Annotated in this window: 57 protein-coding genes and 1 tRNA gene (2 of these 58 cut by a window edge); 28 read left to right on the plus strand and 30 right to left on the minus strand. The window is 56.7% G+C overall.

Annotated features, from left to right (window positions below; all coding sequences use genetic code 11):
• From HY751_11860 to HY751_11870, 3 genes are all read right to left on the minus strand, one after another.
• Positions 1–846 carry the start of a PAS domain S-box protein gene (locus tag HY751_11860; GenBank protein MBI4667090.1) on the minus strand. Its footprint begins 2,334 nt before the window's first position, so 846 of the gene's 3,180 nt are visible here — the first part of the coding sequence; its start codon is at positions 844–846; its stop codon lies off the left edge, out of view.
• A gap of 100 nt (positions 847–946) precedes the next feature.
• Positions 947–1,975 (minus strand): glycosyltransferase, encoded by a 1,029-nt coding sequence (locus HY751_11865; GenBank protein MBI4667091.1) that lies wholly within the window; start codon positions 1,973–1,975, stop codon positions 947–949.
• 68 nt (positions 1,976–2,043) lie between these two features.
• Positions 2,044–2,397, minus strand: a complete 354-nt coding sequence (locus HY751_11870; protein ID MBI4667092.1) for a phosphomannose isomerase type II C-terminal cupin domain — start codon at positions 2,395–2,397, stop codon at positions 2,044–2,046.
• A 167-nt stretch (positions 2,398–2,564) separates the two neighbouring features.
• On the opposite strand from HY751_11870, the gene HY751_11875 reads away from it, so the two are divergent.
• On the plus strand, positions 2,565–3,188 hold the full coding sequence (locus HY751_11875) for a hypothetical protein (protein ID MBI4667093.1): 624 nt from the start codon (positions 2,565–2,567) through the stop codon (positions 3,186–3,188).
• A gap of 9 nt (positions 3,189–3,197) precedes the next feature.
• Here HY751_11875 and HY751_11880 read toward each other — a convergent pair whose 3' ends face one another.
• From HY751_11880 to HY751_11895, 4 genes are all read right to left on the minus strand, one after another.
• Positions 3,198–3,590: a hypothetical protein gene (locus HY751_11880; GenBank protein MBI4667094.1), complete on the minus strand. Its 393-nt coding sequence runs from the start codon at positions 3,588–3,590 to the stop codon at positions 3,198–3,200.
• A gap of 122 nt (positions 3,591–3,712) precedes the next feature.
• Positions 3,713–4,522, minus strand: a complete 810-nt coding sequence (locus tag HY751_11885; protein MBI4667095.1) for a HAMP domain-containing histidine kinase — start codon at positions 4,520–4,522, stop codon at positions 3,713–3,715.
• A gap of 1 nt (position 4,523) precedes the next feature.
• Entirely contained in the window at positions 4,524–5,618 is a 1,095-nt protein-coding gene (locus HY751_11890; protein MBI4667096.1) for a PAS domain-containing protein, read from the minus strand.
• A gap of 8 nt (positions 5,619–5,626) precedes the next feature.
• Positions 5,627–6,301, minus strand: a complete 675-nt coding sequence (locus tag HY751_11895; protein ID MBI4667097.1) for a response regulator transcription factor — start codon at positions 6,299–6,301, stop codon at positions 5,627–5,629.
• Positions 6,302–6,523: 222 nt separating this feature from the next.
• Here HY751_11895 and HY751_11900 point away from each other — a divergent pair, with 222 nt between their 5' ends.
• The gene (locus tag HY751_11900; protein MBI4667098.1) at positions 6,524–7,477 is read left to right on the plus strand and encodes a phosphate ABC transporter substrate-binding protein; all 954 of its coding nucleotides are present in this window, start codon (positions 6,524–6,526) and stop codon (positions 7,475–7,477) included.
• 91 nt (positions 7,478–7,568) lie between these two features.
• Here the strand turns inward: HY751_11900 and HY751_11905 are convergent, their stop codons facing one another.
• Genes HY751_11905 through HY751_11920 form a run of 4 tightly spaced genes read right to left on the minus strand, consistent with a single transcriptional unit; the run spans position 7,569 to position 11,411 of the window.
• A complete protein-coding gene (locus tag HY751_11905) occupies positions 7,569–8,618 on the minus strand; it encodes a sulfate ABC transporter ATP-binding protein (GenBank protein ID MBI4667099.1) in 1,050 nt (349 codons plus the stop codon).
• 22 nt (positions 8,619–8,640) lie between these two features.
• On the minus strand, positions 8,641–9,507 hold the full coding sequence (gene cysW / locus HY751_11910; GenBank protein ID MBI4667100.1) for a sulfate ABC transporter permease subunit CysW: 867 nt from the start codon (positions 9,505–9,507) through the stop codon (positions 8,641–8,643).
• Positions 9,508–9,528: 21 nt separating this feature from the next.
• A complete protein-coding gene (cysT, locus tag HY751_11915) occupies positions 9,529–10,368 on the minus strand; it encodes a sulfate ABC transporter permease subunit CysT (protein ID MBI4667101.1) in 840 nt (279 codons plus the stop codon).
• 5 nt (positions 10,369–10,373) lie between these two features.
• Positions 10,374–11,411 (minus strand): sulfate ABC transporter substrate-binding protein, encoded by a 1,038-nt coding sequence (locus tag HY751_11920; GenBank protein ID MBI4667102.1) that lies wholly within the window; start codon positions 11,409–11,411, stop codon positions 10,374–10,376.
• Between the two features lie 262 nt (positions 11,412–11,673).
• Here HY751_11920 and HY751_11925 point away from each other — a divergent pair, with 262 nt between their 5' ends.
• The gene (locus HY751_11925; protein MBI4667103.1) at positions 11,674–12,777 is read left to right on the plus strand and encodes an RtcB family protein; all 1,104 of its coding nucleotides are present in this window, start codon (positions 11,674–11,676) and stop codon (positions 12,775–12,777) included.
• Positions 12,778–12,780: 3 nt separating this feature from the next.
• On the opposite strand, the gene HY751_11930 is transcribed toward HY751_11925, so the two are convergent.
• From HY751_11930 to HY751_11950, 5 genes are all read right to left on the minus strand, one after another.
• Positions 12,781–13,380: a hypothetical protein gene (locus HY751_11930; GenBank protein ID MBI4667104.1), complete on the minus strand. Its 600-nt coding sequence runs from the start codon at positions 13,378–13,380 to the stop codon at positions 12,781–12,783.
• A 158-nt stretch (positions 13,381–13,538) separates the two neighbouring features.
• Positions 13,539–15,137 (minus strand): L-aspartate oxidase, encoded by a 1,599-nt coding sequence (gene nadB / locus HY751_11935; protein ID MBI4667105.1) that lies wholly within the window; start codon positions 15,135–15,137, stop codon positions 13,539–13,541.
• A gap of 130 nt (positions 15,138–15,267) precedes the next feature.
• Positions 15,268–15,990, minus strand: a complete 723-nt coding sequence (locus tag HY751_11940; protein MBI4667106.1) for an FHA domain-containing protein — start codon at positions 15,988–15,990, stop codon at positions 15,268–15,270.
• 65 nt (positions 15,991–16,055) lie between these two features.
• Positions 16,056–17,456: a purine-nucleoside phosphorylase gene (locus HY751_11945; protein MBI4667107.1), complete on the minus strand. Its 1,401-nt coding sequence runs from the start codon at positions 17,454–17,456 to the stop codon at positions 16,056–16,058.
• 29 nt (positions 17,457–17,485) lie between these two features.
• On the minus strand, positions 17,486–18,514 hold the full coding sequence (locus tag HY751_11950; GenBank protein ID MBI4667108.1) for a helix-turn-helix domain-containing protein: 1,029 nt from the start codon (positions 18,512–18,514) through the stop codon (positions 17,486–17,488).
• A 102-nt stretch (positions 18,515–18,616) separates the two neighbouring features.
• Between HY751_11950 and lnt the strand changes: the two genes are divergently transcribed.
• The 7 genes from lnt to HY751_11985 all read left to right on the plus strand — a co-directional run bounded on the left by lnt (position 18,617) and on the right by HY751_11985 (position 26,464).
• Positions 18,617–20,197, plus strand: a complete 1,581-nt coding sequence (gene lnt / locus HY751_11955) for an apolipoprotein N-acyltransferase (GenBank protein ID MBI4667109.1) — start codon at positions 18,617–18,619, stop codon at positions 20,195–20,197.
• A complete protein-coding gene (locus tag HY751_11960; GenBank protein MBI4667110.1) occupies positions 20,194–21,114 on the plus strand; it encodes a glycosyltransferase family 9 protein in 921 nt (306 codons plus the stop codon). Before lnt ends, HY751_11960 begins: the two co-directional genes overlap by 4 nt.
• On the plus strand, positions 21,111–22,004 hold the full coding sequence (locus HY751_11965; protein MBI4667111.1) for an SDR family oxidoreductase: 894 nt from the start codon (positions 21,111–21,113) through the stop codon (positions 22,002–22,004). Before HY751_11960 ends, HY751_11965 begins: the two co-directional genes overlap by 4 nt.
• Positions 22,005–22,204: 200 nt before the next feature.
• On the plus strand, positions 22,205–23,389 hold the full coding sequence (locus tag HY751_11970; GenBank protein MBI4667112.1) for a cation diffusion facilitator family transporter: 1,185 nt from the start codon (positions 22,205–22,207) through the stop codon (positions 23,387–23,389).
• Positions 23,390–23,391: 2 nt separating this feature from the next.
• Positions 23,392–24,600, plus strand: a complete 1,209-nt coding sequence (locus HY751_11975; protein ID MBI4667113.1) for a pyridoxal phosphate-dependent aminotransferase — start codon at positions 23,392–23,394, stop codon at positions 24,598–24,600.
• A 33-nt stretch (positions 24,601–24,633) separates the two neighbouring features.
• Positions 24,634–25,608 carry an ABC transporter permease gene (locus HY751_11980; protein MBI4667114.1) on the plus strand — a complete coding sequence of 325 codons (975 nt, stop codon included), beginning with the start codon at positions 24,634–24,636 and terminating at the stop codon, positions 25,606–25,608.
• Positions 25,601–26,464, plus strand: a complete 864-nt coding sequence (locus HY751_11985; protein MBI4667115.1) for an ABC transporter permease — start codon at positions 25,601–25,603, stop codon at positions 26,462–26,464. The genes HY751_11980 and HY751_11985 overlap by 8 nt, the downstream gene beginning before the upstream one ends.
• 20 nt (positions 26,465–26,484) lie before the next feature.
• On the opposite strand, the gene HY751_11990 is transcribed toward HY751_11985, so the two are convergent.
• The 3 genes from HY751_11990 to HY751_12000 all read right to left on the minus strand — a co-directional run bounded on the left by HY751_11990 (position 26,485) and on the right by HY751_12000 (position 28,955).
• A complete protein-coding gene (locus tag HY751_11990) occupies positions 26,485–27,015 on the minus strand; it encodes an HNH endonuclease (GenBank protein ID MBI4667116.1) in 531 nt (176 codons plus the stop codon).
• Between the two features lie 108 nt (positions 27,016–27,123).
• The gene (locus HY751_11995) at positions 27,124–28,323 is read right to left on the minus strand and encodes a PAS domain S-box protein (GenBank protein ID MBI4667117.1); all 1,200 of its coding nucleotides are present in this window, start codon (positions 28,321–28,323) and stop codon (positions 27,124–27,126) included.
• A 371-nt stretch (positions 28,324–28,694) separates the two neighbouring features.
• Entirely contained in the window at positions 28,695–28,955 is a 261-nt protein-coding gene (locus tag HY751_12000; GenBank protein ID MBI4667118.1) for a hypothetical protein, read from the minus strand.
• A 322-nt stretch (positions 28,956–29,277) separates the two neighbouring features.
• Between HY751_12000 and HY751_12005 the strand changes: the two genes are divergently transcribed.
• Genes HY751_12005 through HY751_12025 form a run of 5 tightly spaced genes read left to right on the plus strand, consistent with a single transcriptional unit; the run spans position 29,278 to position 33,914 of the window.
• A complete protein-coding gene (locus HY751_12005) occupies positions 29,278–30,744 on the plus strand; it encodes a hypothetical protein (protein ID MBI4667119.1) in 1,467 nt (488 codons plus the stop codon).
• Between the two features lie 10 nt (positions 30,745–30,754).
• On the plus strand, positions 30,755–31,972 hold the full coding sequence (locus HY751_12010) for a DUF342 domain-containing protein (GenBank protein ID MBI4667120.1): 1,218 nt from the start codon (positions 30,755–30,757) through the stop codon (positions 31,970–31,972).
• Between the two features lie 24 nt (positions 31,973–31,996).
• A complete protein-coding gene (locus tag HY751_12015; protein MBI4667121.1) occupies positions 31,997–32,821 on the plus strand; it encodes a MotA/TolQ/ExbB proton channel family protein in 825 nt (274 codons plus the stop codon).
• Between the two features lie 2 nt (positions 32,822–32,823).
• A complete protein-coding gene (locus HY751_12020) occupies positions 32,824–33,477 on the plus strand; it encodes a flagellar motor protein MotB (GenBank protein MBI4667122.1) in 654 nt (217 codons plus the stop codon).
• Between the two features lie 47 nt (positions 33,478–33,524).
• Positions 33,525–33,914, plus strand: a complete 390-nt coding sequence (locus tag HY751_12025) for a PilZ domain-containing protein (protein ID MBI4667123.1) — start codon at positions 33,525–33,527, stop codon at positions 33,912–33,914.
• Positions 33,915–33,916: 2 nt separating this feature from the next.
• Here HY751_12025 and HY751_12030 read toward each other — a convergent pair whose 3' ends face one another.
• From HY751_12030 to HY751_12040, 3 genes are all read right to left on the minus strand, one after another.
• On the minus strand, positions 33,917–35,107 hold the full coding sequence (locus tag HY751_12030) for a type II secretion system F family protein (protein ID MBI4667124.1): 1,191 nt from the start codon (positions 35,105–35,107) through the stop codon (positions 33,917–33,919).
• A gap of 20 nt (positions 35,108–35,127) precedes the next feature.
• Positions 35,128–36,756, minus strand: a complete 1,629-nt coding sequence (gene tadA / locus HY751_12035) for a Flp pilus assembly complex ATPase component TadA (GenBank protein MBI4667125.1) — start codon at positions 36,754–36,756, stop codon at positions 35,128–35,130.
• A gap of 190 nt (positions 36,757–36,946) precedes the next feature.
• Positions 36,947–37,345, minus strand: a complete 399-nt coding sequence (locus HY751_12040) for a DoxX family protein (protein ID MBI4667126.1) — start codon at positions 37,343–37,345, stop codon at positions 36,947–36,949.
• A gap of 450 nt (positions 37,346–37,795) precedes the next feature.
• Between HY751_12040 and HY751_12045 the strand changes: the two genes are divergently transcribed.
• The 10 genes from HY751_12045 (at position 37,796) to HY751_12090 (ending at position 45,664) form a co-directional block, all read left to right on the plus strand.
• Positions 37,796–38,548, plus strand: coding sequence for a YebC/PmpR family DNA-binding transcriptional regulator (locus HY751_12045; protein MBI4667127.1), 753 nt, complete (start codon positions 37,796–37,798; stop codon positions 38,546–38,548).
• A gap of 4 nt (positions 38,549–38,552) precedes the next feature.
• Positions 38,553–39,041, plus strand: a complete 489-nt coding sequence (gene ruvC, locus HY751_12050; protein ID MBI4667128.1) for a crossover junction endodeoxyribonuclease RuvC — start codon at positions 38,553–38,555, stop codon at positions 39,039–39,041.
• The gene (gene ruvA / locus HY751_12055; GenBank protein MBI4667129.1) at positions 39,038–39,655 is read left to right on the plus strand and encodes a Holliday junction branch migration protein RuvA; all 618 of its coding nucleotides are present in this window, start codon (positions 39,038–39,040) and stop codon (positions 39,653–39,655) included. Before ruvC ends, ruvA begins: the two co-directional genes overlap by 4 nt.
• Positions 39,656–39,759: 104 nt before the next feature.
• A tRNA-Gly gene (locus tag HY751_12060) sits at positions 39,760–39,834 on the plus strand.
• 59 nt (positions 39,835–39,893) lie between these two features.
• On the plus strand, positions 39,894–41,147 hold the full coding sequence (gene rmuC / locus HY751_12065; protein MBI4667130.1) for a DNA recombination protein RmuC: 1,254 nt from the start codon (positions 39,894–39,896) through the stop codon (positions 41,145–41,147).
• A gap of 25 nt (positions 41,148–41,172) precedes the next feature.
• Complete coding sequence (locus HY751_12070) at positions 41,173–42,435, plus strand: DUF1615 domain-containing protein (protein MBI4667131.1); 1,263 nt, start codon at positions 41,173–41,175, stop codon at positions 42,433–42,435.
• Positions 42,436–42,601: 166 nt separating this feature from the next.
• Positions 42,602–43,186 (plus strand): hypothetical protein, encoded by a 585-nt coding sequence (locus tag HY751_12075; GenBank protein MBI4667132.1) that lies wholly within the window; start codon positions 42,602–42,604, stop codon positions 43,184–43,186.
• Positions 43,183–44,391 (plus strand): hypothetical protein, encoded by a 1,209-nt coding sequence (locus HY751_12080; protein MBI4667133.1) that lies wholly within the window; start codon positions 43,183–43,185, stop codon positions 44,389–44,391. Before HY751_12075 ends, HY751_12080 begins: the two co-directional genes overlap by 4 nt.
• A gap of 5 nt (positions 44,392–44,396) precedes the next feature.
• On the plus strand, positions 44,397–44,981 hold the full coding sequence (locus HY751_12085; protein MBI4667134.1) for a hypothetical protein: 585 nt from the start codon (positions 44,397–44,399) through the stop codon (positions 44,979–44,981).
• A 62-nt stretch (positions 44,982–45,043) separates the two neighbouring features.
• The gene (locus HY751_12090; protein ID MBI4667135.1) at positions 45,044–45,664 is read left to right on the plus strand and encodes a PEGA domain-containing protein; all 621 of its coding nucleotides are present in this window, start codon (positions 45,044–45,046) and stop codon (positions 45,662–45,664) included.
• Positions 45,665–45,686: 22 nt separating this feature from the next.
• Here the strand turns inward: HY751_12090 and pgsA are convergent, their stop codons facing one another.
• A complete protein-coding gene (pgsA, locus tag HY751_12095) occupies positions 45,687–46,241 on the minus strand; it encodes a CDP-diacylglycerol--glycerol-3-phosphate 3-phosphatidyltransferase (protein ID MBI4667136.1) in 555 nt (184 codons plus the stop codon).
• 92 nt (positions 46,242–46,333) lie between these two features.
• Entirely contained in the window at positions 46,334–47,293 is a 960-nt protein-coding gene (locus tag HY751_12100; protein ID MBI4667137.1) for a M23 family metallopeptidase, read from the minus strand.
• Between the two features lie 253 nt (positions 47,294–47,546).
• Here HY751_12100 and truA point away from each other — a divergent pair, with 253 nt between their 5' ends.
• Positions 47,547–48,302: a tRNA pseudouridine(38-40) synthase TruA gene (gene truA / locus HY751_12105; protein MBI4667138.1), complete on the plus strand. Its 756-nt coding sequence runs from the start codon at positions 47,547–47,549 to the stop codon at positions 48,300–48,302.
• A 61-nt stretch (positions 48,303–48,363) separates the two neighbouring features.
• Here the strand turns inward: truA and HY751_12110 are convergent, their stop codons facing one another.
• The 6 genes from HY751_12110 to HY751_12135 all read right to left on the minus strand — a co-directional run bounded on the left by HY751_12110 (position 48,364) and on the right by HY751_12135 (position 52,653).
• Positions 48,364–49,200, minus strand: coding sequence for a DUF5610 domain-containing protein (locus HY751_12110; protein ID MBI4667139.1), 837 nt, complete (start codon positions 49,198–49,200; stop codon positions 48,364–48,366).
• A gap of 153 nt (positions 49,201–49,353) precedes the next feature.
• Positions 49,354–49,827, minus strand: coding sequence for a periplasmic heavy metal sensor (locus tag HY751_12115; protein ID MBI4667140.1), 474 nt, complete (start codon positions 49,825–49,827; stop codon positions 49,354–49,356).
• The gene (locus tag HY751_12120) at positions 49,820–50,251 is read right to left on the minus strand and encodes a hypothetical protein (protein MBI4667141.1); all 432 of its coding nucleotides are present in this window, start codon (positions 50,249–50,251) and stop codon (positions 49,820–49,822) included. The genes HY751_12115 and HY751_12120 overlap by 8 nt, the downstream gene beginning before the upstream one ends.
• Positions 50,248–50,814 carry a sigma-70 family RNA polymerase sigma factor gene (locus HY751_12125; protein ID MBI4667142.1) on the minus strand — a complete coding sequence of 189 codons (567 nt, stop codon included), beginning with the start codon at positions 50,812–50,814 and terminating at the stop codon, positions 50,248–50,250. The genes HY751_12120 and HY751_12125 overlap by 4 nt, the downstream gene beginning before the upstream one ends.
• A 55-nt stretch (positions 50,815–50,869) precedes the next feature.
• Positions 50,870–51,184 (minus strand): hypothetical protein, encoded by a 315-nt coding sequence (locus HY751_12130; protein MBI4667143.1) that lies wholly within the window; start codon positions 51,182–51,184, stop codon positions 50,870–50,872.
• 134 nt (positions 51,185–51,318) lie between these two features.
• The gene (locus HY751_12135) at positions 51,319–52,653 is read right to left on the minus strand and encodes a PKD domain-containing protein (GenBank protein MBI4667144.1); all 1,335 of its coding nucleotides are present in this window, start codon (positions 52,651–52,653) and stop codon (positions 51,319–51,321) included.
• A gap of 313 nt (positions 52,654–52,966) precedes the next feature.
• Here HY751_12135 and HY751_12140 point away from each other — a divergent pair, with 313 nt between their 5' ends.
• Together HY751_12140 and HY751_12145 are read left to right on the plus strand one after the other, a co-directional pair.
• Positions 52,967–54,241: an NAD(P)/FAD-dependent oxidoreductase gene (locus HY751_12140; protein MBI4667145.1), complete on the plus strand. Its 1,275-nt coding sequence runs from the start codon at positions 52,967–52,969 to the stop codon at positions 54,239–54,241.
• An 11-nt stretch (positions 54,242–54,252) separates the two neighbouring features.
• A protein-coding gene (locus tag HY751_12145) for a glycosyltransferase family 4 protein (GenBank protein MBI4667146.1) crosses the window boundary here: on the plus strand, positions 54,253–55,346 show its 5' portion. 70 nt of this gene lie beyond the right edge of the window; 1,094 of the gene's 1,164 nt are visible here — the first part of the coding sequence; it begins with the start codon at positions 54,253–54,255; its stop codon lies beyond the right edge, outside the window.

The following is a 55,346-nucleotide window of genomic DNA, read 5'->3' on the forward strand; positions in this document are numbered from 1 at the left end:
GCTATTTATGGCGTCCAGCGCCATCTCCGCGTTGAACCGGGTGGTGACATCCCTGCAAACGCCCCTGTACCCGGAGATGGCTCCGGTGGCGTCGGTTATGGGCCAGCCGCTTACTTCCAGGACGCGTTCCTCGCCGTCGCCAGCTTTTAAGCGGGCTCTTATGTTCGTAAACCGGGTGTTGGATAGCAGGCTTTCAAGGATGTCGGTCTGGTCTATCTCGCCGGTACGGAAGAAATCCACCATGAACCTTCCCAGAGCGCTCTCCGGCGTAACGCCCAGGATATTTTCCACGTAGGAGTTCGTATAGGTGAACCTTAACGCCGTGTCCACCTCCCATATCCATTCCCCGGCGCTCTCGGCCACGTCGGAAAGCCTTTTTTCCGAATCCCGCAGGCTCTTCTCCGCGGCTCTTTTCCCGGCCATAAGGCGGCGTTTTTCCTCCTCCGCGGATATGGCCGTTAGTATTTCATCCACGAACCGCCCATTCCGGTCGCGTAACACAAAGTTTGTGCTTAATGTGTTTAGCGCCGCGGTAGCTACGTCGTTATCGGCGTCGCCGATGATGATTTTTAGAGGGGCGAAAGGTTTTTGGAATGAAAGGCGGTAAAGCAGGCTGGATAGTTCCCTGTCGGCGAAAGCCTGCCAGTCCACTATAACAGCGTCGTAATCGCCGGATTTTATCCGTGAGGCTCCTTCGATGTCCGTGGCGGCGGTATCTATCAGGAAGCCCTTTAAGGCGAACTTCTCCTCCAGGAAACTTCTGCGGACAGCTTCCTGATCCACATAAAGTACACGAGTCACATTGACCACCCCGACTATCCTGCCCCCGTTCCCACCCGGGGACATTTTATTCAGCCTGTTTACAATATACCCGACAAACCAATGGGATACAACCATCGAAAGCGATGATAATGTAATACTCTATTACTGGTATATATAAAATGCCTTATATGCCGAAACGGACTTTAAGACGGCCTAACGCTTCTTCTCTTCCGAATCGCGTCTTCAGGGCCTGCATGGCTTTTTCTGTCATGGATTTTTTCTGTTTAACGGTGGAGGCCGCCGCTTTCTTTAGCGCCGAAGCCACCATGGATGGGGAGGAGTATCCGCATTGCTGGCCCGGCGCGTAGAACGACGGCTCACTGCAAAAAAACTGGTCGGCCACCACATGCTCCATTTTGATAAACCCATCCTCGCAAAGCAGGCCGGTATGGCCGCCCCAGAAGTTGGCTATCAATGGAAGGCCAGCCAGGGCCGCTTCCGCCAATGGCAGGCCCAAGCCCTCGCCCAGGCTGGCGGAGACATAGAAGTCGAAATCTTTATACATGGCCAGCAGGTTTCCCCTCTCCATCCATCCGGTTTCAATATGGATGTCTTCCCTTGGGGATTTCCATTGGCACGATGGCGAGGTCTTGATCACAAGCCGGGCCTCGCCCGCGCGGGGGAAGGCCAATTGAAAACCCTCCATAAGAAGGTGGAAACCCTTGCGGAAATGGGGCTCGCCGCAGGAGAGGAATTTTACCGGCCCTGCCGTTCCCCATGCCGTTTTGGCGGGGACGGTTTCCAGATCCAGCGCCGGGGGCATAAATACCACGGGAGTTGTTACTCCGCTTCGCTCCAACACGGTTTTTACGTGATGGCTGGGCGCCCACACCTCGTGGAACTGGTTAAGCCTTGCGGCCCATTGCGCCGGATACCGGCTCCATTCGTGGTAGGGCGCGGCGACGTTCACCGCGCCGGGAACGGGGGTGAAACATGGGCCGATGGTAAGATGGATAATCACCTTGCCGCTAAATTCTTTTTCAGCCTGTTGGCGTTCCTCGTCTGTCTCAGGGGTTTTAACCTGTATGGCCGGGACGCCGATGGACTGGAACGAAAGGAGATAAAGGGAGCCTATGATTTTGTAACTGCCCCGGTGGAGGTCCGTGAATATCACCACGCCCGCCGACGGGTCCAGGGGTTCCATTCGGCTCATTTGCAAGTCAGCCAGTTCAGGGTTTTAAGAGCGCGCCGCCGGGCGCTGGGGGAAATCCGCCGGAGCGGTTAGCCCACCCGGCCGAAATCATCCTTAAGGCGGATAATGTCGTCTTCACCGAAATAGTCCCCCATCTGCACCTCCACGAACACCAGCGGTTCCGCGCCGGTGTTTTCGATCCTGTGCAACGCCTCCCGGGGTATGTCTATGGAATGATGGGGAAGAAGGGTGACATCGCGCCCGTCCAGGGTAACCTTGGCCACGCCGCTAACCACCACCCAATGCTCCGACCGGCGCAGATGTTTTTGCAGGCTTATCCGCTTGCCGGGCAGTACGATGATGCGTTTTACCTTGTGGTCTGCCGTGTCCAGCAATACCTCGTAGCGGCCCCATGGGCGCTCGCCGATTTTATCTTCCACCATTTCTTCGATTGGATTATTCATGACATTAAAATGTGAAAAAGCCCTCTAAGTATATGTGAAAAAGGGCGTTGATTGAAGCGGAAATTTAGGCCGCGCCATGGAGCGCGGCGCCACGGGGGCCGCATGGTAAGATTGTTTATATAGGTTTGCGTCGCGGGGGAAGGGGTATGAATCCGCGGTTGATGCTTATGCTGATACCATTGTTGTTCGGGTTTTTCGCCTGTGACAGGAGGTACCTTACCCCTCAAGATACGTTGTACACCACCCGGACGGGGCCTTATTACCAGGTGGCTGGCGATGGCCTTACCTTGGCGCTGGAACCATTAAGCTGGCCCACCCATGCCAGGAACCTGGAGGGCGGCCGCCTCCTGCCGGTCTGGGTGATTATCGCCAATGGCTCCCCCAGGCCCGTTTCGGTAGCGCGGCGCCATTTTACTCTGTCCGACCAATGGAACACCCCGCTTTCCCCATGGAGCCCCGCGCAGTTTTTCATCTGGTGGCGCGGGCAGGGGTTCAGCTTTTTTTACCAGGGCCCGTTCCCCTTCTTCTGGCCCTTCGCGGAGATAGAAGACAAAACCATCGAGAACAGGTATAGAAGCTGGGATGAATCGGCGGCTTTAACATCGGGCCGGACGCTTCTGCCGGAAATGGTTTTACAGCCCGGCGATAGCGCCAGCGGGGCGCTGTTGTTCAATCCCGCCGTATCAGAGAAGATGTCCTATACCCTCACATGGCGGCCTGAAGGATTCAGAAGGGAACTATCCATAAGATTCACGGTAAGCGCCGTATGAATGGAACGTTCAGGCCAGCTTCTCTTTGTTGACGAGTTTGCCGACCTTCACGGGAACACCTTCCAGGATTTCCAGGTCGTGGAACTCGCAATATTTCAGCTCATGGGCCAGGCTTACAAGCCGGGACCATCCCTCGCTGTTTTCCGGGGCGCGAACCATCACCGGGCCGCTTACGGCGGGGAAACATTTTTGATCTTCCCCGGCGGAGTTAAGCGCAAGGTTGAAACAGGCGTGCTCCAGAAATATTGGCGCGCAATCCTGAATGACAAGACGGGTTATAAGGCCGCTACGTATCCCCTGGACGTATGTGAAAAACCGCACCCATCCGGGATGAGGGGCGCCATTAGCGATGGCCGCCGCTTCCAGCGTTCCCCCTTTGCCATATTCCGTCCGCGTTTTCATAAAACCATCGCCTGCATGGGCGCAAAAATCCTAATGAGCGTAATGCCCCGTTAACGTTTATCGGACAGGATTGGCATTAACTTTAGCGGGGAGGAGATTTATTTTTGGCGGTGCAGGGTGTGTCAGGCCGTAAGGCCAGCCGCGTCTATGGGAAGTTCCAACGAGAACCGGGCGCCATGCGGCGAAGCGTCGCCCACGGAAATAACGCCCCCATGACGCTGTGTAAAAAGCCGGGCGTTGGCAAGACCCAGCCCAGACCCTTTCAGCACCCGTTCAGATCCCAGGTCGCCCTGTTCAAACCGGTGGAATATTTTTTCCCGTTCCGCGACCGGTACGCCCGGGCCGGTGTCTTCTATGATTATGAGCGCCTTGCCGCCTTCCGCCCGGGCGGAAAGAGTGACCCGCCCGCCCGTGGGGGTGAATTTAAGCGCGTTGGAGAGGATGTTATTCACCGCGTGGTACCGGATGCGCCGCATGTCCCACCTTACGGGGGGCATGAGGGCTATGTCCAGTTTCAACTGTATCCTGCGCGCCTCGGCTTCCATGCGGAACGTATCCATCACATCTTCCAGTTCCCGTTCCATATCCAAAACCCATTCCAGCTCCACCGGCTCTTTCCCGGCTTCCATCTTGGTCATGGCCAGGATGTCCTCCACCATGGAAAGGGCGCCAATGGCGGCGTTTTCCACCCGTTTCATCATGTCCAGCCATCGCCCATTGGGGGCTTCCCGGCCGATCTCCTCGGAAAGGATCCTGGAAAACCCAACGATTGCCACCATGGGGGATTTAAGATCGTGGCTCAGGCTGGATAGCGCCCGGTCGGCCCTGTCCATCAATTCCCTGCAACACTTGTTTTTGCAATCGCCATAGGGATGGTAATGGGTGGCCGTTAGCGTAGGCTCTGCCGGAGTTGTACCGGCGCTGGAAGGCATACTACTCTCCTTCCTGGCTTTCTCCGATGGGAATGTGTATGGAAAACACGCTTCCCTTTCCGGGGACGCTTTCCACTGTCACGTTCCCGCGGTGGGCCAGAACCACGTGTTTTACTATGGACAGCCCCAGCCCAGTGCCCCCGGCCTTGCGCGACCTGGCCGCGTCCACCCGGTAGAACCGCTCGAATATCCTGTCCAGATGCTGTTTTTCTATGCCTGGCCCCTCATCCCTCACATGGATGGACACCATCTCGCCCGCCCTTTCGGCGGATACGCTAACGGTGGTTCCCTCTTCGCTGTAGTTTATGGCGTTGTCGATAAGGTTTGAAATGGCGGTTTCCAGCAGAGGGCCGTTAACAAGCACATCAATGCCCTGCTCGCACAGTATCTTCATTTTTATATGTTTTTCTTCCGCCTTTTCCGCCATACCGTCCATGGCTTTTTGCACGATGGTCAGCATGGGCTGGCGCGCCAGCTCTATGGCCTCCCCCTTCTCAAGGCTCGAAAGGGTCAGAAGGTCTTCGATGATGGAGGAGAGCCTGCTGGCGTGCCGGTTAATGATTTCCAGAAACCGCCGGGCCGCGTCCGGCTCGGTTATTGCGCCGTTAAGCAGGGTTTCCACGAAGCCCCGGATGGAGGTGATGGGAGTGCGAAGCTCATGGGAGACGTTGGAGGCGAAGTCCCGCCTGACGTTCTCAAGCCGTCTAAGCTGGGTGATGTCGTTCAACGCCACCACCATGCCGATGTATTCCCCGCCGGAGCCGAACATTGGGCTTCTTGTGGCCATGGCTATTATGGGCGATGGGCCGGAGAGCTTTATCTCCCTTTCGGAGTTATCCCGGGCGGCAAGCCCTTCGGCCACGAACGCCAGAAGCTCCCCCTGCCCGCACACGAAGGAAATGGGGGCGCCTTCAACTTTTGCGCCGGTTATGTTGAGCATTTGGCGGGCCTTGCGGTTCAGCTTAAGCACCTCGCCAGCGCCGTCTATGGCCAGTATCCCCTCTTTCATGCAAGAGAGGATGGCTTCGCTCCGCTGGATCTCCGCCTCCAGCTCTTTTTGCACACGCCACAGGTCCGCGCCGAATGTGTCGTCCATTCCCATCGTTACATGTCGAACCGGTAGCCGACGCCGCGAACGGTGAGTATCCTCGGCCCCAGCGATTTTAGTTTTTTCCTGATGGATGTCATGTGCACGTCCACGGAGCGGTCGGTAACGGTGATCTCCCCGCCGCGGATTTCGGATACTATCTGCTGTCTGGTCAGCACCCCGCCCCTTCTCTTAAGAAGCAGTTCCATGATGGCGAACTCCGAGAATGTAAGATCCATCTTCTCGCCGAAAATGAAAGCCTCATGCCGCTCCTTGTCCAGGGTGATCCCCTCAACCTCTATCTTCTCGCCGGTGAGGGGTGAGCGGCGTCTGCGCAGGGCCGCCTCCACCCGCGCCACAAGCACGTTCACGCTGAAAGGTTTTGTGATGTAATCGTCCGCGCCGAGGGTTAGCCCCTTCACCACGTCTTCTTCCTCGCCCTTGGCCGAAACCATCACTATGGGCGTTTCGGCGGTCTTTTTCTCGGAACGGAGTCTTTTTAATGTCTCAAACCCGCTCAGGCCCGGAAGAAGGATGTCCAGCAGTATCACCGCGGGCAGGCTGTTGATGGCCTTGTTGAGCGCCTCCTCGCCGGTGGAAGCGGTGATTACGTTGTAGCCGGCCTTTTCAAGATTGTAAGAGAGAAGAACCTGGATGTCCTCCTCATCGTCCACCACCAATATTGTTTCCATGCCTCTTTCGTCCTCTTATCCCTTGGCTTATACTACAAGATTAAATATCTTGGGCGCGTTAAGATTTTATTAAGAGGCATGGCCGGATGGCCTGAGGGAAAATCGAATTAACGCTCTTCTAACAAATTGCGGCGATGGATTCTGTTAACGTTTGTTCATTGGCAACAGACCAACAACAAGGAGAATAGCGTGATGACTTTTATTTCCAAGGTGACAGTAGCCATGGGCGCGGCCATTGCATTGGCCGCATCGGTTCCGGCGCAAGCCGGTGGCCCGGTTAAGGTAGATTCGAAAATAGCGGCGTACAAAAAAACCGGCGGCGTAAGCGGTAACATTTCCAGTATCGGTTCCGACACCCTGAACAACCTTATGACACTATGGGCGGAAGGGTTCAACAAAGCCTACCCCAACACCAAAATACAGATAGAGGGCAAAGGCTCTTCCACCGCCCCCCCAGCCCTCATTTCCGGCACAGCCCAGCTTGGGCCCATGAGCCGGGGCATGAAGGATACCGAAGTGGACGCTTTTGAGAAAAAGTTCGGCTACAAACCTACCCAGATAAAAGTGGCGGTGGACGCGCTGGCGGTGTTTGTCAGCAAGGACAACCCTTTAAAGTCCATGACTATGGAGCAGGTGGACGCGGTGTTCTCCAAGTCTCGCAGAAGGGGTTATAAGGAAGACATCACCACTTGGGGCCAGCTGGGTCTCGCCGGAGCCTGGGCCGCCAAGCCCATCAGCCTTTATGGCCGTAACTCCGCCTCGGGCACCTATGGGTTCTTCAAAGAGCATTCCATGAAAAACGGGGACTACAGGGATACCGTTAAAGAACAGCCCGGTTCCGCCTCTGTGGTGCAGAGCGTGGCTGTTGACCGGGCCGCCATGGGTTACAGCGGCATAGGCTACGCCACGCCGGACGTGCGCGCCGTGGCCTTGGCCGATAAAGAAGGCGCCAAGGCTTATGACGCCACCGCCGACAACGCCTATTCCGGCGAGTACCCCCTTTCCCGTTTCCTGTACGTCTATGTGAACAAGGCTCCCGGCAAGGCTCTCGATCCGCTTACCGCGGAGTTCGTGAAGTTCGTGCTGTCCAAGGAAGGCCAGGAGGTTGTTGTGAAAGACGGTTACTTCCCGATACCGTCCAAGGTGGTTTCCGAAGAGCTTAAAAAGCTCAACTAACCGGACGGTTATTACTTGGCCCCAAAAAGAGCCGGGTGGAAAGGTAAAACTTTCCACCCGGCTCTTTCATTTGGCTGGTTTTGAGGGACGTTCAACCGTTCACAAAAACTTTCATCTCCCTGGGGGTCACATAAACGTCGGATTCTTTCTTCAATCCCAGTTCCCGGAACTTCTCGTGCGTCAGTTCCACGTTCACAGCTTCGCCCCATTCACTAACCAGGTCCAGCTTCACCACGGGCCCGGCGGGATTTATGTGTTTCACCCGCGCCCTGAAGCTTTCCGGCGAGCCTGCGGAATGATGCAGGTCGAACATGTGGGGCCGCACATACACCATGGCGCTGGCGCCAGCTCCGGCTACGCTTTCCGGCGCGCCGCCACTTAGCACGGTTCCTTCTTCCGTCACGCGGCCATGGAACAGGTTCACGTTTCCCATGAAGTTGAACACAAAGGGTGTGGCGGGGTGATGGTACACCTCGTCCGGCGTCCCCTCCTGCTCGATCTTCCCGCCGTTCATTATCACCACCCGGTCGGCCACTTCCAGCGCTTCCTCCTGGTCGTGGGTCACGAAAACGCTGGTCATGCCCATATCGTCGTGGAGCCTTTTCAGCCACCGGCGCAACTCCTTGCGCACCTTGGCGTCCAGCGCGCCGAAAGGCTCGTCCAGCAATAGCACTTTGGGCTCTATGGCAAGGGCGCGGGCCAGCGCCACCCTTTGCCTTTGCCCGCCGGAGAGTTGGGAGGGGTACCTGTCCCCAGCCCATTCCAGTTGCACCAGCTTTAATAGCTCACGGCTTTTTTCAGCGATGGCTTTTTTGGAAAGCCGCTGGCTCCTGGGCCGCACAGAAAGCCCGAATCCCACATTCTCGGCCACGGTCATGTGGCGGAAAAGCGCGTAATGCTGGAATACGAAACCAACGCCACGCTCCTGGGCCTTGCGCCGGGTCATGTCTTCCCCGTAAAACAGCACCTCGCCCTCGTCCGCCCCTTCAAGCCCCGCCAGTATGCGGAGCAGGGTGGTCTTGCCGGAGCCCGACGGCCCCAGCAGGGCCAGAAATTCGCCAGACTCCACCCGCAGGCTCACATTTTGCAATATGCTGAACTTGCCGAAACTTTTACTTACGTTCTTTAACTCTATGCCCATTGTTCAACCACGCTATGTTCGTTTAAAAATCCTTGGCCGCCACCGCCATGTCCACGGAAGCGCGTTTTCCTTTTTCCGCCAGCGTCTTTAAAATAAGGGTAACTATGGCCAGGGCCGCCAGCGCCGAGGCCACGGCGAAAGCCGCCGCGAAATTGTATTCGTTGTAGAGTATCTCCACATGAAGCGGCATGGTGTTGGTAAGCCCCCTTATGTGGCCAGACACCACCGACACCGCGCCGAACTCCCCCATGGCCCTGGCGTTCAGCAGGATTACGCCGTATATCAGACCCCATTTGATGTTGGGGATGGTAACCCGCCAGAACGTTTTAAGGCCGGAAGCGCCCAGCGTGATGGCCGCCTCCTCTTCTTCGGAGCCTTGAGTCTCCATCAGCGGTATCAACTCCCGGGCCACGAATGGGAACGTAACGAAAGTTGTGGCCAGCGCGATGCCCGCCGGGGCGAAAAGTATTTTTATCCCATGTTCCAGCATATACTCCCCGAACCAGCCTTGCGCGCCGAAAATAAGCACGAATATCAGGCCAGAGATAACCGGAGACACCGAAAACGGGATGTCTATAAGGGTTATCAGCAGACTCTTTCCCTTAAAGTCGAACTTGGTTATGGCCCAGGCCGCCGCCACGCCAAACGCCGTGTTCAACGGCAACACTATAGCCACGGTGAGAAGTGTGAGACGCACCGAGGCCAGGGTGTCGCTGTCTATGATGGCGCTCAAATAAGCGTCAAAACCTTTGCTGAGCGCTTCAACGAAAACCGTCACCAGCGGCGCCACAAGGAACACCGCCATGAACAGCAACGCCACCCCGATAAGCGCCCAGCGGACGAACCACGGCTCACCCACCGTGGCGGTGTTTACGGATTTAAACGCCATAGCCAATAACCCGAATCATGATCAATGCCCCGCCGAAAACCTTCTTCCGGAAAACCATTGGATAAAATTGATCCCCAGCAACATCAGGAACGCGGCCACCAGCATCACCGAAGCGTAAGCCGTGGCCCCGCCGTAATCGTACTGTTCCAGCTTTATGACGATAAGAAGCGGAGCTATCTCCGAGACCATCGGCATGTTGCCCGCTATGAATATCACAGAGCCGTACTCGCCTATGCCCCTGGCGAAAGCCAGGGCGAAACCCGTTAATAGCGCCGGTGCGATTTCCGGAAATATCACTTTGGTGAATGTTGTCCATCTCGTGGCGCCAAGACAGGCGGCGGCCTCTTCTGCCTCCCGCTCCAGATCCTCTATCACCGGCTGGACTGTCCGCACCACGAAGGGCAAACCGATAAACACCAGCGCCACCACTATGCCCACAGGGGTGAACGCCACCTTAAGCCCCAAAGGCTCCAAGAACCGCCCGAACCAGCCGTCTCCTGTGTATAGGGTGGTTAACGCTATGCCCGCCACCGCCGTGGGGAGGGCGAAGGGCAGGTCCACCATTGCGTCCAGCGCCTTCTTTCCCGGGAATTTATAACGCGCCATGACCCAGGCCACGATAACACCGAAAACGGCGTTTATCACCGCCGCGGCGAAGGCGGCCCCGAAGCTAAGCTTGTACGCCGCCAGGCCGCGCGGGTCGGTAATGGTGTTGTAATACCCTTCCCACCCGATGCTGGCGGATTTTATGAACAGCGCCGACACCGGGATTAGCACGATAAGGCCCAGGTAAAACAGGGTGAACCCCATGGACATGGAGAACCCAGGCAAGGGCGACCTGTTAAACGCGCGCGGAGCCATTGGTTTTACCGGCCCTTAAGGAAAATCTGGTCGAACAGCGCGCCGTCGGCGAAAAATTTCTTGTGCGCCTTGGCCCAATCACCAGCCACATCGTTTACGGTGAGAAGCTTTAAATCGGCGAATTTCACCGCCGCCCCTTTCAACGCGTCTTTGGAGATTGGCCTGTAATAATGCCGGGCCGCTATAGCCTGGCCCTCGGGGGAATACAGATATTCCAGATAGGCGCTGGCCACCTCCCTGGTTTTGTGGCGCTCCACAACTTTATCCACCACCGCCACTGGAGGCTCGGCGAGGATGGATACCGATGGAGTGACTATATCAAAACTGTCTTTTCCAGATTCTTTCACGGCCAGGTATGCCTCATTTTCCCAGGCCAGCAACACGTCGCCAATGGAGCGTTTGACGAAAGTGGTGGTTGCCCCCCGGGCGCCCGAATCCAGCACCGGGGCGTTTTTGTAAAGCCGGGAGAGGAAATCCCGCGCCTTCGTTTCATCTTGGCCAAATTTGGTCAGCCCGTAACCCCAGGCGGCCAGGTAATTCCATCGGGCGCCGCCGGAGGTTTTTGGATTGGGCGTTATTACTGAAACACCGGGTTTTACAAGATCGTCCCAATCTTTTATTTTTTTTGGATTGCCCTTACGCACCAGGAAGACGATGGTTGAAGTGTATGGAGAGCTGTTGTGGCCCAGCTTTTTTTGCCAGTCTGGCGCCAGCAGTTTTCCTTTTGCGGCTATTTCGTCTATGTCGTAGGCTAGGGCCAGTGTCACCACGTCCGCCTCCAGCCCGTCTATCAAGGCGCGGGCCTGTTTGCCGGAGCCCCCATGGGATTGCCGGACGGTAACACTCTGCCCGGTTTTTTTCTTCCAGTACGCTCCGAACGCTTTGTTATAGTCTTCGTATAGCTCCCGGGTAGGATCGTAAGAAACGTTTAGAATCTCCACCGGTTTTACTTGGGCGAAGGCGGGAGTGTATCCAGCCGCCAGTGTCAAAATGGCCAGTCCGGCGACAAGGGTTTTTAGCTTGAAGATGATGTTTTTGTTCATTGTTCGTTACTTCCAGTTTTCGTTTCCCAGCCCATATTATCAATAGGCGCTTCGCCCTTGACATAATTCCTATAAAATACATAGGAATAATAGATGTAATCAGGGGTGGTTGTCAAAGGAAAAAATGCGAATCACCAGAAAAAACTATGAGAACCTATTGAATATATGGGGCGATGCTTAGGTTCTGGGTTGTTAATCATATCCACTATTACAAACGATGGTTATGGGGAATATAATTTGGGTAAGGGAGGATACTGGCCCCATGAAACCCATCAAAATCTTTGGCGAGAACCTGGATGCGGGTACGCTGGAGCAATTTTACTCGGCAATAAACCAGCCATTCGCCGTGAAAGGGGTTTTATTGCCGGACGCCCATGTGGGCTACTCGCTCCCCATCGGCGCGGTGGTGGCCACCGATGGGGTAATACTTCCAGCTTGGGTGGGGTACGACATCGGGTGCGGAATGTGCGCCGTGAAGACGCCGTTGATGATGGACGAGGTGGAACCTCACCGGGTGGATATTTTCAAAAGCATCTACCGCGCCGTACCCACCGGGTTCGACCACAATAAACGTCCGGAGCCTTGGGATTACGAGAAAATCCCCATGACCCCAACCCTGAAAAAAATATTCGAAAGGGAAAACGGTTTGACCCAGTTGGCCTCTCTGGGCGGGGGCAACCATTTTATAGAAATCAGCCACGATGAAGAGGGGCGCGTTTGGGTGGTGGTGCATTCCGGATCCCGCCATGTGGGTCATTCCGTGGCCACCCTTTACATGAAACAGGCCAGCGGCTCGGAAAAAGCCAAAGAGGGGCATTATGGGTTCCAGGTGAAATCCAATGCGGGGCAAGACTACATAACCGACATGAATTTCTGCCTCAAGTTCGCCCTGGAGAACCGCAAACGCATCATAGAGCGTGTCTTACGGGAGGTTTATTACTATACGCGCAGGGGCGAACAGCCGGAGACGCTGGAGTTCATCAACCGGCATCATAACCACGCCGAGGAGAAAGAGGGGCTGTGGATCCATAGAAAAGGCGCAACCCATGCGGAAGCCGGCATGGAAGGGGTCATACCCGGAAACATGCGGGACGGTAGTTTTATCACCGTGGGGAAGGGGAACAAGGAGAGCCTGTGTTCATCGTCCCATGGCGCCGGGCGGGCCATGAGCAGAAACAAGGCCAAGGAAAACATTTCGATGGATTCGTTCAAAAATCAGCTTTCAGGCGTCACCGCCCGGGTGGAAAGGGCCACGCTGGACGAGGCCCCCGGAGCCTACAAGGACATTTTCGAGATAATGAGGCTACAAAAAGACCTGGTGGATGTGAAACACCATCTAAAACCGGTCATAAATATCAAAGGCTGATTTTCAGCAGGCCGCCTCGCTGGAAAGGAACGGTAACGATTCCGTCCAGAACCCCCAGTAAACCATCACCGCGTCGCCGAATTTTACCTCCCGCTCCACGTACGCTTTCAGGGCTTTGCGGAATATGTCGTCCATCTCGCAATGGAAGAACGGGGTGTTTAATATTGATTCCACCACTTCGGCGACGGTTGTCTTGTCGAATTTGTAAACAGCCTCCAAAACGTTTACCGTTTCCAGTATGGCGGAGGGAGAGATTGTGTAAGGCATCCCGCCGCCAGTGGTTTCCGTGAATTCTTCGGTGAAACGCTCTTGCCAGCGGTAATCGCCGGATAGGATGCGGAAAATAAGTAAAGTGTCCCTTTTGCCTTTGGCGTATTCCCGGGCCACTTCCTGGATCAACCGTTCCCGGTATGCGCCTGATCCGGAGCCGAGGTGCGTAATTACCCCGGCGTAATCCAGGATGGTTTTGCCCTTTTTAAGCAGGACGCCGTCTCTGGTCTCGCCCAGCACAAGCGCGTCACCCTCACGGATGTCGAGACGCTCCATGACTTCGGCGGGGAGTTCAATTAAACCGTTAGCTAACACCTTAGCGGTACTGTACATGCCACAAACCCCGAGCGGATGCGAATTGATGTTTTATAAATTATTACCCTTTCATTAACTCAAGGTCAATAGAAACGCGCTGTTAATTTATGCTTAATATAAGAAGCTTTATTGATGCATGTTTTGCGGCGCGGAGATGGCTTGGGAAGTGACGGGAACTAAATGAGAGTGTCTTTAAGGAAACCGCCGTCGTCTTTTTCCGGGTAATCCAGGTTATAGTGCAACCCCCGGGATTCTTTTCGGAGCAGGGCGCATTCTACTATCAGCCCGGCGTTGACGGCCAGGTTTCGAAGTTCTATAAGGTCTGGAGTTATAACAAAGTTCCAGTAGTAATCCTCGATCTCTTGCGTCAGCAGGGCTATCCTGTTCCTGGCGCGGGCCAGGCGCTTGTCGGTCCGGACGATACCTACATAGTTCCACATAAGCCTGCGGAGTTCGTCCCACATGTGGTTAATTACAACCTGTTCGTCAGCGTCCACGGCCTTGCCGTAATCCCATTCAGGTATGGGCCCGTTTGGAACGCAACGCCCCTGTATCCAACCGGCGGCGGATTTGGCCGCGCGGTCGGCGAATACCACCGCCTCCAGAAGGGAGTTGGAGGCCAGCCTGTTGGCGCCATGCACGCCGGTATGGGCGCATTCGCCCGCGGCGAAAAGTCCCGGCACCGAGGTTTTCGCCCAAAGGTCTGTCACTACGCCGCCGCACATGTAATGGGCGGCTGGCACAACGGGGATCATCTGCCGGGTAGGGTCGTACCCGAATTTCAAACATGTGGCGTTAATGGTGGGGAAACGCCTGGGAAAAAGCTCCGGATCTATGATGGTTGTGTCCAGATACACGAAATCGGCGCCGCTTTTTTTCATTTCCCGGTCTATGGCGCGGGCTACCACGTCTCTTGGGGCCAGGGAGCCCATGGGGTGGTACCCTTCCATGAAGGTTGCGCCGTCGGCGCGTTTCAGCTGGGCCCCTTCACCCCGCACGGCCTCGGATATAAGGAAAGACTTGGCCAGCGGGTGATAAAGGCAAGTGGGGTGGAATTGCATGAACTCCATATTGGCTATCCTGGCCCCGATGCGCCTGGCCATGGCTATTCCGTCGCCGGAAGCTATATCCGGGTTGGATGTGTATAGATAAACCTTCCCCACGCCACCGGTGGCCAGAAATGTGGCCTTGGCGGCGAACACGTCTATCTCCCCGGTTTCCTTGTTCATGACATAGGCGCCAAGGCAGGCGTCTTTTTCCTGGCCAGGCTCTATTCTTCCCCCGCTCATTTTAGAAAGGGAGATAAGGTTTACTCCGATATGGTTTTCGAAGATGGATATGTTTGGGTTCTTGCGGGCGGTGTCTATAAGGGCCCGCTCGATTTCGGACCCGGTAAGGTCGTTGGCGTGTACGATGCGCCTGCGGCTATGCCCCCCCTCACGGCCCAGGTCCAGCCCTGTCTCACCGCTGGAAAACCTTGCGCCAAACTCCATCAACTCCTGGATCATGGCGGGGCCGTTCTCCACAAGTATCCGTACCGCGTCCAGATGGCACAATCCGCCGCCGGTTTCCAGTGTGTCGCGGATGTGAAGGTCGAAAGAATCGTCGCTGGCCAGGGCGGCGGCTATGCCCCCCTGGGCCTGGTTGGTGTTGGATTCGGCAAGGCCTTTCTTGGTCACCAGCGCCACCGTCCCCAAGCGGGCGGCCTTAATGGCGAAAGATAATCCGGCAATGCCGGAGCCGATAACTAGAAAATCGAATTCCCTTCTTGCCATGGAACCGCCGACTGTAACATTGGGCCGGGTCGCCTCTGGTGGAGGAGTTTAAACGGCCTGAATATGGGTTTAATAAAAAAGGCGGCCTTAACAAGCTTTCCGCCGGGAAACAGGAAAGAGCCGCGGAAAGTTAGAGAGCCGTCCGGAACTCGAAGTTGTAGGAGCCTATGGAGAACTTGTCGCCATTGGCAAGAACGCGCCTTTCCTCCTGCTTTCCGTTCACCTTCAGCCGGGCCATGCCGCCCTGGAATGTGATCTCGTATTGATCCGCGTTGCGGGAGATAACGGCGGCCACCCTGCCAATCGTGAGCCCCTTAATCTGGATGTCCGAAGTGTCCGACGAGCCTATGAGCGTGGTCTCTTTCTCCAGCTTCATAACCCGGGGCGCGCCGGAGGACTGCATCAGGAAAAGCTTCGCCGCCTCCTTGCGCTCCAGTTTCTGCGTGGTGTCCGCCGGCATGGGTGGCTGGGTGGATGTGATGGCCTTAAGAGCGGACGAGTCCATCATCATGGTTTTTCCGCCCAGGTCCTGGTCGAACCCCAAATCGAAAGTCTCCTCCTTGGGGGCCTGTTCGGGATTCTCGAATTTTAATATGTGCCTGCCTATGGTGATCTGGTCGCCGGATTTAAGCTCTTGTGTGGTGATTTTTTCGTTATTAACGAAAGTGCCGTTGGTGGAGCCCAGATCGGTAATGGTGAACTTGTTCCCGGCCTTCTCGATTTTAACGTGCCGGGCGGAAACGGCGGGGTTTTTAATAAGGATATCCCCCGTCTCCCTCCCTATGGAGATAGTCTTGGAAAGCTCGATCTCCTGAAGGACTTTGTCTTTAAAAGTAATTATCAGTTTGGCCATTAATCACCAGTTCGAGATTTTATAACAGTTTGGAGCTTCCATTCAACTTCTGTTTTTCCAATGCGCTAGCTGTTGCGCAGAATGGCGCTCACAAGCCTCTTGAGTCCAACGCAATGTCTTTTTCCCGCGGCGGCTACCGCCTCGTGGGTTAACGGCGCGTTTCTCCCCTCCATGGCGTCGTTCACAATGAGGGCCAGCGCCGTTACAGGAGCCCCCGCGCGGGCGGCCACTATAACCTCGGGTATCACGGACATGCAAACCGCGTCCGCCCCAGCGGAACGCAACATGCGCCGCTCGGCGGGGGTTTCGTAAACAGGCCCACTTGTGGCCGCCAGCGTACCCACGCCGCCCCGCACCCGGGCGTCCCGTAATATCCGGTCCGACATTTCTATTACTTCCCGGTCGTAAGCGGTGGACGGATCCACAAAAACCGAGGGATCTTCCGCCGGGCTTGAGCCTACCAGAGGATTATCCCCCATCAGGTTTATGTGATCTTCGACGATTATTATATCACCTGGGGCAAAATCGGGATTTAGCGCTCCAGCCGAAGTACACACTATGAGCCGCTCCACTCCCATTTCCAAAAACGCCTTCACTGCGAATGTGGTTTCGGCCATGGAGCCGGTCTCGTAAAAATGCCGCCTTCCTTCACAGAAGAGGGTCTGCGTCCCCTCAACCATTCCAGCCTTTATAAGGCCGGGATGGCCAGGAACCAGTGTCGCGGAAAACCCGGGTATCTCCGTGAAAGATACGGACCTGCCATGGACCAGCGTAGAAACCGCCGCCTGGCCTGAACCAAGGATCACCGCCACCCTGGGGGTCATCCCCAATGCTTTTTTAAGATATTCAGCCGCGTCGGAAACCCCTCCCGCCGGTTGAGACTTACCCGCGTTACGCTTGCCCCGTTCCCATAGGCTTCCCCCTAATATGGGGGCTATAGCCGGACCGGGCCCGAAAAGGCTTTCCCGCTCTCTTCTTCGGGGCACGGCGGGTTTCTTGGCGGAAATCTTTACCCGCTGGGATGTTCCATCCGGCAGGGTGCGAACCTCATAACCCTCTTCTTCCTGGTTGTCGCGAGGTTTTCTTCCACCCCTGCGCGCCGGAGCCTTTTCCTCCTCCCAATCTTGCGCCGGTTTTTTCCGCTCCTGCGGGGGTTGAAGCCCGGACGGTGTTTTTCTAACCAATCCCTGGCGAACGCCACCACGCCGCACGCCCGGCCTTCTGGCGGGACGCTCCTCCCTGTCGGCGGATTCCCCGCGTTCAACATGCTCGGGTCTGGCGGTCTCTTCCGCCTCCCTTGCATGGTGGGGGTGTTTTGGCTCATGCGGCTCTTCCGGCATTTTCCTTCGCAACGAGCCAGGGCGGGCGATGTTTCTCCGGGGCAATCTGCGTTCGCGCCGGTGTGAGGACCTGTCCGAATCCTCGCTGGATTCGTCGGCCGTGCTATCTTCAGGTATTTCGTTCATCCGGTTCTTTCTTTATTATTCGGATCCCGTTATTGGGCGGGAACCGTGATTTCCATGTCTTTGATCACGTTTTGAAGCGGCTTTGAGAGCTTCACCTCTCTACCGTTCAGGAAAACCTTTGTGGCCGCGGCGTTGCCAATGGTTATCCTGAATTTTCTATCCCCACGCCAGGTAATCTTTTCCCCGGCCTTCAGATAAGCCTGCTTGGGCTCCTGCCCGTCCACGGAGATACCAATCCACGACTCCGCATCGGCGGAAATGGTGAGCCTGTTCCCCTTCTCCTTGTTTTCCTGTATAAGGGGGGGCTCATTCCTGGTCTCAACCGCGGGCTTTACCGGCTCAGCGGGTTTTACCAAAACCGGGGTAGGTCCTGGTTTTACGGTTGAAGCCTTAACCGGTTTTACCGTATCCACGGGTTTGGGGGATAAAACTTGTTGTTGCGGCGCCGGGGCCGGTTTCACCGGCGCGATTGAAGGCGCGGTGAACGGTTTAATCGGCTCCGCCGGTTTATTGGAGGCCGCCGGAACTGGAGCGGGCGGAATTGCGGGAGTTAAAACAGAGGTTTTCCCCGGTTCCACAGCAGGTTGCGCCTCGGGCGCTACAGCCGCTTCATCAACCAGAGGGGCAGGAGGTGGCGTCACTTGGGGTTTTACAACAGGTGTTGGAGCCAAAGAGATATCTTCCACTTCCGCAGGCCTGGCCAAATAATATAAAAACCCGAATATCGCCATAAAAACCAGCAGACCGGCCCCTGCGATTTTTTGAGCGGCGCCGCGAGGCCTCAATGGCATTGAAATTAGTTGGGGGCTTCTGTCGGTCACTGGCAGTCCAAGCGAGTCGTAACGGGCCACCATCTCATCACCGGACAATCCCACAACCCCGGCGTATGACCTTAGAAGCCCTTTGATGAACACGGCCCCGGGCAACTGCTCGTACTGGTCCGCCTCAATCATCCGGATGAACTTGGCGTTTATCCGGGTGACCTTGGCCACATCTTCCACCGTAAGGCCCCTTTTTGTCCGGGCCGAGGCCAGGACCTTGCCTAAAGTGTCGCTCATTCTGCCGAGAACCGCTCCCGTTTGGCTGTAAAAACCGTTATTGTACCGTCAAATCCGCAGGAAGACTATAATATGAATTTTCGTCTAAATACCACGGAATACATGGCTTTATCTTATAACATTACAGAGCCGGGCCGTAAAGCGCCGCTGGCGGCGGGCGGGGCCGCCATTGTGTCGGGCGCCATGATGGCCCTGGCGTTTCCTGATTTCAACGCGTGGCCGCTTATGTGGGCGGCCATGGTCCCTTTGTTCATGGCGTTACGGGGCAAATCCCCCCTCCACGGGGCGCTTATCGGTTTTCTTGCCGGGGTGGTTTTTTACGGGGTGACCCTGCGGTGGATCATAAACACCATTACGGTATATGGCCATTTACCCCTCTACGCGGCCATACCCGTGCAGGTGATGATAACCATGGCGGCGGCTTTCTACACGTCTCTTTTCGGTTATCTGTTTTCCGTGGTGGAATCCAGGTCTTCGGAGGATTACGCTTTTGCGGCGGCCCCGTTTATTTGGGTGGCGCAGGAGTTTTTCCGGTCGAACTTTTTTGACCTGGCGTTCCCATGGGCCAAACTGGCCCAGTCCCAGGCGCCGTTTCTTACCATGATCCAGATGGCCGACATCACCGGGGAAGATGGCCTTACGTTCCTTATAGTAACGGTGAACATTGCGCTGGCGAGGATCCTGGTTTGCGCCACGGAACAGCCGCGAGGGGGCAAAGCCGGGTTCCCTGTGCGCTGGGCCGGGGCGGCTACGCTTATGTTCGCGGGCGCGCTGGCTTACGGCGTTGTAAAGTTGAACGCGCCGGAGCCCGCGGGGGAGCCGGTGAGGGTGGCCATTATCCAGGGGAACATAGACCAGGCCCGGAAATGGGACCGCTCCTATATCATGCCGCAGATACAGATTTACACAGGCAGGACAATAGAGGCCGCCCGTAGGGGCGCAACGCTGGTTATCTGGCCCGAGGCGGCGGCGCCTTTCTACTACGGCCAGGAGCCGGGCGGTGACGCGATAATAGACAACCTCGTGAAAGATACGGGTGCGGCGCTGATATTCGGCGCGCCCGCTTACGACCAGGGACCCGACTCGCTGGTGGAATACAACCGGGCATGGGTTGTCCGGCCAGACGGATTCCGGGAATATTACGATAAGTTGCGGCTGGTGCCGTTTGGCGAATATGTGCCGATGAAACGCGCGCTCCCCTTCATCCACAGGGTTGTGACCGCTATCGGCGACATGGAGCCCGGTTCCACCGTGAAAGCGCTGGACGCTGGCGGATTCAAGGTGGGGCTCCAAATATGCTACGAGGTGATTTTCCCCCAGTTCTCCCGGGAAATAGCGAACAAAGGGGCCGGGGCGCTGGTGAACATCACCAACGATTCATGGTACGGCGTTTCACCCGCGTCCCGTCAGAGTCTTGCCATGGGGGTGTTCCGCGCCGTGGAGAACCGCCTGCCACTTCTGCGCGCCGCGCAATCTGGGGTATCCGCCATCGTAACGCCGAAGGGGGAGATAATGGCCCAAACCCCGCTGTTCGTGGAGACAACATTATATGGCTCCTTTGTCCCGGCAAAATCCAATGGAACCACATATTCCCTTTCGGGCGATATATTCGCGTGGATATGCGTGATGGTGACTTTTGCGTTCGCGGGACGGCATCTTTTGGCAAGGCAGGGGTATAAATGAAAAAAGCGCTTTTGATCCGCAACGGCGGGCTTGGCGACACCCTGTTGACCCTGTCGGCCGCGTGTTTTCTCAAAGATAAAGGTTTTCAGACAAGTTTCATGGGGCCATCGAAATACCGCCATCTAGTGGATGGAGTATTCGGAATTCCTTTTATCGCCGAAGAAATGGCGGAGTTTGAAAGCGCCTATTCGGAGCCCTCAAAAAAGCTTTCGGGCGCCCTGAATGGTTTCGGCGTCGTGGTGGCGGTGAAGGCCGATGCGGACGGATCTTTCATTAAAAATCTCGCTCAAGCGGCTCCGGGCCATGTTATTCGCATAAATCCTTTGCCTCCGGAAAACCATGACGGGTTATACCACCTTTTTATTATCCATTCGCTGGCGGAGAAACTGGGCATAGATCCACCGGACATAACCCATTATCCAGAGCCGGTCATTAAATGGAGCCAGTCCGGCAACTCGGGATTGGTGATTCACACGGGTTCCGGCTCCGCGAAAAAGGACTGGCCATCCGGACACATCAGGGAATTGGCACTGGAGTGGAAGCGGAGAGCCGGTGGCGGCGTGACTCTGGTATTCGGCCCGGCGGAGATGGGCCGGGCCGCCCAAGGCGCTCTGGAAGACTTGATCCGGTCCGGTGTGGCGGAGCCGCTGTTTGAGCCGCCGCTGGACGTACTGGCGGTAACGTTGGCGGGAGCGGCGGTTGTTGTTGGGGCCGATTCCGGAGTCACCCATCTTTCGGCCATGATAGGAGCGCCCACGGTAGCCTTATTCGGCCCAACCAAACCGGAAATATGGGGCCCTTTGGGTCCGAGGGTGGAGATTATGAAGGCCCCTGAAGGCCGAATGGAGCTGTTGAAACCAACAATGGTTTTCGAAAAACTTTTCAATATGGCCAGGGGCGTAATGAGCGCCGCATGAAAGACAGGGTGGCTGTTATCGGAGCCGGAGGGAACATAGGATGGAGCGTGGCCCGGGGGATTGCGGGCCGTTGCGAGGTTATACCTGTGTTCCACGATTACATCCCGGCCGGAGTGGCGAATCCGCAACGGCTGGATATTACCGACGCCTATGCCGTGGAAAAACTGGTCACGCGAATAGATCCGGATTGGGTGGTGAACATGGCCGCCTGCGCGGACGCGGACCTTTGCGAAAAAGAGCCGCAAACCGCCCATCTGCTGAATGTGACCGCCGCCATGAACGTGGCGGCCGCGTGCCATAAAGCCGGGGCAAGGCTGATACATTATTCCACCGATTTGGTATTCGACGGGCGTAAGGGAAACTATACGGAAGAGGACAGCCCTAACCCCCTCAACGTTTACGCCAAAACAAAGCTGGATGGTGAGCGGGCCGCCATGGAGGCCAATCCGGGTAAAACCGCCATCCTGCGCACCGCCATAGTGTTCGGCAAAGGCTCGGGCAAACGCCCCGGCTTTTTCGAGACCGCTGTGGGAAAACTGGCCGCGGGCGCTGAAATGAAAGTTTTCAGCGACCAGTACCGCTCGTTCCTTTATGTGGAGGATTCCGCCTCCGCCGTGTCGGCCATCATGGATCATGGGCTTTCGGGAGTGTTCCATGCGGCAGGGGACGAGAGGCTGAGCAGGCATGAGTTCATGCTCCGTTTCTGCTTCGCCTTCGGATTTTCGGACAGGCTCCTTGCTCCCATACGCATGACCGACATGCCCGGCCACGCGCCGCGCCCGGCGGACTGCTCCCTTTCGAACGCGAAGCTCAAGAAAATGACCGGCTGGAGCCCAACCCATTTAAACGCCGCGCTGGAGCGGTTTAAGGCTGAGGTGGAGCGGGGATAAGACCCCTGGCCTTTGTGTTATCATCCTAAAAAAATCCATGTGAAGGTAATAACCGGCATGAAAGTTATCGAGGACATTTGTAGCGTCACCATTGGGGTGGAGGCTTCTGTGTCCAGGCGCGTGAAGGGCGCCCACAAAGTTATAGCGGACGTGATTTTTAAGAGGTGACCGGTTTGGATCATCAATACCAGCACGCCAACATGAATCGCCAGCTGAGGACAGCCGAAGCCTGGAATGTGACCGTGGCGGGCGCCGTGGTGAACATGGGGCTGGTGGGCATAAAGTTCGCGGCTGGTTTTATTGGCTCCTCCCAGGCTCTGATAGCCGACGCGGTCCATTCATTGTCGGACCTGCTTACAGACCTGTTCCTGCTGGTCACCATCAAGGTTGCCGGCAAAGAGGCCGACGAACAGCATCCATACGGCCATGGCCGGGCGGAGACTATCGGTTCGCTGGTGATGGGCGGGTCGTTGCTTGGCGTGGGGCTGTTCATACTTTTTGAGATTGTGCAGAAGATAACAGGCGGCCCCATCACAACCCCCACATGGGTGGCCGCCTGGGGCGCCGCGGCGTCCATCCTTATAAAAGAAGCGCTTTTCTTTTACACCCTGCGGGTGGGCAAAAAGATCAGCAACCAGTCGATAATAGCCAACGCCTGGGAGCACAGGAGCGATTCTCTATCTGCGGTGGCGGCTCTGTTGGGCATCCTGGGGGCCATCGCCGGGTTCCCCCTGCTCGATCCGCTGGCGGCCATAGTGGTGGTGTTCATGGTGGAGAAGGTGGGCTGGGAGATATTCTGGCAGGCGCTAAAAGACCTGATGGACACATCGCTTCCGCCCGAGCAGATGAAAGAAATAAAAGCCGTGATCATGAAGACCGACGGGGTCATCCACTTTCACGAACTCCGCACAAGGCGGCTGGGGGCGGACATTTTCGTGGACGTGCATGTGATGGTCCAGCCGAACATATCCATCTCCGAGGCGCATAACGTGTCGGAGACCGTCCGGGACAACCTGCGCAAAAAAGCGGGCGTGGCCGACGCGCTGGTGCATATAGACGCCGAGTTCGATGTTTACTACAAGATAATCGACACAAACCGCGCAAGAGTGGAAGAGTTGGTGAAAAAAGAGGCGGAATCCATAGATGGTGTAAAAGGCGTGTCGGAGCTTATCTTCCACCTTTTGGGTGGGAAAGTGATGGTTGATTTCAATGTGGATTTCGATGACACCGTAACCATTGGCGAGGCCCGGGAACGGGTGAAGAAACTGCATGACAACCTTCTGCGCCACCAGGGGCTGGATATGGCCGTTATACGTGGAAGGCTTACCCAAGGCGTTTTGGAGCACGAGTTTTACCCGCCCAGAAAGAGCGGAGGAAAAGCCTAGCCATGCCCATATCCGGTAAAATCGCGGAGATGATGGAGCGGTCATCCTGGATACGCAGGATGTTCGAGGAGGGGGCGCGTCTTAAAGCCCAGGTGGGGGAAGAGAATGTTTTCGATTTCACCCTGGGCAACCCCGTGGGGGAGCCTCCGGAAGAAGTGGCCCAAGAGCTTGCCCGGCTGGCCTCGGAACGGGGCAAGGGGGCGCACAGGTACATGCCCAACGCGGGCCTGCCGGAAGCCAGGGCGAAAATAGCAGGCTACCTGAAGGCGGCCACTGGTCTTCCCTTCGGGATCGGCAACGTAATAATGACCGTGGGGGCGGGCGGGGCGTTGAACGTGATAATAAAAGCCCTTTGCGCTCCGGGCGATGAAATGGTCATTCTGGCCCCCTATTTCGCCGAGTACAACTTTTACGCCGACAACCACAACGTCTCCATAAAAGTTGCGCGGACCACGCCGGATTTCCAGATAGACGCTGGCGAGATTGAAAAAGCCATCACACCGAGAACTCGCGTCGTCCTCCTTAATTCCCCCAATAATCCCACCGGGGCCATATATCCGGCGGATGCGCTGGCGGCGGTGTCGCGCCTGCTTGCGGAACGCACGGCGGAATACGGGCGCAAGATATACCTTGTAATGGACGAGCCGTACAGGAAACTTACTTATGACAACGTGACGGCTCCCAACGTTTTTCTGGCGGGGAATAACGTAATCGTGGCCACATCCCATTCCAAGGACCTGAACCTTCCGGGCGAGCGCATCGGCTATATAGCCATACACCCGGAAGTGGAGCACGCGGGCAGGATTTTCGACGCCATGACGCTGGCCATCCGGATTTTGGGATTTGTGAACGCCCCGGCGCTGTTTCAACGGCTTGTGGCGGGAATGCAGGATGTGGCGCCGGACATGAGCGTTTACGCGGAGAACCGCAGGATATTGCTGGACGGGCTTGCCGCGGCGGGATACGGGATCACGCCCCCCATGGGCGGGTTTTACATTTTCGCCAAGTCGCCGGTTCCCGACGATGTGGAGTTCGTGAACATCCTCAAAAGCATGAACACCCTGGTGGTGCCGGGGAGCGGGTTCGGCGCGCCGGGTTATTTCAGAATAGCCTTCTGTTGCGCGCCGGAGACCTGCAGGGGCGCCCTGCCTGCTTTCGCCGAGGCCATCCGGCAGGCCAGAGAGGGAAGCGCGCCAGATGGAAAGGAATGAACGGCTTTATAATAACGCCGGGCTTGTAACCAAATGCGCGCATACATAATCCGCCGTCTGCTTCTAATAATCCCCATGCTGTTGGGCATTACGGTCATATCATTCTTTATCATCCATCTGGCCCCGGGGGATCCCACAGAGCTTGTGACCGACTTAAACCCCAACGCTTCTCCGGAATCCATCAAGCGGCTGAGGGAGATGTACCATCTGGACAAACCCGTGATCACCCAGTATTTCCTGTGGCTGTACGACGTGGCCCGGCTGGACTTCGGCGTGTCGTTCTCCATGGACTCGCGTCCGGTGCTGGACAAGATACTGGAGCGCATGCCCGTTACCCTTACGCTCAACGCGCTGTCGCTTACGATTGTTTTCTTTGTGGCATTGCCTTTGGGAGTGCTGTCGGCGGTAAGGCGTCATTCGCTGTTCGACAGGCTAACCACACTCTTCGTGTTCGTGGGGTTCGCCATGCCCACATTCTGGCTGGCCCTGCTATTGATGATGCTGTTCGGCGTATGGCTCAACTGGCTCCCCATTTCGGGCCTCACCTCAATCAACCATGAGCAGATGACCGGGTGGGGCAAGTTTGTGGATTACGCCCGGCATCTTGTTATGCCCGTGATGGTGGCGGGGCTCACCAGCCTTGCCGGGCTTTCGCGGTTTACGCGGCAGAATATGCTGGAGGTCATCCGGCAGGACTATGTGACCACCGCGCGCGCCAAGGGTTTGGCCGAGCGGCTGGTGGTATACAAACATTGCCTGAAAAACGCCATGTTGCCGGTGGTGACCATTCTGGCGCTCTCCATACCCGGCCTTATCGGCGGTTCGGTGATTTTCGAGACGATATACGCCATCCCCGGCATGGGCCAGCTTTTTTACCAGGCGGTGATGGCGCGGGACTATCCTCTGATAATGGGGGAGCTTGTGATGGGCGCAATGCTCACCCTGGCGGCCAACCTTCTGGCCGACATGGCCTACGCCTTCGTGGACCCGAGGATACACTATGACTGACGCGCCTGTTTCCGCCCATGGCGGGTACTGGGCCATATTCTGGCGCAGGTTCCGCAGGAACAAGCTGGCGGTGGCGGGCGGGGCCATTGTGTTATCACTTTTCGTGGTGGCCATCTTCGCGGGGATAATAGCCCCTTACGATCCATCGGTGATAGACACGGCCCGTATCCTGGCGCCTCCATCTTCCGATCACATTCTTGGCGCCGACGACCTGGGGCGCGACGTTTTTTCGCGAATGGTTTACGGCTCCCGCATTTCGCTTACGGTGGGGTTTGTGGCGGTGGGGCTGGCCACCACTATTGGGGTTATCATCGGCGCTATCGCCGGTTATTTCGGCGGATGGGTGGACAATGGGTTGATGAGGCTGGTGGACATCATGCTCACCATCCCCACCTTCTTCCTGATACTGGCGGTGATAGCCTTCCTGCCGCCGAGCATCTACACCATCATGGTGGTCATCGGCGTGACCGGCTGGATGGGAGTGGCGCGGCTTGTGCGGGCGGAATTCCTGGCGCTCAAACGGAGGGATTTTGTGATGGCCGCCAGGGCGCTGGGGGTGGGGGACGCGGGGATAATATTCCGCCACATACTGCCCAACGCCATGTCTCCCGTGCTGGTCTCCGCCACGCTGGACGTGGCCGGGGCCATACTTACGGAATCGGCGCTGTCGTTTTTGGGGATAGGTGTTCAGCCGCCCACGCCAAGCTGGGGCAACATACTTACCCTGGGGAAAGACAACATAGAGTTCGCCTGGTGGCTGTCGGTGTTCCCCGGCCTGGCCATTCTTATAACGGTGTTGGGCTATAACCTGCTGGGCGAAGGTATCCGCGACGCTTTAGACCCACGGGTGGACTGACGGAAGCTTGCCGCCCGGGCTTAGTAATAATCCGTTTTCGATTTCGGCAGATACTTCATCCACGCCTCCAGATGGGTTTTTGGCGTGTTCTCGGGCATGTGGGCGTGGACGATGAACGAAGGCTTGGCGGGTTTTCGTAAAAGCTCCATGCCAGAATCCGGCAAAGACTTGTTCCCCTTGCGCAGGTTGCATTTCCGGCAGGCCGCCACCACGTTCTCCCAGGATGTCAGACCTCCGGATGAGCGGGGCGCCACATGGTCTATGGTCAAATCCTTCCCGGTGTGGCCGCAATACTGGCAGGTGTAACCGTCGCGGCGGAGAACGTTTTTCTTGGAGAAAGAGACGCCTATCCTCCTCGGCCTGTTAACATAGCGGTATAACCGCACAACGGTGGGCAACCGGAAAGTTTCGGAAACGGTGCGGTAGAAGAAACCGTCGCTCTCCACAGCCTCGGCCTTGCCCTTGATGACGAGGACAAGCGCCCGCCTCATGCCCGTAAACTGCAGGGGCTCGTATGCGTTATTGAGCACTAACGCCCGCAGGTTCTCCATGTCTTTTTTCTGGTTGGAGAGATATTCCAGCAATTCTAGGGTTTTTGGCGAGGGCAAGTCAATACACGGGGGTGATTGTGGTGGTGGGCGGCTGGACCGCCCGCATTTTCAGCGGCCCTTTTCCTGGTTCACCGGTAGCCAGATCCTGACCGTGGTCCCTTTGCCCACCTCGCTTTCCACCGTTATGGAGCCCCTGTGCTTCTTAACAATGTTGTAGGAGACATAAAGGCCAAGTCCCGCCCCCTTTCCCACGGGCCTTGTGGTGAAAAACGGGTCAAACAAATGTTTTATGGCCTCAGGCGCCACGCCACAGCCAGTGTCGGCCACTTCCACGGTTACTCCATCTTCATGCGGGAAGGTTTTTACATATATAACGCCATTGCCCGCTATGGATTGGGCGGCGTTCATCAAAACGTTCATGAACACCTGGTTTACCTGGGCCGGCACGCACTGCACGGCCGGGATGTCGCAGTATTCCTTCTCCACTCGCGCCTTGCTGGCGATCTCGCTGTGGGCAAGGGTCAATGCGCTGTCAATTCCGCCGCGCAGGTCAAAATACTCCAGTTCATTAGGCGTCCCTCTAGTGTAGTCCCGAAGCGCCTGTACAATACTCGTTACCTTCGCCAGCCCCTGCCGCGACTCAACCAGCAGATTGTAAATATCGGTTTTCAGGTGGTTGAATTTTATCTTCTTTTTAAAATCGGTTATTTCCTCGGCTATCCGCACTGTCCAAAGGTTTTCGGTTTTCTCATACACTTCTATCAGGCTTAACAAGGCGCTCACATACTTCTGGAGCATGGCCGTGTTCGAGTACACATAGGAGACAGGATTGTTTATCTCGTGGGCCACGCCTGCGGACAACTGGCCGATGGCGGCCAGCTTTTCCGACTCCAGCAATATTTCCTCGGCTTTCTTGCGACCGGTGATGTCTTGGATTTGGGATACTAAGTAAAGAGGAGCGCCTTTAGAGTCGCGCACCAGGAAAACACTCAGAAAAACCCACACCACATGCCCGTCTTTATGGAGATAGCGGTTTTCCGTATGGAAATATGGAATCTCCCCGGATACCAGCTTTTCCACCAACTTCATTTTGCCGTCAAGATCGTTCGGGCGTGTGAGATCCTGGAAGGTTTTTGTGAGCATTTCCTCACCGGAATACCCCACTATCTCGCAAAGCGAACGGTTCACCTTCAGCCATCTGCCCTCAAGGGACACAAGGGCCATGCCTATGGAGGATATCTCGAAAACCCCACTGAACCGGTCCTCAGACTCTTTTAGGGCCGATTCAATTTGTATCCGGTCAAGCATTGGCGAGATTCCCTATTCGCCTTTATGCGTTAACTTTACTCCCGGCAAGCGCCGTATGTAAAGCCGTTGGATTCTTCGGTGGTGTCTCAGTTTGAATCTCAAATAATAGACAGATCCTTCACTTCGCTTGCGCTTCGCTCAGGATGACAATGTTATCAACGGCTGTTATATTGTCATTCTGAGCGTAAGTGAAGAATCTCCCCTGTAATTTCAAACTGAGACACTACCGATTCTTCAGCTGGCGCCAGGTTAGGGGAGCAAAAAACTTCCCTGCGATCTTAATGTTTCTTGCGAAAAAGTTGAGGAGCGTCTTGAGAGAACGGGCACACCCTTCCCACGCTTTCTTAGGCTCATGAGCTACTGGCCGCTGATTAAGCCTTTGTGGAGATGGAGCCCCCCAACCCCTTCATCAGGTCGCCCAATCCGGAACTTTTCCCAAGCTCTCCGGCTACCGCGCCTTTTACGGACTGCTTGGCGGTGGTGAGGGCTTTTTGCTTGTCGGCCCGGGCCTGTTGCGCCGCTTGCGCTTCCTGCCGGTCCTTGGCGGCCTGGTTGGCGCGGTCCGTAGTTGTGTTCCGGCTGAACTTCCCTGGATTGGCCTTCGCGGGATCGTAAGCTTTTACATTACTCATTTTCGAGTAATCATAATAATTTTGGTCTGCCATTTCCGGCTCCTGAAAGGTTAACCCTCACCCCTCACTAATCAATATACAATAATACCGCTGAAAACACCAAATTGTAGCGCTTTTTACGCTGGCCTTGTCCTATTCCGGACGATTGTAACGCACCTTAACAAACTGGCCTTTTGCTTCTTGATAAGAGCCGGAAATGGAAGTAACATGAATTGCCCGTGAGCCAATCCCTTTGAAATGAGGGAAGAACAAGCCCGGGCGGGCCATGGGGCGTTTTTTTTCGCTCCGGCGGGCCGAACAGTAATTCTGGCCGAGGTACAAAGTGAGCGACGGTTTCAAGTTCGAGGTCAACGAGAAGATACAGTTCAGGCTTACGCCAGACCCTGGCGACGAAGGCTACGTGTGCCTCGTGAAAAAAACCAAAGACAACCTGGTGGCCATCGTCATCTCCAACAACGACAAGAGCAGGGTAACCCTGGACGCGGGGGACGACATCTACCTTTTCAGCGAATCGGATGGCGAGCAATGGATTACCCCCGCCAGGCTCAACCAGAAACAATCCTTCCCGCTGGTGATCCTGGGAATTACCGGGGAGCCTTTCTCCATCTCCGGTGAGGCGCGGCGCAAGATGCCCCCGGCTCCCTTGGATGAGATAGAAAAGATAGACGAGGATTTAACCGTCCTCACGGCGCCGGAGGAGACGGAAAGTCTAGAGGTGGAGCCTCCAGCGCCAGCGCGGGGCGAATACTCCCTGGATACGCAGGCTGAAGAGCCGCTGGATGTGGATCTGGAGGAAGACCTGTCGGCCATACCGGGGATAACGTCACAAGAACTAAGCAAAGAAGAGGAGCCGGACAACCGGCAGGCTTCCATACCCATGGTGGCCGGGGTTGAACTGGAGGACCTGCCGGAAATAGACACAAGCGAGCTGGAGGCTGAGCTGGATGCGGATATAGAGTCCACCCTGGCGGGCGGCCCCGGTGACGCCCTTAACGATGAGGATTCCGGGGGACCGCCACTCATGGGCGCTCGAGATGATGATCTGGAGTCGCTGGACGAAGAGCTTTCCGGGCTGGAGGTCAATAAAGACGTCAGCCTTGACCTGGGGGATATAGACGACACCACGATTATAGTTCCCCCTCCCGCAAGAGAGAGAAAAAGAAGGGTGGAGCCTGAACCCCGGCCCGAACCCGAGGAGGAAGAGACAGCCGTATTATTTGTGCCTGAAGTCAGATACACCGGCGCTGAGCAGGAGTTTCATGATTTCTTCGGGCTGTTTGTGACACCGTTGGGGGAACAGGAGGCCGGTAAAATATCCGCGGCTGTGGGCGCGGGGGAGGAAGTCTCGCCTGGATTGAGCGACTCGGTGATAAGCGGCGGGCTGGACCCTGTCACAAGGCAGGCTTTCACCGTGTTTACCGGCAGGCTGGAGCGGCTGGAGAAGGCGCTGGTCCAAATCACCGGAGAGGATAACACCACCCCCACGGCGTCGGCGGCCCCCAGGATAGGGGCGGTATGCGCCAGGCTGGGGGATTCTTATATTCAGGCCGCCATGGACGACGCGCCTCTTACAGGCGGGCGTTTTCTTATAGAAGTGGACAGGCCCTGGAAGCCCTCGCTTTCCTTCAGGGCGGTGGCCGTGGCCGAATCTTCCTTCAGCGTCAACGACGTAACACTGGCCAGGTTTGTGTTCGAGCGGTTGAGCCCCGGCGCCGGGGACCAGATCGCCGAATACCTGGAAAAACGGAAGGCTTATTTCAACGCCCTGGCCTCCCTGGTCAGAGACTGATCAAGAGCCGATGGGTCTGGAACTGGAATTCATAATACCGTTCGATGAAACGGTAATAAAGAAGACCAGGTATTTTAGGCTTTCGGAGTTTTTAACGCGGCCCATAAAAGTTAATTCAGGCCAGGTTTTGGCCCGGGAGATAGAAGCGGGCGTTGTTCATCCGGACAAGAAGGTGGGGGTAAGGTTCCCGTTGCCCGCCGGGGTGTCAACCCAGGACTTGCTCAAGGGGGGGCTTTCCATGGTCAAGGAGCCGCCGCAATCTGTGGCCGCCACCGTGGACGGCTACTTGAGCGCCAGGGATGAAACCCTGATAGTGACGAAGATCATGGAGATATTCGGGGATGTGGGCCCTTTGACAGGCAACATAGAAACCGGTTCTCCAGTGAGGATCCACGGAGGGATTACCAGCGGGTACCGCGTGGAATCCGGCGGTGACGTGGAGACGCTGGGTTTGATGGAAGGGGCCAGCCTTAAAGCCGGCGGCAACATACTTTTGAAAGGCGGTTTTGCCGGTGGTGGCGATGGGGTGGCGCAGTCCGGCAAGAACATATATTCGACATACGTCCAGCTGGGCCGACTGGAGGCCCACGGCTCCATTGTGGTGGACGGGCCTGTTATGAACAGCGATTTGAGCGCCGGTTCGCAGATAGTGTTGCGGGGCCGGGCGAGCCTTGTGGGAGGCGCGGCCCGGGCGCGGGAGTTGATCTCCGCTCCGGTTATTGGCTCTGAAGGGGCGTCCCCCACGGAGATTACGCTGGGCGATAACCCGTTTAAGGCGCGTCTGCGGGAGGGCCGGAAAGCGAAGATGGAGAAAAGCCGGGAAACCATCCGGGAGAAAGAGCTGGAAGCCAAGTTCGCTTCTCAACATCTTGCGGGGCTTGGGCGGATTCCGCTGGAGGACCCGTTGGCCGCCGTGTTCACCCTTTCCGACATTATGCGGGACGGGAAGGTGGAAGGAATGGACGAGCCGTCCCAGCAGTATTTCAAGGATCTGGGCGGGGCCGTAATCTCGATAATAAGTGAAAAAGAGCGCGTGGCCGCCGGGCCGGAAACAGAGGATGGCGGGGCGGAGGAGCAGGCTTGCCCTACGGCGACGCTGAAGGTGGAGAAGATAGCCCACCCCGGAGTGGTTATATCCATCTTGGGCGTGGGGATTACCCTGGACCGGGAGTATGAGCGGGCGCGGTTCATCCTAAAAGACGGCGCGGTTCAGCCCGTGATGTTTTAATCAGTTTGTTGAGGAGATGATAATTTGACCACGGCGCTTGGGATCATCGCTGGCGTTGGGCTTTTCCTGTACGCCATCATCCAGCAGGGGGGGCTTAGGATATTCTGGGATCTGCCCGCGGTGATGATAGTCGGCGGCGGCACGGCGGCGGCCCTGCTGATCTCCTATCCCCTTCCGCGCATAATGAAAGTCACTGGCGTACTCCTCCAGATTTTCAAGATGGACATGCAGAAACCTTCATGGGCCATAAGGCTCATGGTGGAGCTTTCGTTCAAGGCCAGACAAAAATCGTTGCTGGCCCTGGAGGAAGACATAAAGAGGCTGGACAACCGGCTTATAAAACTGGGGCTGGAGCTTGTGATAGACGGACAGCCCGCCAACATTGTGCGGGAAGTGCTGGAGACGGAACTTGATTTTGTGCAGGTGCGCCACCGGGCAGGTGAGCACATGTTCCGCGCGGCGTCGCGGTTTTCCCCGGCTTTCGGTTTGATAGGCACGCTCATAGGCCTCGTGGCGATGTTAAAAAACCTTGGAACTCAAACCGAAGGGGCGGCCAAGGCCATCGGGCAAGGGATGGCGGTGGGTCTTATCGGCACTTTTTACGGCGCCACCATGGCCAACCTGTTCTTTATCCCCATTGCCGAAAAGCTCCGTTCCCGGTCGGATGACGAAATGCTGGTGAACAGGATCATCATCGAAGGTATCCTGATGATACAAGGCGGGGTGAACCCCCGGATAATCGAGCGCAAGCTAAACTCCTTCCTGCCGCCGGAGCTTCGCGCGGCGTACTACGACAAACTGCTCAAGGATAGCAGGCGGAAAGCCGTCCAAACCGCGGAACAGGAGTAGCCGTGGCCAGGAAGAGACATCACGAGGATGTTCCCGACGAGGATCCGGGGATATGGCTGATCACCTTTTCCGACCTTCTTTCGCTTCTGCTTACGTTTTTCATAATGCTTTTCGCCCTTACTTCCCAGCAGGAGGAAAAATACCTGGGGATGCTGTCCAAGATCGGCGACGCGCTGGGGGGCAAGTCGCTGGTGGACAGGAAAACGGGGCTGGAAGTTACCCAGGAGAAACTTCAGAAATTCGTCCAGGATAACAACCTTATCCGGCAGGTCCAGCTGACATCCGACACGCGGGGGCTTGTGATGTTCGCCGAGGGAGACCTCTTTTTCGACGCCGGGTCGGCGGAAATAAAGCCTGACATCAAAAGGTTTCTGCGGCGGGTCGGGGAGATTATAAAAGGGACGCAATACAAGGTGCTGGTGGAAGGGCATACCGACGATACCGTGGGGCAGATGGAGAAATTCCCAAGCAACTGGGAGCTGTCCTCGGCGCGGGCCACGGCGGTGGTGCGCTATTTCATCGACGAGGCTGGGCTGGAGCCCTACCGGTTCGCCGCGGTGGGATACGCGCAGTTCAAACCACGCTACGCCCTGATACCGGAAAACCGTCCCAAGAACCGCCGGGTGGAGTTAGTCATCCTGCGGGAGACTCTCTGACGGCCGGATAGTTTGGAATGTCGTAGCGGCTGGGGGATTTTACGATAATGGGAGAAAAAGACGCGGGGGCGGATAAGCGGACGTTTTTCCGGTTCGATTACCAGGCCCCCGTCCGTTACAAGTTCGCCAAGAGGACCGGCGAGGGACAATACCAGGTGTCCCCATGGTTCAAAGGTGTTGGGGCCAACTTCTCGGGCGGGGGAGCGGCTCTTCATATCGGGAAACCTCTGCCCGCAAAGACCCTGCTGTTATTGGAGATAAAATTCCCTTTCAGCGACGAGCCGGTTGTGGCCACGGCGGAGGTTGTGCGCCGGGAAGACGACACCATTAACGGCAAGCCGGTAAGCCTTATAATGATAAGGTACCTGGTTATAGATGAAGCCGTTCAGGACAAGATGGTGAGCTTTATAATCTCCAGGGGCAAGACGGTGGTATAGGGCTATCCGCCCCTTCTGGCCAGCGAGGCCATGTCCCACATCGGCAGGAACACAGACAGCGCCAGGAAAAACACCACCAGCCCCACCCCCAGGATAAGGGCTGGCTCCACATAGGCGGAAATTTTTTTGGATGACCTTTGCGCCTCCCGGATGAAATAACCCCGCAGATTGAAGAACGCCCCGTCCAGCGCCCCGGCCTCTTCACCGGCGGCGATAATCTGAAGGGCGGAAGGGGGCAGTAAGTTGATGCTTTTCATGGAATGGGCCAGGGAAAGCCCCTCCAGCGCTCCAGCCCGTATTGTGACCAACGGATTTTCAAGACTTGAGTTTCCCGCCGCTTTGGCGGAAAACTCGATGGACTCTATTATCGGCGCGCCAGCGGCCAAAAGGTTGCCCAATGCGTCCGCCCACCGGGCCAGCGCGGAGTTTAGCGCTATCCGGCCCATAACGGGAATGTGGAGGATCCATTCGTCCACTTTGGCTCTAACGGCCGGTTGCTCCAACCACCGCCTGATAAGCAAGTACCCCACAGCCGCCACGCTTAAAAGATATGGCCACCAGCCTAGAATTAGGATGTCCATGGAAATAAGGGCCCGGGTGGGCAAGGGGAGGGGCACGCCAGCCTGGGTGAAAATGGCCGCATAGCGTGGTATGACAAACCCCATCAAGGCCACTAGCCCCGCCGCCGCCACGGTCAGGACTATTTTCGGGTATCGCGCCGCGTCTTCCACCGCTTCCTTCAAGTCCCGCCGCCGCTCCAGCATGGCCGTGAGTTCCTTTAAAACCCTCTCCAGCCTGCCGGTACGTTCCCCAACCGCTACCAGAGCCACGAAAAATCCGGGGAACACGTCTGACGCCTGCGCCATGGATTCGTGAAGAGGCTTACCCTCTTTGGCGCTGACCAGCATGTGCTGGATTGTTTGGCGCAACCTTCCGAGGCTCTGGGTTTCAAGATTTTCCAGAATGGAGATAAGCGGCACACCGGCGGAAACCAAAGAGGCCAACCGTTCAGTAAAGATGATCAGGTCGTCATCTTTTACTTTCTCGGGCGCGGTTGAATCCACCGAAAGCCGAGAGGGAAAAATCCCGCGGCTGACAAGCGTAAGCGCCGCTTCCCGCTCGGAGATGCCCGCCACGGAGCCGTTCAGCTTCATGCCCGCCGGGTTCCTGGCCGTGTATTTAAAAACAGGCATGGCTATTTTATTTGTATGGTTTAACAGATGGACAGGCCGGGTGTGTATGTGGCCCTTTCCACCTCTGCGACGGTGGTAACGCCATACCCCACCTTTCGAAGCCCGTCATCCCGCATCGTGTCCATCCCCTGGGATTTAACGGCGTAATCCTTAATGGCCGACGCTGGGGAGCGGGAAAGGATAAGCCCTTTGAGCTTTTCATCGGAGTGTATAAGCTCGAAAATCCCGGTTCTTCCCCGGTAGCCTGTCTTGCCGCAATGTGGGCAGTTTGCCATGGCTTCCGTCTTGCCCGCGCACCGGTGGCATACCCGCCGCGCCAGCCGCTGGCCCACGGCGCATTTCACGGTGTCCGCCACTTTATATGGCGCCACCCCCAGGTCTGTCAGCCTTGTAAAAGCCGAAGCCGCGTCCACCGTGTGCAAAGAGCTTAGCACCAGATGTCCCGTCATGGCCGCCTGCACAGCCACCTCGGCGGTTTCCGGATCGCGGATCTCTCCCACCATTATGATGTCCGGATCCTGCCTCAAGGCCGACCGCAACCCTCGGGAGAAAGTTAACCCCGACTTGATGTTCACCTGGGTTTGCCGCACATTATGGATGCGCCGCTCCACCGGGTCTTCAATGGAAACGATGGTGCGCTCCGGGGAGTTTAACAGGCTAATGGCGCTGTAAAGTGTTGTGGTTTTACCGGAGCCTGTAGGGCCGGTCACCACCACCAATCCCCATGGGTGTTTCAATGATTCCAGCAATCTCTCGAGGGTAACACCTCCCATGCCGGTTTCGGCCAGTGTCATGGCTTCGCCGCTTCTTGCCAATAACCGAAGGACCACACATTCGCCGTTGATGGTGGGGAATGTGGACACGCGGAACTCCACCAGGCCGCTTTCGAGCGTAAGGTTAAACCCTCCGTCCTGGGGGGCACGGGACTCCGCCGTGTCCAGTCCGGCCATTATCTTTATCCGGCTGGCCACGGCAGAGCATATCCGGGCAGGGTGGGCTCCGGCGGATTTCATCATGCCGTCCACGCGGTACCGGACTTTCAGGTTCTTTGAATCCGGCTCAAGATGGATGTCCGAAGCCCCCTCCAGCGCCGCCCGGCGGATTATCCCCTCCACAAGGCTGGAGACCGGTTCCGCCTCCCAGCCGGACGACTCAATTGCGCCGCTATAACCAGACTCCACAAACGAACCGGAAACCGCGCCGGGTTCGCAAACTATGGGGCGGGCGTAGGTTTTATCGATGGCCATCAGTATCTTCTTTTCGGTTGCGATGGAGACTTCCAGAGGAAGCGAGACCCTGGCCGCCAGCTCATCGCGGGCAAGCAGGTCCAACGGGTCGGCCATGGCCACCCTTACTGCGCCATTGGGTTTGCCGATGGGCGCCAACAGGTGTTTTCTTGCGAAAGACTCGGGGATGAGCCGGAGTAAATCTTCGGAAGGCGTTTCCAGTTCCGGCTCGGCCATGGGCGCGCCCAGCTGGCGGGAGAGAATTTGGGTAAGCTCTTCCTCGCTTAAAAAACCCATGGAAACGACTATCCGGCCCAGCCTGCCACCTCTGGTTTCCCGTTCCACAAGGGCGCGGCCCAGCTGTTCAGCGGTAACCGCTCCGGATTCGGTAAGGATGTCCCCCAGACGTTTGCCAGTGATCATGGAAGATTAAGCCCCCTGAAATGCCGGCAGGCGCCGGCGTATTTCAACGGGGAAATGTTAACCCAAAACCGTGGGTTCCGGCAATAATATGGTTTGTTGGACGCAAAACTCCCCTTTACCTGCCCGGCCGCCCCGCATGGCCGGTCACGCCCCGCAAAGGCGCCGCCGTATTTCCTGACGCTAAGCCAAGTCAGGCTTTAGGTTTTACTTTAGCGTCCATGCTCAAGGGTCCGGCGCCAAAATAGGCTATCAACAAGGCCCCGCCCATCATCGAAAGGTTCTTCATGAACATAATCATCTGTATCTGTCTTGCCATGGGTTCGGTGACAGCCCAGAAGTTATGCATCATGACGGTGACTGGCGCCAGGAACAGCACAATAAGCGCTCCGCCATACCTGGCTTTAAAACCAAGGATAATGAGCAACGCTCCCGCCAGGGCTAGCAACCCCGACAATGGCACCGCGATGATGGCCAATGGCACACCCTGCGACTGGGCGTATGGAACCAGCCCGCCGGTGAAATGGCCGGGGGCCGACATAAGGAAGATGGCGGAGAAGAATATCCGCCCCAAGAGTTCCGCGTACTTCATGGCTCGGTCCTCCTAGAGAGATCATTCAACGCTTATCCAGCCCGACACGCCAGCTGGATAAAACGCCGGGTCGTCTCACCCGCCCCCGCTGTTGAGCGACTATCAACAATATAAATATTATAAACCCACCTTGTAAATCCGGCGCGGATTTGGGTGGTGTCCCGGTTTGAAAGTACAGGGGAGATTCTTCACTTACGCCCAGAATGACAATATAAAAGCCGTTGATAACATTGTCATCCTGAGCGAAGCGCAAGCGAAGTGAAGGATCTGTATATTATTTGGGATTCAAACTGGGACACTACCAGGATTTGGCGATTCCATGGGAGTGGACGAGCCTGGGCGTGGTGGATAAAAACCGCTGGCGGGCGCGAGGCGGGATAAGGCTCCGGATGGTGGTATTATATTGCCTCGAACAATTTCCCCAAGATCAGGAGGTTTTTAAAGCAGGCCATGGCCGGTCATTCCAAGTGGGCGCAGATAAAACATAAAAAGAAGATTGTGGACGCCAAGCGCGGATCGCTGTTTACCAAGATAATAAAGGAAATCACCGTGGCCGCGCGCCTTGGCGGGGGCGACCCTGGAGGCAACTCGCGCCTGCGGCTGGCCGTCACCAAGGCCAAGGGGGTCAACATGCCAGCCGACAATATAGACCGCGCCATAAAGAAAGGCACCGGGGAATTGCCCGGCGTCTCCTACGAGGAGGTGACATACGAGGGTTACGGGGCTGGCGGCGTGGCGGTGATGGCGGAAGTGATGACCGACAACAAGACCCGCACCGTGGCGGAAATCCGCAACATCTTCGGAAAGGCCGGAGGCCAGATGGGGGAGACCGGCTGTGTCTCCTGGGTGTTCAATAAAAAAGGCGAGGTGGTGGTGGACAAAGCGGGCGCTTCGGAGGACACGGTGATGGAGATCGCCCTGGACGCGGGAGCCGAGGATATGGACACCAGCGGCGACACCTTCAACATATTCACCCCCCCCGCCGCCCTGGAAGCCGTAAAAGCCGCTCTGGAGGCCCGGGGTGTGAAGGTGGAGTCGGCGGAACTTGGCATGATCCCCATAAACACTGTGAAGGTGGATTCGGAGGATATCGCCAAAAAAGTCTTGCGGCTCATGGAGACGCTGGAGGATCACGACGACGTGCAGAAAGTCCACGCCAACTTCGACATCCCCGACGAGATACTGGAAAGGGCCACCGCCTGACGCCATGAAGGTAATAGGGGTGGATCCAGGAACCATGGTAACCGGGTATGGCGTTGTCTCCGAATTAAAGGGAGTGAAAAAGTGCCATGCCTGGGGGGTTATCCGCCCCATGCCCAAGGCGCCCATGCCAAAGAGGCTCCGGCAGATCGCCGAGGGGTTGCGCGAGGTGATAAGGTCTCACCAACCGGACGAACTGGCGCTGGAGGAGACTTTCGTGGCCAAAGACCCCAGGGGCGCGTTAAAGCTGGGGCAGGCCCGGGGGGTGATAATGCTGGTAGCGGAGGAGTCGGGTTTGCCGGTGTCGGAATATTCGCCCCTGAAGGTCAAGCAGACCCTTACAGGCTACGGCCAGGCGGAAAAAGAACAGGTGCGGGTGATGGTTCGCCATGCGCTGGCGCTCAAAGAAAACCCGGAGCCGCTGGACGCATCAGACGCGCTGGCCATCGCCATAACACATATAAACCATACCGGCCCGCTGGGGCAGGCCAAATGATAGCTCACATCAGCGGCAGGCTGATCCAGAAAAAACCGGCCCACGCCGTGGTGGAAGCCGGGGGGGTGGGATACCTGCTTTTCATATCCCTGCAAACATATTATGTTTTGCCTGAAGAGGGGGCGGCCGTCTCCCTCCACGTCCACACTTCCGTGCGGGAAGACGCCATAAACCTTTTTGGATTCATTTCGGCGCGGGAAAGGGAAGTGTTTGAGAAACTCATCGGGGTGAACAAGGTGGGCCCCAAAATGGCCATAACGATCCTTTCCGGAATGCCATGCGAGGAGTTCGCCAACGCCGTGCAAAACAGGGACGTGGCCAGGTTAAGCCTAATACCCGGCATTGGCAGGAAGACCGCCGAACGGCTTATAGTGGAGCTTGCCGACAAGCTCTCAGCGGCGGATTTCGCCCCTGTCGGGGGCTCCGGCGTTTCCGGAGGAACCAGCGCGTTAAATAACGATACCGTGGAGGCGCTCATTTCCCTGGGGTATGGCCGGGCCGAGGCTGTTCGGGCCGCAAGGGAGGCGTTCAATGGAAAAAGCGGTGGCCGGGCTGTAGACAGCGTTCAGGACGGCATCCGGGAGGCGTTGAAGCTGTTATCGGCGGGGAAATAGCCGTGGAAACGGATAAAAAACCGCACCGCGCCGGATTTTGCAAAAATGAAATATGTTTGCTTGACAAGGCGGCCTGTTTGGATAGAATTAACTTTCGTTGTTTCGCGGGTGTAACTCAGTGGTAGAGTGCAACCTTGCCAAGGTTGAAGTCGAGGGTTCAAATCCCTTCACCCGCTCCAAATCCAACAAACCGCGCGGCGGCATCATGTTATTCGCGCCCCCCTGCTGGCTATAAAGCATGGATCAACTAATTTTCGCCGGGCCGGTCTTGATCAGCGTCATTCTCGCCGCCCTCGTATTCTACCTTTACAGAAGCCGTGACGGATCCGCCGGAAAGGACATTTATCTCCTCGAAAAAGGGCAGGAGCGCATTGAAAGGCTATTGCCCGAGGAATTTTCCCGCCTGCGGGGGGAGCAGAGGGATTCGGTTAAAGCGATGGGCGATTCGCTTTTCTCACAGGTCACGAACATGGCCTCCCTTACGGAGAAGAATCTGGAAGGGGTTTTAAACCAGTTCGCCGGTTTCAGGAAAGAGCTTGAATCCACGCGCCAGAGCCTCGATATGAAGATGAAAGCCATGCAGGATGAGAACTCGGCGCGGCTGGAGAAGATAACCGGTATAGTTGACGAAAAGCTTCATGAAACCCTGCAAAGCCGGCTTGGCAACGCTTTCAAGCAAGTGAGCGACCAGTTGGAGCAGGTCCACAAGGGGCTTGGGGAAATGCGTAGCCTCGCCGCCAGCGTAGGCTCGCTGGAAAAAACGCTGGCCAACGTGAAGACCCGGGGCGTTTGGGGCGAAGTGGCGCTGGAGGCCCTTTTGGAGCAGATAATGCACCCTGGACAATACGAAAAAAACGTCGCCACCCGGCCAAGGTCCAATGAACGGGTGGAGTTCGCCATAAAGCTTCCGGGCGCTGGAGACAACGGTTCCATATGGCTTCCGGTGGACGCCAAGTTCCCGGTGGAAGATTACATCCGTCTTGTGGAAGCGCAGGATAAAGGGGATCCGGCGGGGGCGGATGCGGCGGCCAAGTCTCTGGAGACAAAGATAAAGACCTTCGCCAAAAGCATCCGCGACAAGTATCTTGAACCGCCGCATACCACCGATTTTGGCGTCATGTTCCTGCCCACCGAGGGGTTGTACGCTGAAGTCCTGAGACGGCCCGGCCTGGCGGAGGGTTTACAGCGCGAGTTCAGGGTGGTTGTAGCCGGTCCGGTGACGCTTGCGGCGCTGTTGAACAGCCTGCAGATGGGATTCAAGACCCTGGCGGTGGAGAAACGGGCCGGGGATGTGTGGCGCGTGGTGGAGTCGCTCCGGGTGGAGTTTGGCAAGTTCGGCGACCTTTTGGCCCGCACGCGGAAAAAGATAGAAGACGCCGCCACCTCCATGGACGATGTTGAAAGCCGCGCCCGGGTCATTACCAAAACGCTGGGCCGGGCGCAGAAACTCGACGAACCCCCTGGCGAAGAAAACGCCGAAGCCAAGAATTGATACCCGCGCGGTTCCATCATCCTTAATGAAATTTAAAGCGTTATTGATAAAGACGGTTTGCGGCGCGTTAGCCGTTTCGTGGCTGGCTTCGTGCGTCTCCATGGGAAAAACGGAGGAAAGCGCCACGGTAAGACCGGATACGGGAAAGCCTGTGAAAACACTTCCCAAGAAAAAAATGGAGAAGAAGCCCAAGAAGCCCCCGGCAAAAGAAGAGGAAAAGCAGGCCGGAAAACCGGAGGAACGCGCGCCTTTTAGATACCCATCCGCCGGAGAGGGGCGCGCCATGGTCGCCAGGCTACTTCCGTCTTATGTGAAAGACCGCGATGGATGGGCGACGGACATCTTCACGGCGTTCTCCGCGCTCAGCGTCGCCCCGACGGACCGGAACTTTTGTGGTGTCGTAGCCATCATCGAGCAGGAATCATCTTTCGAGGCGGATCCGGCGGTGCCGGGTCTTTCCACCATCGCCTGGAAGGAGATTGAGGAGCGGCGCGCGCGCCATGGCATTCCCCAATCCATGATAGACATCGTCCTTGATTCCACCTCGCCCGACAAACGCACATACAGGCAACGCATAGACTCAAGCAGGACCGAGAACGATTTAAGCAAAGTCTTCGAGGATTTGCCAGGCGGGAAAGGCATCCTGGCCGGATTCAATCCCGTGCGAACGGCCGGGGCCATGCAGGTGAATGTCGAATACGCCGAGCGTCACGCCAAGCTCAAGCCCTATCCATATGCGATAAAAGGAAGTATGCGGCGGGAGCTTTTCACAAGGCGCGGCGGTGTCTATTTCGGCGTAGCCCACCTGCTGGACTATCTGGCGCCCTACAACGAAATGCGTTACAGGTTCGCGGACTTCAACGCCGGTCATTATAGTAGCCGCAACGCCGCCTTTCAGGCTGTGGTTTCGATGCTTTCCGGCGTTCCCGTCGCGCTGGATGGCGACCTTATGTCCAGGAATCCCGAGACCGGCGAAACCTTCCGCGCCCTGATGTCGATTTCCGGCCGCCTTGGGTTGACGCGTCCTGAGATACTCAGAGATCTTAAAATGGAGAAAAGCGCCGGTTTTGCCGCCACAGGCCTCTACACGAGAGTCTATGCCCTGGCCGACCCCATTGCCACGGGCCGCCGCGCCATCCGGGCCACAATTCCGCAAATAAAGCTCCAGACTTCCAAGAGCAAACGCAACCTTACTACCGAATGGTTCGTTGAGCGGGTCAACCGCAGGTTCGTCTCATGCATAGCCCGCTCAGGCCCGTCGGGGCAGGAAGATGATGGCGGGATGTGAATGCGATTCTTTGCCCGGATTGAAAAAAAGCTCAAGTTTGTTTACGAAAGCGCCGATTGTTTAATATAATTTAACGAAAATTAGGCTGAATTCTGTGAAAAAAGCGTCAATATTCACTCAAATTAACAGCGCGCCTGTTTCAGCCATAACCTTAAGGCGTCTGGCAATGGCTATTCTTTTACCTCTGGCGTTGTCGGGGTTTGGCGCTTGCGCCGCCTTGCATCGAGCCGAGGTTGCCGCTGTATCCAGCTCCCCCGCCGAGTCCCTGAACAAGAAAATCAGGGAAGTGGCCCTGGACCTTGTCACAGGAATGAGGGATTTCGACCCCACAGAGAGGACCATTGCGGTGGCCACTTTCGTGGACTTGGACCGTATGGGGGAAACCTCGTCTTTCGGCCGGTTTTTCGCCGAACAGCTGGGCGAGGAGCTTTACAGGCTGGGGTTCAAGGTCCGCGAGTGGCGCCAGCGGAAAGATGTGGAGGTGACGGAGGATAAGGGGGAATTCTATTTAACCCGCAACTCCGCGGACATAATGAAAACCGCCAAGGTGGACGCGGTGGTGGCCGGGTCTTATACTGTGGTGGGCGATGAGGTGGTGGTAAACGCCCGCCTGCTCAACGTGGATACGACCAAGGTAATGTCTGTGGGCAGGATGGTGGCTTATATCAGCGGGAACGACGCCCTGGCGGAGCTTCTCCGCAGGAACCTCACCAGGACAATGCCCATGATAAAAGTGAGTGGCGGAAAATGAAAAATCCCGTTTCCTTTAAAAAGTCCGCCGCCACCATGGCGGCCATAAGCGTCATTATATTGACGGCCTCATGCGACCCCTATCGCAAGGAACCGGATTTCCAGGGGAGCTTGAATCCCAGCACCAATTACAAGCAGGACCCTTACGCATCTTCAAGCCAATGGCCCCCCTTCGCGGAGGTTTATACCCAGCGGTTTGTGTGGAAAATGCGCTATATAGCCGACCAGCTGGCCAGCCGCGTGAAGGGAAACGGGCAAGACAGGGTGACGGCGCTGATGACCACCATAACTCCCGTGGATAACATTCAAAAACCCACAAGCTTCGGCCGCCTGATAACCGAACAGCTGATGACGGAGATGGACAAGGCCGGGTTCCGCGTGGTGGAGGCCAGGAAGACCGCCGATTATAACGTGGTGGAGAACCAGGGGGAGTTCGCCCTGTCCCGCGACGTGAAGCGGATCGGCGCCGAGTTCGCCGCGGACGCGGTGGTGGTGGGCACATTCTCCCGGAGCAAGGACCAGGTGCTGATAAACGTGCGCCTTGTGGGGATCAAAGACTCGTCGGTGCTGGCCAGCGCCTCGGCCATGATGGACATCAGGGGTGACAAGTTCCTTGCGGCCATAATAGACGAGGACGCGGCGGGCGGAGCCTCCATGACCGGGGACATAGCCATCCGCAAAAAAGTTTTGCCGGAAGTGGACCCGTATTCCGATGTTCTTCACGGCATGCTTAAAACCATGGCCGGCAGAGTGGCGGAGACCGCTTCCGCCTCAGGTGTCGGCAAATCCGGCTCTGTTGCCGTGGCCACCTTCGTGGACATTAACCACATGTACAAGGCGGCCACCTTCGGCAGGTACGTTGGCGAGCAGATGATAAACGAGCTTTCGGGGCTGGGCTTTCGCGTGATGGAACTGAGGGCCACTCCGGACATACTGGTGGACGTGCGGCTTGGCGAGATGGGGCTTTCCCGCGAGGCCCACAGGCTTATGCAAAACAGCGGGGCCGACGCGGTGCTGGTGGGCACATACACCAAAGCCGGTGAAACCGTTGTGGTGAGCGGGAGGCTGGTGTTCCCGAAAAACCGCCAGGTTGTGGGGGTGGGCGATATACTGGTGGACGCATCGCCGAAAAACAAATTCATTACGGCGTTACTGGAGCGGGAAGTGACCACTATCACCCCGGCTGAAACGGTGGAAGGATATTAACGGTGATGATAAAACCTGCGGTCGGCTCATTAAGAAAAGCGGCGGGCCTCCTGCGCGCCATGGCCTTGCTGGCGGTGATCGCGGGGCCGCTGGCCTCATGCGCCACCATGGTGGGGGATTCCGGCTATGCGCAATCCAAGGGGGACATTTTCGGGGCGCGTTTCCTGGCCCACACCATTTACGACCAGCTCCGGAGCCGGGAGGTTTTAAACCAGCCCATAATAGTCACAACCTTTGTGGACTTGAACAACCTGAACAAGACATCGGTGTTCGGCAGGGTGATAGCCGAGCGGCTGTTAAATGAACTGCACCTGGCCGGGTTCACGGTTTCAGAGATCCGCAAGGGGCGCGACATTTTCTTCCGCGAGGAGATGGGGGAGATGATCCTCTCCCGGGACGCACGCGAGGTGCTGGGAAAAACCCAGGCCCGGGCGGTGCTGGCGGGCACATACGTCGCCACGGCCGAATCGCTCATCATCAACGCCAGGCTCATAGATATAAACAGCCCGTTGGTGCTTTCTTCGTGTTCCTACACGTTGAGAATGAACAAGGAACTCGAAAAACTGCTCACCGGCGAGTCGCCTTTTTAACTTAAGTGGCGAAGGTCGAAATCATGAATGGAAAATACACGGCGAAAAAGGCGGATATAAAAATGAAGTCAATCGCGGTTGCGGCTCTGGCCCTTTTTGTCCTGGGCGCGGCTCCGGCCCCAGCTGAAGAAGTGGAGCAGAAACCCGTGACGCCCGGCGCCCAGGCCGCGGTGAACGAAAAGGCTCCGGCGGCGGAGACCAAGCCAAAAACCGCCTCGGCGGAGCGGTTGGCCAAAAGCACCGCGAAAAAAAACGCGGACAAAAAGAAGAACGGCGCCACGGGGGCCAAGGAACCAACCCCGGCCCCGGCTGAAAAGGCTCCGGAGCCTGTGCCGCCGGTTACAGGCGGTGGGGCGGAGTCGGCCCTTAACCTCTCCAAAAAACCCGTTGGCGAGCCCACGGCAGTCACCACGGCTCCGTTGCCGTATGTGGTCAGGAAAGTCTCGGTGCTGGTGGAGTCGAACCCGTCGGGAAGCGACATCGAGATTGACGGGGTGTATGTTGGCTCCACCCCGGTGGAGCTTATGGTGAAGGAAGGCGTCCATTCCATGAGAATCTCCAAGGAAGGGTATCTTTCCTGGGAGAAACCGGTGAAAGCCTATAACGGGCTTTATATAAACCCCGCGCTGGTTTCTGAAAGCACGCGTAAAAAGGAAACCACCGAAAGCGTGAAGGTGAAATAACCGCCGGGCTTTACGGACCCCACTACATTTCGTTGAGCTTTTCCGGATCCAGTTTGTTCCAGAACTGCGCGAAATAATCCACGGCGGAGATTATCGCAAGCCCCATGGCGGTAAGGATGGCTATCTGCCCTATGAAGTGGAACAGGGCATTAAAATCCAGTATCAGAAAAAGGATAGCCGTTATCTCCGCCCCCATCTTGTATTTGCCCGAAGCGCCGGAGGCTATGTGGATGCCCTGGGCCGAGGCTATCATGCGCAGGCCGGACACGGCGAACTCCCTGCCCAGGATAACCACCACTATCCATGCCGATACCCTGTCCAGCTCCACCAAGGGCACCAGCGCCGCCAGCACCAGGAGCTTGTCCGCCACAGGATCCAGCAGTTTGCCAAGCAAGGTTACCTGGCTTGTTACGCGGGCCATGTGGCCGTCCAGCCAGTCGGTGGCCGCCGCAAGGCCGAACACCACCGCCGCCGCCATGCACGACCAGAACGAGGCCGTTATGAGGAACACCAGCACCAGGGGTATAAGGAATATGCGGAACAGGGTGATTTTGTTTGGCAGGTTAAGTTCTAGCATTTGTCCGCCCCTCTAAAAACGGGGTACATAAAGAAAAAGGCGGCCAGCGTTTCCGCCAATGCCGCCCGCCCGGGTTCCATCAAAAGCCGGTATCAGTCTTCCAGTATATACCTGTACGGGTTTACCGGCACGCCATTTAACAGCACTTCGTAATGCAGATGCGGCCCGGTGGAGCGGCCGGTGCTACCCACAAGGGCCACCACGTCACCCCGTTTTACCTTGCGGCCCACATTTACCATCAGCTTGGAGTTGTGCCCGTAACGGGTGGACACGCCGTAACCGTGGTCGATCTCGACCATATTGCCATACCCGCGGTGAATGCCCGCGTTAACAACTATACCCGAAGCGGGAGCCACCACCGGCGAACCGTTTTGAGTTGCGATGTCCAGCCCCTCGTGCAATTCACGCATGTTGGTGAAAGGGGAGCGGCGGTAACCGAAAGTGGAGGTTATCCAGCCCCGCACCGGCCAGATGGACGGCGTGTGGGACAACATGGCGGACTGTTCTTTGAAATGCTCGTCGAGTTCGAAGAAGCTTATCTCCTGGGTCTCGGCCTGCTGTTTTATCTGGTTGAGGTCGTTGTTGAGCCCGTCTATCACCGACTGGTTGAGCCTGCCGGTGGCCGAAGAGAAATCCACATCCTTGTCCATGGTGGGGCCGCCGAGCCCGAAATCGGAAGTGGACGGAGTCTGCTTTTCCAGGGCGGTGATGATTCTGAGCTTCCTGTCGAATTTTTCCAGCCGGGAAAGCTGGGTTTCGATCATTTTCATTTTCTGGGAGAACTGCTGTATCTCCAGCTTCTGGCTGACGGTGACGCCGCGCAGGTCCCTAAGCTCCGAAAGCTCCTCGGCTTTTTTCAGGATGGAGATAGAGAACAACGCGAAACAAACGCCAATCACGGCCACCAGCCCCACAGCGCCCTTTACTACCGCTTTGGGTGTGGAGAACCGGATGAACCTGCCGGTGACATCGGGCACGAAAATAAAGGTATATTTCCTGGACAGGAGCCCTCTAAACCGCTCCTTGAGCTCAGCTAAATTTACCCGCTTCATCCTAAATGTAGTCCCAGGCTCTTGTTTAATGTTCGTGTTTGAGAATAAGAGATATGCGCCTCAAAAAAACCCCCTTCGGTTTGGCATGCGGCTCCGCATTGTTTTTGCGCCAATTACGGAATGAGGGCCCCGCACGTTCAGAAATTTATATCCCATTCAAACCAAGGGGTCAAGCATTTTCTACTCCCGCCCGGAGCGGCCGGTTTAAGGTTTTATTTGCCTTCGCCGCCTGCTCCCGCTATTAATTATCTCCATGAGTGACGAAGGGCTTTTGAAGCGGCGCATCCGGATGGACCTGCAATATCTCGGGACAAATTACGCCGGGTGGCAATGGCAGGACAACGCCCTGTCCATCCAGGAGGTGGTGGAGAATGCGCTGGAGAAAATAGTTGGGCATCACGCCCGCCTCCACGCCTCTGGCAGGACCGACGCCGGAGTGCACGCCGAGTTCCAGCCGGCCCATGCCGATGTGGCCACCAGGCTCCCGGACTACAAGATATTAAATGGCCTCAACTCCCTTCTGCCTGCCGATGTGGCGGTGTTGGCGGTCTCCACAACGCCGGAAACGTGGCATTCACGTTTTTCCGCAATTGAGAAGACCTACCGTTACACCATCTTCAACAGAAGGATAAGGTCCCCCTTCCTGATAGGGAGGGCTTGGCTTATCCACCGGCGCCTGGATGTGGAAGCCATGCGCGCCGGTTCCCTGGCCCTGCTTGGAGAACATGATTTCTCATCGTTCCGCTCGGCTGGATGTTCCGCGAAACATCCCGTAAGGGCCATAACGGAGGCCTTTATTGAGCGGGCGGGGGATGTTGTCACGTTAAGGTTTACCTCCAACGGGTTTTTAAGGCAGATGGTTCGTAACATGGTGGGGACTCTGGTGGACGTGGGCAAGGGGAAAATGGAGCCCGGCGCCGTTAACACTATCCTGGAGGCGAGAAACCGGGCGTTGGCAGGCCCCTGCGCCCCGGCGGAAGGGCTTTCCCTGATAGACGTTAGATACTGACAGACAAACTCCCCGGCCCGCCAAGAGGCCAGGGAGTTTTCATGGAGGTAACTGGCTTTATTTAACCCGCCTGCCCCTCAACTTGCTCGTTATCCTTGAGGCCTTTTTCCTGGGCCTCCTCATTGCCTGCGGAGGCCTGCGCCTCCTCCCGGCGGGTGGCGAAGAAGTCGTCCACGAAATTCTTCCATACTCCGCCGCTGGCGGCATCCTTGGACTCCTGGGGGTTGGCGCGCATGAAATCGAAGAACGCGGACAGGCTTTGGCTCACCAGGTCTTTGGTCTTGTTGACGCCATCGGCCACCTCGGTGGGCAGGTCTCCCAATATCTGGAGCGCCTCTTTAAAGCCTTTGTCCACGGCGCCTTCCACCATCTTCTGATACTCGTCCACCTGCTCTTCGTAGCTTAAGTCCTTACGCTGGCTGGCGAACATGGGGAAGAAACTCAAGGCGAAATCGGTTATCCGCTGGGCGGTGGCCTCGGGGCTGTAAGGGTTAGCCTCCATCGCCGCCGCCTGGGCCTCGGCCACATCCACGGCCTGTTTCATGCGGATGTCTATCTGCACACTGGCCTCGGTGGTCTGCTGGTAATAGGCGGACACTTTTGAGCCATCGGCGCCTTGGGATTGAATGGAGCCCTCGAATGTCTGCTTCACATTGGCGCGGATGGATATTTCGGATATGGACTGGGCGAACTGGTCTTTCGCCATTTTGCCGGAACTGAAAAAGCTCCTCAGTTTCTCCACAAGTTTCTGAATAACATTGTCTAATTGCACACTGTCGCTTTTTGCCGGGGTTTCGCTTTTACCCTGGCCCTGGCCGGATTTCAGCTCCTTTAGGTCGTACAGGTTCACTTTTCCTTCGGAAGAGGGACGAACCCCTCCCGGTTCAATGCTGGTCATAGCTACCCCCTGGTTTGTATCCTTCTTAATTTTTTATCGGTAATGGAGGAGACAACTTTAATGATACAGCCGAAAGATGGCGGGTGAGGGGGGGAAATAAAGCCGCCGGAGGTTTTACGCCCCGGCGGTTGGGGGAGGGCAGGTTAAGCGGTATTACCTGGGGCCGGGGCCGCCCGGCTCTTCGCCAGGCTCATCGGGGGCGCCGCCACGCATGTGGGATCCGCCCATCATTCCCATTCCCATCCTTTCCACCATCTTCTGCTTTTGCTCCGGGGTGAGGAGCCCCATCATCCTGGCGCGGATCTCCAGCGTCACCCGGCTCTGCTGGGCGTGCAGTTCGGCCAGGTCGCCTATCAGCTTGTCCACCAGCTTCAGGTCTTGTTTGTCCTTCTGGATTTCCTCGTCGAAATCAATCCTTTTGATTTCGATCTTCGCCTTGATCTCGGCCAGTTTCTTGCGGGTCTCCTTTTGAAGCTCCCGCACTGCCTTTATCTGGTCTTTGGTGAGATTGAGCTCTTGCACATAACTCATCTTCGCCGGCCCCCGGCCCTGGTTTCCCGGCGGCTGGGCCAGGGCAATGGGGGCGCCAATAACAAAAACCAAAACAGCCATCATGAGACTACGCATTGTCGTTTCCTCCATACACCGTAATAAATGGATCCAGCTGGGCGCGCATGAATCCTTCGATATCTTCTTCCGGGGCCATTGCGCCGTTTGCGGCCTTGCCATCAAAACCGTTGGCGAACACCGGCTCCACCGTTTCACCCATGAACTGGTTCAGCGCCGCCTGATCCGCCGGGCCTATCTCCACCGGCCCTTTGCCGTTAGGCGAACTTATAAGCACGGCCAGCGCCACCAGCGCCGCGGTGGCGAAAGTCAGCCCCGCCCCGGCGCCCCACGGGGCCCTCACCCGGCGCTCCAGCCAATCCCATATGGATGGCGTGGCGTTACCGGAGGTTACCTGTGAAATCTCCCGCTCCACTTTCGTCCGCAACGAATCGGGCGCCGAGAGCCTTGGGGCATTCGAAAAAAGCTTGTCTATGTCTTTCATTGCCTGTCACCTGAACCTGCGGCCATCTCTTCGAGTTCCCGCCTTCCCCGGGCCAGTCTTGAGCGGACTGTTCCCACAGGAACTTTCGTGGCCTCCGCAATCTCCTCGTAACTCAAACCCTCCAACTCCCTTAATATCACCGCCAGCCTTCTCTCAGGCTCCAGCCTGCCCAGAAACTCCGCCAGCGTTTTCTCCGTCTCCATCTGTTCAATAGAGAGTTGCGGGTTGTTCCTCATGAACATCGCCTCGTCCACTTTAGCCATGGTCTCCTCGCCGGGAACCACGCGGACATTTTTTCGTTTCCCCGCGTGGTTTAGCGATTTGTTGGCCGTAATCCTGTATAGCCACGTGGAGAACGAAGAGTCTCCCCGGAAAGAGCCAAGGTTTTTCCAGGCCGACACGAACACATCCTGCGCCAGGTCTTCGGCCTCGTCGAAGTCGTAGGTCATCCTGTACGCCACGCTCCAAACCATGTTCTTGTACTGTTCGAAAAGAACCCCGAACGCCTCTTGGTCTCCGTTCCGGGCCTTCTCCACAATCCGGGCTTCGTCCATATTCCTCATCTGGCAGTGGTCTGCGCGGCGCTCATCCTATAGCTACCGCGCGGTTTTCCGCTGGTCACTCCAGCCTGTCGCAAACCCCGTTGTTGTCCTCATCCACAAACCCTGCGCCACCAGCGCTGGCCCCCTTGTGGAATCCCATTTTACCGCCACCCCGCATGGGGCAAACCGTTGGAGATGAGGAATCGCCTGGCTGGCTCTTTTCCTGGTTCGCCGAAACCCCGGCCTTGTCGCAAACGCCGTTACCATCGGTGTCCGTGTAATATGGCCCCCGACGGGCCGGATCACCTCTGTAAGAGCTGGCTATGGCTGGCGCCAGAATCAAAGCCCCGGCCATCACCGCCATTGCGGTAATCATTGTGAGCTTTTTCATGGCCGTTCTCCTTGTCCGTCTTTTTCTGACAATTGGACAGGGTAGGGGCGTGAAAAGTTCCCGGCTGGCGGGAGAAATTTTCAACCCGCTGAAAAATCAGGAGAGGTTCTCGGAGCCTGTGGCGCTACAACCCCCTATGGGCAGGCGATATATGAGCCGCTGGTGGGATTCTCAGGCGTGGAGGGCGACCCTGCCACATAACAAGTGTTACCCGCGCTGGCCTGGAACGAGTAGAACTTGCCCGGCTGGCAATTGTATGTGAGCGTTTTCGGGTTCACATCGGCCGTTACGCCGCCTACCCAATAACTGTTTACCCATGGGCCACCGGCGGCGGTGAATTCATTTACGGTGAGGTTGAACACCGCTATGCCGTCCGAGACGAAACTGCCCGCCGGGTATTCAACAGTGACGTTGATAATGGCGGACGAGGCGCCAGCGCCTATCACGCCGGTTACCGTCATCATCTGCGGCGTTGGGTAAGTGCACGTGGATCCGAAAGTAATGGAGCCGTAAGTGACGTTATCCTGCAGGTCGCGCACGGCGACTGTGGCGGTGTAGGAGCCTATCTGGTTAACGGTGAAGTTTATGCTTTGCCCCTCATCCTGGAAAGCGAAACCCTTATCCGACGTGATGGTCCAGTTGTATATAAGGATGTCTCCCGGATCGGAATCGGAGGCGCTGGCGGAAAGCGTAACCGTTTCCCCGGTTTGCGGTGTGGAGTTGGAGACGTTGACGCTGTTTATCACCGGCGCGGAGCCGTATATATAGAAATCCATCCGCGCCTGGGCCACTCCACCCTTGCCATCCTCCACCACCAGAGACAACACATAATGCCCCCCGTCCAGCGGGGCCGTGGTGGTGATGGACTGGCCGGTGAATGTGCGGGATTCCCCATACGGCCCAAACCCGTACCAAGTGTATGTCAGGGTGTCTTCCGGATCAGGATCGGAAGCGTATCCTGTGATGGTCACCTGTTGCCCCGGGCTGGGATAAGTGTCCGGAGTGTTTATTGAGGTTATTTGCGGCGGCGCGTTGACCTCCAGGGTTATCCTCACCGTGGGCGAGGAGCTGGCGGCCACCGTCACAGTCTGCGAGCCGGTGAAGCTGGCTCCGAAATTGGTCTGGACCGTTACGTCGAAACGCCGGTCGCCAAAAGTGAGCGTCAGGTCCGTCGCAAGAGTGTCCAAAGGCAGGTCAATGCTTATAGGGTCCATCCCGCTACCGGATACAGTCAGGTTCACCCTGGTCACATAAACCGGGGCGGCGTATTGCAAAAGGGATGTTTGATTCGTCAGCCGTTGCGTGGCCGGGTCGTAATCATACCCGGAAGGCCATACGAGCTCCAGTTGGGTTTGTCCTGATGGGCCGCCCTTTTCCTGGTCTAAAGACGCGCTACACCCGTATAAGGCGGTAAACGCCCAAAAAAGAATGGCAAAAACGCCTGCGCCTTTTCCCCTTGCAAGGCTCATCGAGCGGTTATCCCTATGATAGGTTGGCCCTTGTGGATATTATACGTTTATTTCCCCGTGGATAAGCCTTAAAAAAAATAGAACTTTGGTAGTGTCTCAGCTTGAAAGTACAGGTGAGATCCTTCACTTACGCCCAGAATGACAATATAAAAGCCGTTGATAACATTGTCATCCTGGGCGAAGCGCAAGGGAAGTGGATGACCTGTCTGTTATTTGGGATTCAAACCGGGACACCACCAGAACCTTTGAATCCTTTAATGGCGCCGCTGTTTCTTATATTATAAGAACAACCCTCTTTACTGGAGGCTCAAAAATGAAAAAAATACTTATCCTTGGCGCGGGCACCGGTGGCACCATACTGGCCAACATTTTCACCTCGCGCCTCGACCAGAAAGAGTGGGAAGTTACGGTTATAGACAAGGAATTGAAACACTGTTACCAGCCCGGTTTCCTTTTCCTTCCATTCAAGCTTTACGGGTATGAAAGCGAAAAAGATGTTACTCATCCCATAACCCGCCACCTGCCCCGGGAGGCGAAATTCGTGAACGCCAATATCACCTTGATAGACTACCAGCGCAACCTGGTGGAGACCTCGGCCGGGCAGTTTGGATATGACTGGCTGATTATAGGGCTGGGTTGCCATGTGGAGGCTTCGGAGGTGGATGGGCTGGAAGAGGCCATGGGCAAGAACGCCTACACCTTCTACACGTTGGATGGGGCCATGGAAATGCAAAAAGCGCTGGATGGTTTTAACGAAGGGCGGCTGGTATTAAACATAGCGGACATGCCCATTAAGTGCCCTGTGGCGCCCATTGAATACGTCTTCCTTGCGGATTATTATTTTAACCTTCGCGGCATCCGCGACCGGGTGGAGATATCCCTGGTGACCCCGCTTACCGGCGCGTTTACGAAACCCGTGGCCACCAAGGCGCTGGGTAAGATAGCGGAGGAGAAGAACATAAAGATAGCGCCCAACTTCGCCATAAGCGAGGTGGATTCCGAAAAGAGGGTCATCACGTCCTTTTCCGGCGAGCGGATTGAGTATGACCTTCTGGCCAGCGTACCGCCCAACCTGGGGCCGGATGTTATCGAGGAGTCCGGCATAGGCAACGGCATGGGATACGCCGTGACGGACGACCATACATTGAAACTTAAAAAGGCCCATAACGTTTATGTGGTGGGGGACAGCACAAACGTGCCAACCTCCAAGGCAGGATCCGTGGCCCATTTCGAGGCGGAGATAATAGCGGAGAACCTTATCCGCGAGATAGGTGGCAAAGAGCCTTTGCCCAATTACGACGGCCATTCCAACTGTTTTATAGAATCCGGCTACCACAAGGCGTTGCTGTTCGATTTTAATTACGATACGGAGCCGGTCCATGGTGTTTACCCGCTTCCCGCAATAGGGCCGTTCGCCCTGCTAAAAGAGAGCAGGCTGAACCACTGGGGCAAACTGGCTTTCAAATATATTTACTGGAACCTGCTACTGACCGGCCATCTGCCCGGGGATCCGTTATTGCCAGTCACCATGAGCGTCGCTGGCAAAGATCTCGCCGAGATAGAGCGCAGTCATCTGGGCCATCACTGACCTTAAGCCGGATGCGCATATTATTTCTTGCCCCCCAGCCGTTCTTCGAGGCCCGGGGTACGCCCATAAACGTGCGGAACATGGTTACGGCGCTTTCGGAATTGGGGCACGAGGTGGACCTGCTTGTTTACCCCCACGGGGATAACGTGGACATTCCCAACGTCCGCATCCACAGGGTTATCCGCATACCCGGTCTTGGAAAAGCGCCAATCGGCCCGTCGAAGGAGAAAGTCATCTACGACGCGGCCATGATGATCCATGCGTTCACAACCCTTGTGCGCGGGAAATACGACGCGATCCACGCCGTGGAGGACGCGGCGTTCATGGCGTGGCCCCTGTCATGGCTGTTCGGCGTCCCCTTTGTTTTCGATATGGACTCCATAATGTCCGACCAGTTGCGTTACAGCCGGTTCATGAGAGACGGGTTTTTGCTGAAAGCTTTTGAGAGGATGGAAAGCGCGGCGTTAAGGTCCGCCAGCATGGTGATCACCGTTTGCGGCCATCTCACCGAGGCGGCGGCCCTGAGGGTGGATCGTTCGAAAATATTCCAGATAGAAGATACACCCATGACAGGCGCCCCGCCACCTGGATTGGCCGTTGAAAAACTCCGGGCGGAGCTTGGCCTGCCGGAAGGTTGCGAGCCTGTCGTGTACACCGGCAATCTGGAGAAATACCAGGGGATAGACCTCCTGCTGGATTCCGCCGTGGAAGTGGCCAGGGAACATCCCTCAGTGAGGATCGTAGTGGTAGGGGGTAGCGGCGCCGACGTGGAAAAATACAAGGCCAAAGCAGGAGCCATGGGCCTTGGGGCGAACGTGGTATTTGCCGGCCCCAAGCCGCCGGAAACCATGCCCACATATTACGAGCTGGCGGATATTCTTGTGTCCCCGAGGATAGAGGGGACCAATACGCCGCTGAAAATATACACTTATCTGGACACCGGCAAACCCGTTGTAGCCACAGACCTGCCCACCCACACCCAGGCGCTCAACCGCGACGTGGCCATGCTGGCCCGCCCCGAAAAGATGGAATTCGCCCGGGCCATTCTGCTACTATTGAATGATAAAGGTCTCCGCCGGGCGCTGGGCGACCGGGGCCGGGAATA

The organism is Nitrospinota bacterium (assembly GCA_016208975.1).
Lineage (GTDB): Bacteria > Nitrospinota_A > UBA7883 > UBA7883 > JACRLM01 > JACQXA01.

What these genes read in the sequence shown, in the direction of transcription:
- pgsA (MBI4667136.1), bottom strand. Translation starts at nt 46,241, where the DNA reads ATGCTAGAACTTAACCTGCCAAACAAAATCACCCTGTTCCGCATATTC.
- ruvA (MBI4667129.1), top strand. Translation starts at nt 39,038, where the DNA reads ATGATAGCTCACATCAGCGGCAGGCTGATCCAGAAAAAACCGGCCCAC.
- HY751_12140 (MBI4667145.1), top strand. Translation starts at nt 52,967, where the DNA reads ATGAAAAAAATACTTATCCTTGGCGCGGGCACCGGTGGCACCATACTG.
- HY751_12130 (MBI4667143.1), bottom strand. Translation starts at nt 51,184, where the DNA reads ATGAAAAAGCTCACAATGATTACCGCAATGGCGGTGATGGCCGGGGCT.
- HY751_12000 (MBI4667118.1), bottom strand. Translation starts at nt 28,955, where the DNA reads ATGAGTAATGTAAAAGCTTACGATCCCGCGAAGGCCAATCCAGGGAAG.
- HY751_11940 (MBI4667106.1), bottom strand. Translation starts at nt 15,990, where the DNA reads ATGGCCAAACTGATAATTACTTTTAAAGACAAAGTCCTTCAGGAGATC.
- HY751_11920 (MBI4667102.1), bottom strand. Translation starts at nt 11,411, where the DNA reads ATGAACAAAAACATCATCTTCAAGCTAAAAACCCTTGTCGCCGGACTG.
- HY751_11880 (MBI4667094.1), bottom strand. Translation starts at nt 3,590, where the DNA reads ATGAAAACGCGGACGGAATATGGCAAAGGGGGAACGCTGGAAGCGGCG.
- HY751_11865 (MBI4667091.1), bottom strand. Translation starts at nt 1,975, where the DNA reads ATGAGCCGAATGGAACCCCTGGACCCGTCGGCGGGCGTGGTGATATTC.
- HY751_11965 (MBI4667111.1), top strand. Translation starts at nt 21,111, where the DNA reads ATGAAAGACAGGGTGGCTGTTATCGGAGCCGGAGGGAACATAGGATGG.
- HY751_11945 (MBI4667107.1), bottom strand. Translation starts at nt 17,456, where the DNA reads ATGAACGAAATACCTGAAGATAGCACGGCCGACGAATCCAGCGAGGAT.
- HY751_11905 (MBI4667099.1), bottom strand. Translation starts at nt 8,618, where the DNA reads ATGGGCATAGAGTTAAAGAACGTAAGTAAAAGTTTCGGCAAGTTCAGC.
- HY751_11985 (MBI4667115.1), top strand. Translation starts at nt 25,601, where the DNA reads ATGACTGACGCGCCTGTTTCCGCCCATGGCGGGTACTGGGCCATATTC.
- HY751_12030 (MBI4667124.1), bottom strand. Translation starts at nt 35,107, where the DNA reads ATGCCTGTTTTTAAATACACGGCCAGGAACCCGGCGGGCATGAAGCTG.
- HY751_11995 (MBI4667117.1), bottom strand. Translation starts at nt 28,323, where the DNA reads ATGCTTGACCGGATACAAATTGAATCGGCCCTAAAAGAGTCTGAGGAC.
- cysW (MBI4667100.1), bottom strand. Translation starts at nt 9,507, where the DNA reads ATGGCGTTTAAATCCGTAAACACCGCCACGGTGGGTGAGCCGTGGTTC.
- truA (MBI4667138.1), top strand. Translation starts at nt 47,547, where the DNA reads ATGAGTGACGAAGGGCTTTTGAAGCGGCGCATCCGGATGGACCTGCAA.
- HY751_12120 (MBI4667141.1), bottom strand. Translation starts at nt 50,251, where the DNA reads ATGAAAGACATAGACAAGCTTTTTTCGAATGCCCCAAGGCTCTCGGCG.
- HY751_12125 (MBI4667142.1), bottom strand. Translation starts at nt 50,814, where the DNA reads ATGAGGAATATGGACGAAGCCCGGATTGTGGAGAAGGCCCGGAACGGA.
- HY751_12090 (MBI4667135.1), top strand. Translation starts at nt 45,044, where the DNA reads ATGAAGTCAATCGCGGTTGCGGCTCTGGCCCTTTTTGTCCTGGGCGCG.
- cysT (MBI4667101.1), bottom strand. Translation starts at nt 10,368, where the DNA reads ATGGCTCCGCGCGCGTTTAACAGGTCGCCCTTGCCTGGGTTCTCCATG.
- HY751_12040 (MBI4667126.1), bottom strand. Translation starts at nt 37,345, where the DNA reads ATGAAGTACGCGGAACTCTTGGGGCGGATATTCTTCTCCGCCATCTTC.
- HY751_11930 (MBI4667104.1), bottom strand. Translation starts at nt 13,380, where the DNA reads ATGTACAGTACCGCTAAGGTGTTAGCTAACGGTTTAATTGAACTCCCC.
- HY751_12070 (MBI4667131.1), top strand. Translation starts at nt 41,173, where the DNA reads ATGAAATTTAAAGCGTTATTGATAAAGACGGTTTGCGGCGCGTTAGCC.
- HY751_12010 (MBI4667120.1), top strand. Translation starts at nt 30,755, where the DNA reads ATGGGTCTGGAACTGGAATTCATAATACCGTTCGATGAAACGGTAATA.
- HY751_11890 (MBI4667096.1), bottom strand. Translation starts at nt 5,618, where the DNA reads ATGGACGACACATTCGGCGCGGACCTGTGGCGTGTGCAAAAAGAGCTG.
- HY751_11975 (MBI4667113.1), top strand. Translation starts at nt 23,392, where the DNA reads ATGCCCATATCCGGTAAAATCGCGGAGATGATGGAGCGGTCATCCTGG.
- HY751_11960 (MBI4667110.1), top strand. Translation starts at nt 20,194, where the DNA reads ATGAAAAAAGCGCTTTTGATCCGCAACGGCGGGCTTGGCGACACCCTG.
- lnt (MBI4667109.1), top strand. Translation starts at nt 18,617, where the DNA reads ATGGCTTTATCTTATAACATTACAGAGCCGGGCCGTAAAGCGCCGCTG.
- HY751_12025 (MBI4667123.1), top strand. Translation starts at nt 33,525, where the DNA reads ATGGGAGAAAAAGACGCGGGGGCGGATAAGCGGACGTTTTTCCGGTTC.
- HY751_11870 (MBI4667092.1), bottom strand. Translation starts at nt 2,397, where the DNA reads ATGGTGGAAGATAAAATCGGCGAGCGCCCATGGGGCCGCTACGAGGTA.
- HY751_11990 (MBI4667116.1), bottom strand. Translation starts at nt 27,015, where the DNA reads ATGGAGAACCTGCGGGCGTTAGTGCTCAATAACGCATACGAGCCCCTG.
- HY751_11875 (MBI4667093.1), top strand. Translation starts at nt 2,565, where the DNA reads ATGAATCCGCGGTTGATGCTTATGCTGATACCATTGTTGTTCGGGTTT.
- HY751_12115 (MBI4667140.1), bottom strand. Translation starts at nt 49,827, where the DNA reads ATGCGTAGTCTCATGATGGCTGTTTTGGTTTTTGTTATTGGCGCCCCC.
- HY751_12135 (MBI4667144.1), bottom strand. Translation starts at nt 52,653, where the DNA reads ATGAGCCTTGCAAGGGGAAAAGGCGCAGGCGTTTTTGCCATTCTTTTT.
- HY751_11925 (MBI4667103.1), top strand. Translation starts at nt 11,674, where the DNA reads ATGAAACCCATCAAAATCTTTGGCGAGAACCTGGATGCGGGTACGCTG.
- HY751_11900 (MBI4667098.1), top strand. Translation starts at nt 6,524, where the DNA reads ATGGGCGCGGCCATTGCATTGGCCGCATCGGTTCCGGCGCAAGCCGGT.
- tadA (MBI4667125.1), bottom strand. Translation starts at nt 36,756, where the DNA reads ATGATCACTGGCAAACGTCTGGGGGACATCCTTACCGAATCCGGAGCG.
- HY751_11970 (MBI4667112.1), top strand. Translation starts at nt 22,205, where the DNA reads ATGAATCGCCAGCTGAGGACAGCCGAAGCCTGGAATGTGACCGTGGCG.
- nadB (MBI4667105.1), bottom strand. Translation starts at nt 15,137, where the DNA reads ATGGCAAGAAGGGAATTCGATTTTCTAGTTATCGGCTCCGGCATTGCC.
- HY751_12110 (MBI4667139.1), bottom strand. Translation starts at nt 49,200, where the DNA reads ATGACCAGCATTGAACCGGGAGGGGTTCGTCCCTCTTCCGAAGGAAAA.
- rmuC (MBI4667130.1), top strand. Translation starts at nt 39,894, where the DNA reads ATGGATCAACTAATTTTCGCCGGGCCGGTCTTGATCAGCGTCATTCTC.
- HY751_11950 (MBI4667108.1), bottom strand. Translation starts at nt 18,514, where the DNA reads ATGAGCGACACTTTAGGCAAGGTCCTGGCCTCGGCCCGGACAAAAAGG.
- HY751_11885 (MBI4667095.1), bottom strand. Translation starts at nt 4,522, where the DNA reads ATGCCTTCCAGCGCCGGTACAACTCCGGCAGAGCCTACGCTAACGGCC.
- HY751_12075 (MBI4667132.1), top strand. Translation starts at nt 42,602, where the DNA reads ATGGCTATTCTTTTACCTCTGGCGTTGTCGGGGTTTGGCGCTTGCGCC.
- HY751_12100 (MBI4667137.1), bottom strand. Translation starts at nt 47,293, where the DNA reads ATGAAGCGGGTAAATTTAGCTGAGCTCAAGGAGCGGTTTAGAGGGCTC.
- HY751_11980 (MBI4667114.1), top strand. Translation starts at nt 24,634, where the DNA reads ATGCGCGCATACATAATCCGCCGTCTGCTTCTAATAATCCCCATGCTG.
- ruvC (MBI4667128.1), top strand. Translation starts at nt 38,553, where the DNA reads ATGAAGGTAATAGGGGTGGATCCAGGAACCATGGTAACCGGGTATGGC.
- HY751_11895 (MBI4667097.1), bottom strand. Translation starts at nt 6,301, where the DNA reads ATGGAAACAATATTGGTGGTGGACGATGAGGAGGACATCCAGGTTCTT.
- HY751_12080 (MBI4667133.1), top strand. Translation starts at nt 43,183, where the DNA reads ATGAAAAATCCCGTTTCCTTTAAAAAGTCCGCCGCCACCATGGCGGCC.
- HY751_12085 (MBI4667134.1), top strand. Translation starts at nt 44,397, where the DNA reads ATGATAAAACCTGCGGTCGGCTCATTAAGAAAAGCGGCGGGCCTCCTG.
- HY751_12045 (MBI4667127.1), top strand. Translation starts at nt 37,796, where the DNA reads ATGGCCGGTCATTCCAAGTGGGCGCAGATAAAACATAAAAAGAAGATT.